This window comes from Arthrobacter sp. SAFR-023, from assembly GCF_051965295.1.
GTDB lineage: Bacteria > Actinomycetota > Actinomycetes > Actinomycetales > Micrococcaceae > Arthrobacter.
Genome location: NZ_JBQCMF010000008.1, coordinates 57126 through 113827, shown reverse-complemented (window position 1 = coordinate 113827; position 56702 = coordinate 57126). Strand labels below are relative to the sequence as shown.

The 56702-nt window shown below is 67.6% G+C and carries 54 protein-coding genes (2 of these 54 cut by a window edge); 37 read left to right on the top strand and 17 right to left on the bottom strand.

Annotated features, from left to right (window positions below; all coding sequences use genetic code 11):
* Positions 1–545, top strand: the 3' portion of a protein-coding gene (locus ACTHQX_RS10545) for a malonic semialdehyde reductase (RefSeq protein ID WP_440157425.1). 61 nt of this gene lie to the left of the window's left edge; the window shows 545 of its 606 coding nt (coding positions 62–606); its start codon lies off the left edge, out of view; it ends in the stop codon at positions 543–545.
* A 218-nt stretch (positions 546–763) separates the two neighbouring features.
* On the opposite strand, the gene pgm is transcribed toward ACTHQX_RS10545, so the two are convergent.
* On the bottom strand, positions 764–2413 hold the full coding sequence (gene pgm / locus ACTHQX_RS10540; RefSeq protein WP_440157423.1) for a phosphoglucomutase (alpha-D-glucose-1,6-bisphosphate-dependent): 1650 nt from the start codon (positions 2411–2413) through the stop codon (positions 764–766).
* A 400-nt stretch (positions 2414–2813) separates the two neighbouring features.
* Between pgm and ACTHQX_RS10535 the strand changes: the two genes are divergently transcribed.
* Positions 2814–3791, top strand: a complete 978-nt coding sequence (locus tag ACTHQX_RS10535; protein WP_440157421.1) for an NERD domain-containing protein — start codon at positions 2814–2816, stop codon at positions 3789–3791.
* Between the two features lie 87 nt (positions 3792–3878).
* Positions 3879–4436: a DUF4190 domain-containing protein gene (locus ACTHQX_RS10530; RefSeq protein WP_440157419.1), complete on the top strand. Its 558-nt coding sequence runs from the start codon at positions 3879–3881 to the stop codon at positions 4434–4436.
* Positions 4437–4445: 9 nt separating this feature from the next.
* Here the strand turns inward: ACTHQX_RS10530 and ACTHQX_RS10525 are convergent, their stop codons facing one another.
* Positions 4446–5306 (bottom strand): phosphotransferase, encoded by an 861-nt coding sequence (locus ACTHQX_RS10525; RefSeq protein ID WP_440157418.1) that lies wholly within the window; start codon positions 5304–5306, stop codon positions 4446–4448.
* Between the two features lie 42 nt (positions 5307–5348).
* Positions 5349–6797: an amidase gene (locus ACTHQX_RS10520; RefSeq protein ID WP_440157416.1), complete on the bottom strand. Its 1449-nt coding sequence runs from the start codon at positions 6795–6797 to the stop codon at positions 5349–5351.
* A gap of 122 nt (positions 6798–6919) precedes the next feature.
* Here ACTHQX_RS10520 and ACTHQX_RS10515 point away from each other — a divergent pair, with 122 nt between their 5' ends.
* From ACTHQX_RS10515 to ACTHQX_RS10505, 3 genes are all read left to right on the top strand, one after another.
* Entirely contained in the window at positions 6920–7246 is a 327-nt protein-coding gene (locus tag ACTHQX_RS10515) for a rhodanese-like domain-containing protein (protein WP_440157414.1), read from the top strand.
* A gap of 53 nt (positions 7247–7299) precedes the next feature.
* Positions 7300–8277, top strand: coding sequence for a prephenate dehydratase (pheA, locus tag ACTHQX_RS10510; RefSeq protein ID WP_440157412.1), 978 nt, complete (start codon positions 7300–7302; stop codon positions 8275–8277).
* Between the two features lie 92 nt (positions 8278–8369).
* Positions 8370–8585: a hypothetical protein gene (locus ACTHQX_RS10505; RefSeq protein ID WP_236806243.1), complete on the top strand. Its 216-nt coding sequence runs from the start codon at positions 8370–8372 to the stop codon at positions 8583–8585.
* 28 nt (positions 8586–8613) lie between these two features.
* Here ACTHQX_RS10505 and ACTHQX_RS10500 read toward each other — a convergent pair whose 3' ends face one another.
* On the bottom strand, positions 8614–9690 hold the full coding sequence (locus tag ACTHQX_RS10500) for a diacylglycerol/lipid kinase family protein (protein WP_440157410.1): 1077 nt from the start codon (positions 9688–9690) through the stop codon (positions 8614–8616).
* A 55-nt stretch (positions 9691–9745) separates the two neighbouring features.
* Between ACTHQX_RS10500 and serS the strand changes: the two genes are divergently transcribed.
* Both serS and ACTHQX_RS10490 read left to right on the top strand, forming a co-directional pair.
* Positions 9746–11026 (top strand): serine--tRNA ligase, encoded by a 1281-nt coding sequence (gene serS / locus ACTHQX_RS10495; protein ID WP_440157408.1) that lies wholly within the window; start codon positions 9746–9748, stop codon positions 11024–11026.
* 125 nt (positions 11027–11151) lie between these two features.
* Entirely contained in the window at positions 11152–11997 is an 846-nt protein-coding gene (locus ACTHQX_RS10490) for an HAD family hydrolase (RefSeq protein WP_236806246.1), read from the top strand.
* A gap of 28 nt (positions 11998–12025) precedes the next feature.
* Here ACTHQX_RS10490 and ACTHQX_RS10485 read toward each other — a convergent pair whose 3' ends face one another.
* Positions 12026–12625, bottom strand: coding sequence for a hypothetical protein (locus ACTHQX_RS10485; RefSeq protein ID WP_236806247.1), 600 nt, complete (start codon positions 12623–12625; stop codon positions 12026–12028).
* 159 nt (positions 12626–12784) lie between these two features.
* Entirely contained in the window at positions 12785–13273 is a 489-nt protein-coding gene (locus ACTHQX_RS10480) for an inorganic diphosphatase (protein WP_003799714.1), read from the bottom strand.
* Positions 13274–13427: 154 nt separating this feature from the next.
* On the opposite strand from ACTHQX_RS10480, the gene dacB reads away from it, so the two are divergent.
* The 15 genes from dacB (at position 13428) to ACTHQX_RS10405 (ending at position 29011) form a co-directional block, all read left to right on the top strand.
* The gene (gene dacB / locus ACTHQX_RS10475) at positions 13428–14942 is read left to right on the top strand and encodes a D-alanyl-D-alanine carboxypeptidase/D-alanyl-D-alanine endopeptidase (protein ID WP_440157405.1); all 1515 of its coding nucleotides are present in this window, start codon (positions 13428–13430) and stop codon (positions 14940–14942) included.
* Between the two features lie 91 nt (positions 14943–15033).
* Positions 15034–16152, top strand: coding sequence for a zinc-dependent metalloprotease (locus ACTHQX_RS10470; RefSeq protein ID WP_440157403.1), 1119 nt, complete (start codon positions 15034–15036; stop codon positions 16150–16152).
* Between the two features lie 144 nt (positions 16153–16296).
* Positions 16297–17346: a tRNA lysidine(34) synthetase TilS gene (gene tilS / locus ACTHQX_RS10465; protein ID WP_440157401.1), complete on the top strand. Its 1050-nt coding sequence runs from the start codon at positions 16297–16299 to the stop codon at positions 17344–17346.
* A 29-nt stretch (positions 17347–17375) separates the two neighbouring features.
* Positions 17376–17927 (top strand): hypoxanthine phosphoribosyltransferase, encoded by a 552-nt coding sequence (hpt, locus tag ACTHQX_RS10460; protein WP_003799723.1) that lies wholly within the window; start codon positions 17376–17378, stop codon positions 17925–17927.
* A 400-nt stretch (positions 17928–18327) separates the two neighbouring features.
* Entirely contained in the window at positions 18328–20394 is a 2067-nt protein-coding gene (gene ftsH / locus ACTHQX_RS10455; protein ID WP_440157399.1) for an ATP-dependent zinc metalloprotease FtsH, read from the top strand.
* Positions 20395–20404: 10 nt separating this feature from the next.
* On the top strand, positions 20405–21043 hold the full coding sequence (gene folE, locus ACTHQX_RS10450) for a GTP cyclohydrolase I FolE (RefSeq protein WP_003799730.1): 639 nt from the start codon (positions 20405–20407) through the stop codon (positions 21041–21043).
* Positions 21044–21053: 10 nt separating this feature from the next.
* The gene (folP, locus tag ACTHQX_RS10445) at positions 21054–21974 is read left to right on the top strand and encodes a dihydropteroate synthase (protein WP_190605657.1); all 921 of its coding nucleotides are present in this window, start codon (positions 21054–21056) and stop codon (positions 21972–21974) included.
* 25 nt (positions 21975–21999) lie between these two features.
* Entirely contained in the window at positions 22000–22359 is a 360-nt protein-coding gene (gene folB, locus ACTHQX_RS10440; protein WP_236806253.1) for a dihydroneopterin aldolase, read from the top strand.
* Positions 22356–22982: a 2-amino-4-hydroxy-6-hydroxymethyldihydropteridine diphosphokinase gene (gene folK / locus ACTHQX_RS10435; protein WP_440157396.1), complete on the top strand. Its 627-nt coding sequence runs from the start codon at positions 22356–22358 to the stop codon at positions 22980–22982. The genes folB and folK overlap by 4 nt, the downstream gene beginning before the upstream one ends.
* Positions 22979–23506, top strand: coding sequence for a DUF3180 domain-containing protein (locus ACTHQX_RS10430; protein WP_236806255.1), 528 nt, complete (start codon positions 22979–22981; stop codon positions 23504–23506). The genes folK and ACTHQX_RS10430 overlap by 4 nt, the downstream gene beginning before the upstream one ends.
* Complete coding sequence (locus ACTHQX_RS10425) at positions 23487–23999, top strand: PH domain-containing protein (protein WP_111903210.1); 513 nt, start codon at positions 23487–23489, stop codon at positions 23997–23999. Before ACTHQX_RS10430 ends, ACTHQX_RS10425 begins: the two co-directional genes overlap by 20 nt.
* Positions 23996–25477 carry a PH domain-containing protein gene (locus tag ACTHQX_RS10420; protein WP_440157393.1) on the top strand — a complete coding sequence of 494 codons (1482 nt, stop codon included), beginning with the start codon at positions 23996–23998 and terminating at the stop codon, positions 25475–25477. The genes ACTHQX_RS10425 and ACTHQX_RS10420 overlap by 4 nt, the downstream gene beginning before the upstream one ends.
* Positions 25470–26387 carry a Rossmann-like and DUF2520 domain-containing protein gene (locus ACTHQX_RS10415; RefSeq protein WP_236806257.1) on the top strand — a complete coding sequence of 306 codons (918 nt, stop codon included), beginning with the start codon at positions 25470–25472 and terminating at the stop codon, positions 26385–26387. Before ACTHQX_RS10420 ends, ACTHQX_RS10415 begins: the two co-directional genes overlap by 8 nt.
* Positions 26388–26419: 32 nt before the next feature.
* Positions 26420–27349, top strand: coding sequence for a 4-phosphopantoate--beta-alanine ligase (locus ACTHQX_RS10410; RefSeq protein WP_440157391.1), 930 nt, complete (start codon positions 26420–26422; stop codon positions 27347–27349).
* A gap of 150 nt (positions 27350–27499) precedes the next feature.
* Positions 27500–29011, top strand: coding sequence for an MDR family MFS transporter (locus ACTHQX_RS10405; RefSeq protein ID WP_440157390.1), 1512 nt, complete (start codon positions 27500–27502; stop codon positions 29009–29011).
* Positions 29012–29094: 83 nt separating this feature from the next.
* Here the strand turns inward: ACTHQX_RS10405 and ACTHQX_RS10400 are convergent, their stop codons facing one another.
* The gene (locus tag ACTHQX_RS10400; RefSeq protein ID WP_440157388.1) at positions 29095–29931 is read right to left on the bottom strand and encodes an alpha/beta fold hydrolase; all 837 of its coding nucleotides are present in this window, start codon (positions 29929–29931) and stop codon (positions 29095–29097) included.
* A gap of 60 nt (positions 29932–29991) precedes the next feature.
* Positions 29992–30945, bottom strand: coding sequence for an alpha/beta fold hydrolase (locus tag ACTHQX_RS10395; protein WP_440157386.1), 954 nt, complete (start codon positions 30943–30945; stop codon positions 29992–29994).
* A 139-nt stretch (positions 30946–31084) separates the two neighbouring features.
* On the opposite strand from ACTHQX_RS10395, the gene lysS reads away from it, so the two are divergent.
* From lysS to dhaM, 9 genes are all read left to right on the top strand, one after another.
* Positions 31085–32623, top strand: coding sequence for a lysine--tRNA ligase (gene lysS / locus ACTHQX_RS10390; protein ID WP_440157384.1), 1539 nt, complete (start codon positions 31085–31087; stop codon positions 32621–32623).
* A 2-nt stretch (positions 32624–32625) separates the two neighbouring features.
* Positions 32626–32811: a hypothetical protein gene (locus ACTHQX_RS10385; protein ID WP_236806263.1), complete on the top strand. Its 186-nt coding sequence runs from the start codon at positions 32626–32628 to the stop codon at positions 32809–32811.
* A gap of 137 nt (positions 32812–32948) precedes the next feature.
* Complete coding sequence (locus ACTHQX_RS10380) at positions 32949–33275, top strand: histone-like nucleoid-structuring protein Lsr2 (protein ID WP_236806264.1); 327 nt, start codon at positions 32949–32951, stop codon at positions 33273–33275.
* A gap of 411 nt (positions 33276–33686) precedes the next feature.
* Positions 33687–36179, top strand: coding sequence for an ATP-dependent Clp protease ATP-binding subunit (locus tag ACTHQX_RS10375; protein ID WP_111903217.1), 2493 nt, complete (start codon positions 33687–33689; stop codon positions 36177–36179).
* A 177-nt stretch (positions 36180–36356) separates the two neighbouring features.
* Complete coding sequence (locus ACTHQX_RS10370) at positions 36357–38477, top strand: prolyl oligopeptidase family serine peptidase (RefSeq protein WP_440157381.1); 2121 nt, start codon at positions 36357–36359, stop codon at positions 38475–38477.
* A gap of 44 nt (positions 38478–38521) precedes the next feature.
* A complete protein-coding gene (locus tag ACTHQX_RS10365; RefSeq protein WP_236806266.1) occupies positions 38522–39031 on the top strand; it encodes an amino-acid N-acetyltransferase in 510 nt (169 codons plus the stop codon).
* A 230-nt stretch (positions 39032–39261) separates the two neighbouring features.
* Positions 39262–40263: a dihydroxyacetone kinase subunit DhaK gene (gene dhaK / locus ACTHQX_RS10360; protein WP_440157379.1), complete on the top strand. Its 1002-nt coding sequence runs from the start codon at positions 39262–39264 to the stop codon at positions 40261–40263.
* Between the two features lie 2 nt (positions 40264–40265).
* On the top strand, positions 40266–40892 hold the full coding sequence (gene dhaL, locus ACTHQX_RS10355; protein ID WP_236806268.1) for a dihydroxyacetone kinase subunit DhaL: 627 nt from the start codon (positions 40266–40268) through the stop codon (positions 40890–40892).
* Positions 40889–41635 (top strand): dihydroxyacetone kinase phosphoryl donor subunit DhaM, encoded by a 747-nt coding sequence (gene dhaM / locus ACTHQX_RS10350; protein WP_440157377.1) that lies wholly within the window; start codon positions 40889–40891, stop codon positions 41633–41635. Before dhaL ends, dhaM begins: the two co-directional genes overlap by 4 nt.
* 15 nt (positions 41636–41650) lie before the next feature.
* On the opposite strand, the gene ACTHQX_RS10345 is transcribed toward dhaM, so the two are convergent.
* The 3 genes from ACTHQX_RS10345 to ACTHQX_RS10335 form a co-directional block, all read right to left on the bottom strand.
* Positions 41651–42148, bottom strand: coding sequence for a hypothetical protein (locus ACTHQX_RS10345; RefSeq protein ID WP_440157375.1), 498 nt, complete (start codon positions 42146–42148; stop codon positions 41651–41653).
* 135 nt (positions 42149–42283) lie between these two features.
* Positions 42284–43120, bottom strand: a complete 837-nt coding sequence (locus tag ACTHQX_RS10340) for an A/G-specific adenine glycosylase (protein WP_440157559.1) — start codon at positions 43118–43120, stop codon at positions 42284–42286.
* A 166-nt stretch (positions 43121–43286) separates the two neighbouring features.
* Positions 43287–43733, bottom strand: coding sequence for a hypothetical protein (locus ACTHQX_RS10335; RefSeq protein WP_236806271.1), 447 nt, complete (start codon positions 43731–43733; stop codon positions 43287–43289).
* Positions 43734–43894: 161 nt separating this feature from the next.
* On the opposite strand from ACTHQX_RS10335, the gene ACTHQX_RS10330 reads away from it, so the two are divergent.
* Positions 43895–44617, top strand: coding sequence for a hypothetical protein (locus ACTHQX_RS10330; protein WP_440157373.1), 723 nt, complete (start codon positions 43895–43897; stop codon positions 44615–44617).
* A gap of 76 nt (positions 44618–44693) precedes the next feature.
* On the opposite strand, the gene disA is transcribed toward ACTHQX_RS10330, so the two are convergent.
* Positions 44694–45770 carry a DNA integrity scanning diadenylate cyclase DisA gene (gene disA, locus ACTHQX_RS10325; RefSeq protein ID WP_236806273.1) on the bottom strand — a complete coding sequence of 359 codons (1077 nt, stop codon included), beginning with the start codon at positions 45768–45770 and terminating at the stop codon, positions 44694–44696.
* Between the two features lie 328 nt (positions 45771–46098).
* Between disA and ACTHQX_RS10320 the strand changes: the two genes are divergently transcribed.
* On the top strand, positions 46099–47712 hold the full coding sequence (locus ACTHQX_RS10320; protein ID WP_440157371.1) for a peptide chain release factor 3: 1614 nt from the start codon (positions 46099–46101) through the stop codon (positions 47710–47712).
* Between the two features lie 137 nt (positions 47713–47849).
* On the top strand, positions 47850–49043 hold the full coding sequence (locus tag ACTHQX_RS10315) for a beta-ketoacyl-[acyl-carrier-protein] synthase family protein (RefSeq protein WP_440157558.1): 1194 nt from the start codon (positions 47850–47852) through the stop codon (positions 49041–49043).
* 63 nt (positions 49044–49106) lie between these two features.
* Here ACTHQX_RS10315 and ACTHQX_RS10310 read toward each other — a convergent pair whose 3' ends face one another.
* Both ACTHQX_RS10310 and ACTHQX_RS10305 read right to left on the bottom strand, forming a co-directional pair.
* The gene (locus tag ACTHQX_RS10310; protein WP_440157369.1) at positions 49107–49925 is read right to left on the bottom strand and encodes a YcnI family copper-binding membrane protein; all 819 of its coding nucleotides are present in this window, start codon (positions 49923–49925) and stop codon (positions 49107–49109) included.
* Positions 49926–50038: 113 nt separating this feature from the next.
* On the bottom strand, positions 50039–50689 hold the full coding sequence (locus ACTHQX_RS10305) for a hypothetical protein (protein ID WP_440157367.1): 651 nt from the start codon (positions 50687–50689) through the stop codon (positions 50039–50041).
* A 213-nt stretch (positions 50690–50902) separates the two neighbouring features.
* On the opposite strand from ACTHQX_RS10305, the gene ACTHQX_RS10300 reads away from it, so the two are divergent.
* Both ACTHQX_RS10300 and ACTHQX_RS10295 read left to right on the top strand, forming a co-directional pair.
* A complete protein-coding gene (locus ACTHQX_RS10300) occupies positions 50903–51544 on the top strand; it encodes a hypothetical protein (protein WP_440157365.1) in 642 nt (213 codons plus the stop codon).
* A 142-nt stretch (positions 51545–51686) separates the two neighbouring features.
* Positions 51687–52457, top strand: a complete 771-nt coding sequence (locus ACTHQX_RS10295) for a YcnI family copper-binding membrane protein (RefSeq protein WP_440157363.1) — start codon at positions 51687–51689, stop codon at positions 52455–52457.
* A 156-nt stretch (positions 52458–52613) separates the two neighbouring features.
* Here ACTHQX_RS10295 and radA read toward each other — a convergent pair whose 3' ends face one another.
* The 3 genes from radA to ACTHQX_RS10280 form a co-directional block, all read right to left on the bottom strand.
* Positions 52614–53993 carry a DNA repair protein RadA gene (gene radA / locus ACTHQX_RS10290; protein WP_440157361.1) on the bottom strand — a complete coding sequence of 460 codons (1380 nt, stop codon included), beginning with the start codon at positions 53991–53993 and terminating at the stop codon, positions 52614–52616.
* A gap of 127 nt (positions 53994–54120) precedes the next feature.
* Entirely contained in the window at positions 54121–55245 is a 1125-nt protein-coding gene (locus ACTHQX_RS10285; protein ID WP_440157359.1) for an FUSC family protein, read from the bottom strand.
* A 158-nt stretch (positions 55246–55403) separates the two neighbouring features.
* Positions 55404–56702, bottom strand: partial view of an aldehyde dehydrogenase family protein gene (locus ACTHQX_RS10280; RefSeq protein ID WP_440157357.1) — the 3' portion only. 111 nt of this gene lie beyond the right edge of the window; the window shows 1299 of its 1410 coding nt (coding positions 112–1410); its start codon lies beyond the right edge, outside the window; its stop codon occupies positions 55404–55406.

Below are 56702 nucleotides of genomic sequence, written 5' to 3'. Positions count from 1 at the left end.
AAGCCCGCACCGCCAACGCGTTCACCGGCGAGGTTAGCGAGCAACAGGCCCGCGCCATCTACGAACTGACCAAGTTCGGCCCCACGGCCTTTAACTCCCAGCCGCTGCGCGTCACCTACGTGCGCTCGGAGGAAGCCCGCGCGAAGCTCGTGGCCACGCTGTCCTCGGGGAACCGGGCCAAGACGGTCTCCGCGCCCCTCGTGGCGATCCTCAGCTACGACACCGCCTGGCAGGAGCAGTGGGACAACTTCCTCCCCGGCTACAACGCCCCCAAGGCCATGTACGACGCCGCACCGGACCTGGCCGTCGCCACGGGCAACAACAACGCCCACCTGCAGGCCGGTTACTTCATCCTGGCCGTCCGCTCGCTCGGCTTCGCCGCTGGCCCGATGACCGGCGCTGACTTCTCCGCTATCGACGCGGAGTTCTTCCCGGCAGGCGACCAGAAGAGCTTCCTGGTGGTGAACATCGGCCAGCCCGGCCCCGAGGCCTGGGGTGAAGCAAAGCCCAAGTTCGCCTACGAGGACGTGGTCCGCACGGTATAAGTGACGGGTTGCGGACAGCCTCCGGACACGGAATGCCTCCGGCAATATGGGGGACATTCCGGAGGCATTCTGGACAGTATTTCTGCAGTTCAAAACTGCAAGGCATGCATCCGGGCCACTTCCAATGGTAGTCCTGTTTGGACTTCTTGAGCATAAGAAAGCGCCAGATGGCCAACAGCCATCCGGCGCTTTCTTGTTCCTGGGAACCCAGTAAATTCCTAGGAAATGACCCCGTCCACCAGCGCCTTGGCCTCGGCCTGGACCTGCTTGAGGTGGTCGGCGCCCTTGAAGGACTCGGCGTAGATCTTGTAGACGTCCTCGGTGCCGGAGGGGCGGGCCGCGAACCACGCGTTCTCGGTGACCACCTTCAGTCCGCCGATGGACGCGCCGTTGCCCGGCGCCTCGGTCAGTTTTGCCGTGATGGCCTCGCCTGCCAGTTCCGTCGCAGTGACGTCCGACGACGATAGCTTGCCCAGCGCCGCCTTCTGGTCCCGCGTCGCGGCGGCGTCGATCCGTGCATACACCGGGGCGCCGAACTGGTCCGTGAGGCCCTTGTAGAGCTGCGACGGCGACTTTCCGGTGACGGCGGTGATCTCCGAGGCCAGCAGCGCCAGCAGGATGCCGTCCTTGTCCGTGGTCCAGACGCTGCCGTCGCGCTTGTTGAAGGAAGCGCCGGCGGACTCCTCGCCGCCGAATGCACCTTCACCGGAAAGCAGGCCGGGGACAAACCACTTGAAGCCCACGGGCACCTCCACGAGCTTGCGGCCCAGGCCGCCCGCCACGCGGTCGATGATCGAGGAGGACACGAGGGTCTTGCCCACAACGGAGTTCGGGTTCCAGCCGCTGCGGTTGCGGTACAGGTAGTCGATGGCCACCGCGAGGTAGTGGTTGGGGTTCATCAGTCCGCCGTCAGGGGTAACGATGCCGTGCCGGTCGGCGTCGGCGTCATTCCCGGTGGCGACGTCGAAGGCGGTGCCTTCAGACATCCGGTTGATTAGGGAGGCCATGGCCGACGGCGAAGAGCAGTCCATCCGGATCTTCTCGTCCCAGTCCAGGGTCATGAAGGCCCACTGCGGGTCCACCGTGGGGTTGACCACCGTGAGGTTCAGCTGGTGGCGTTCGCCGATCTCACCCCAGTAATCCACGGACGCGCCGCCCATGGGGTCGGCCCCGATCCGGACGCCGGCGTCGCGGATGGCGTCCAGGTTCAGGACGGACGGCAGGTCGTCCACATAGCTGCTGAGAAAATCGAACTTTCCGGTGGTTTCGGCCTCGAGGGCCTGGGCCAGCGGAATCCGCTTCACGCCGCGGAGCCCGTTCTCCAGCAGTTCGTTGGCGCGGTTGGCGATCCAGCCCGTCGCGTCGGTGTCGGCGGGGCCGCCGTGCGGTGGGTTGTACTTGAAGCCGCCGTCGGCCGGCGGGTTGTGGCTGGGGGTGACAACAATGCCGTCAGCCTGCGGTGCTCCGGCGGGGGCGTTGTTGTTGTACGTGAGGATGGCATGGCTCAGGGCCGGGGTGGGGGTGTAGCCGTGCCGCGCGTCGATGAGGACGTTCACGCCGTTTGCGGCCAGCACCTCAAGGGCGGAGTTCTGGGCCGGTTCGCTCAGCGCGTGGGTGTCTTTGGCCAGGAACAGCGGGCCGGTGATGCCCTCTCCGGCGCGGTACTCCACGATCGCCTGCGTGATTGCCACGATGTGCGCCTCGTTGAAGGACGCTTTCAGGCTTGATCCGCGGTGCCCGGAGGTTCCGAAGGCCACGCGCTGGCCGGGATCCCCCAGGTCAGGCTTGACGTCGTAGTACGCGTCGAGCAGTGCGGTCAGGTCTACAAGGTCTTGGGGTTGGGCAACTGTGCCCGCTCGGCTAGCCATGGCACCAGCATGCCAGACGACGGCGAAGGGCAACACGGAGTGTCCGGAATCCGGCCCCTGTGACGCAGAATGTCACGAATTTTCCGGGCTACTTGCATTTGTCCGGGACAAAAAACTGAGTAGTGCCGGAAAAGTACTTATATACCTGCCACTGAGGGGGCTGTTACGTTCAAACGGCAGGAACACCGGGTGTGATGAACGACGCCGGGCGTCCGGACCAGCGGAAACGTCCCGGCTGCCTGTGGCTGAATTTGAGCCGTGCCATCCGCGGGAGGGTAATTCCGCCCGCCGCCGTGGCCGGTAATTGGTCCGGCTATTGGGCCGGGAAAGTTTACGGCCGGGTGTTCGGTCGAATTGGGCCGGTCATTTGGAAGACGAGCGAGCAATGCAGAGGTGAACAATGGGGGCTGGAGATGCAGCATTCGAACGGACGAGGCTTGCCTCCGAACGGATCGCGCGGCTGAAGCGCGACCTCGCCCCCGGCGGCGGGGGCCCGGCTGAGGGCGCGGGCTTCGGCCCCGCCGGCCAGGCTGGACCGAGCAAAGCCGGAGTGGTCCCTGTTGGTTCCGGCCATGTTGGTTCCGGCCCTGTCAGTGCGGGCGCCATGGGTGCGGAGCAAAGCAGCCATCTGGTGGCTGAAAGGCTTGCCGAACTGGGGCCTTACGGTTGGTTCGTGCTGCACGAGGTCCATTGGCCCGGCCGCCCGTTGGCGCGGCTGGAGCAGGTGCTGGTGGGACCCGGCGGTGTGGTGGTGGTCAGCGCCAAGAACTGGTCCGGCCACGTCGACGTCGTGGACGGCGTGCTCTGCCAGAACGGTCATGACCGGTTCCCCGCGGTGGAGACGGCGCTGGCGCAGGCAGCCGCGGTGGCCGCAGTCCTGCCGCCGCCGTGGCGGAGGCTGGTCCGCTCGCTGATCTGCCTGACAGCCCAGCCGGAGCTGCAGGGCACCACTGGCTCAGGCATCGAGGTGCGGGGGATCGACTGCATGGTGGCCGCCATATCCGGCCTGCCGGATGTGCTGGATGCACCTTCGGCCCTGTTGCTCTACGCACAACTCGGGCAACTCCTCACCCGTCCTCAGGTGCCGGAAGCCGGCACCGTCCGAAACCCTGCGTACCGCCCAGCCACGGGCAGCGGCGCAGGCCGTACGGGCACCCAGGGAGCGGATGACGCGAACACGTCCGGGGCAGCGCTCCGGCGTCCGGCCCACCAGCGTCCAGCCCACACGCGTCCGGCGCCACCGCGCTACCGGTATGGCCAGGATCGCCGGCCGGGTACCGTGCTGCGGGTGGTGGGACGTTCGCTCGTCGCGGGTCTCGTTTCAGCGGCACTGCTGGCGCCGCCCCTGCGGCTGTTGTGGGAGCTGCTCCCCAAGTAGGGCCAGCCAGCGCCCGGATCAGATCCCCGGCGTAAACCGCCGGGGACGGCGGTAATGTTCTGTTGAGGACAGAATGAGGGGATTTCCATGACAGAGCAGCGTCCCGGAACCGGCGACGAGCCGAAACCGGACACCCACCAGCAACCGCAGTACGGTCAACAACAGGGTTCGGACATTCCGGCCCCGCCGTTGTACGATCCGCCGCTGTATACCCCGCCAGGCCAGCAGTTCGGCGGCCAGCAGTTCGGCGGGCAGCACGGCGACGCTGGCGCCGGCGGTGCCTACGGACAGCCGGCGAGCCCCTACAGTCAGCAGTACGGGCAACCATATGGCCAGCAATACAATCAGCAGTACTCCAGCCCGTACGGCCAGCCGCCGTACTACGGTGCAGCGCCCCAGCCTAAGGGCCTCAGCATTGCCAGCCTGTGCTGCGGCATTGCCGTATACCTGGGCTTCGGGGTGTTCATCCTGCCGCAGCTGGCTGCCGTGATCCTGGGCCACATGGCGCTGGGGCGGGAACCCTCAGGCCGCGGCTTCGCCATTGCCGGCCTGGTGATGGGGTATCTCGGCCTCGCCCTGACGGTCCTCGCGATTGTGGGGCTGGCCATCCTGGCGAGCGTCGCGCGGACGTCCAGCACTATCTGAAGCCCAGGACTACCTGAAGCCCAGATGGTCCGTCAGTGCTGCCGTCAGCCTGGCCTCGTTGTCCTCGAGCCACTGCCGGCGTCGGCTGATCACTTCGCCAACTCCGCCGCGCCACATGCGTGCCCAGCCTCCTCCGAGGTACCGGGCGTTATGCTCCATGCGTTCGAGCGAGAGCTCCGCGGCCTCCGCTCCGAACTGCGGAAGCCGCCGTCGTTCTTCCGGAGTCCAGCCGTAGGCGTCAGCGAAAATCCTGAGCCGCCGGAAGGGATCCGCCGTTTCCCAGCCGGCCCAGGCATCAGCCGGATCCCGCAACGGAACCCAGTGCATGGCAGTGTTGAAGGAATCCTTAAATGCGGTGCTCGGTCCGGCGAGGTCGAAGTCGATGAGTCCTGTGGCGAGGCCCCCGCGGACCACAACGTTCTGCGGGGTCACATCGAGGTGGCAGACCAGCCTGCCCGGATCCTGCCGGACCGGCCGCGGCGGGAACGGATGCCTGGCCGGGGTAAATCCCGCGGATGCCGCGTGCAGCCGGCGCAGCAGGTGGGCCACGGAGCGCAGCAGATCCTCGGACTGCGCCCACTGTTCAGGCACGGCGCCGGCACATGTGCCCGGAAGGAATGTGAGCACATCACGGCCCGCGCTGTCCCGGCCGAGGAATCTGGGGGAGCCCTCGAAGCCGGCGTCCTCCAGCCAGTCCAGGTAGTCCGCCACGGCGTGGCTTTGCAGCTGGTGCGGGCGGCGCACCGTCCCGCCAACCCGCACCACGCCATTGGTGACGTCGCCTGCCGGCAGGAATTCGACGTCGGTCTCCTCGCCTGGAGCAGGGATGTAGATGCGGTTCTCGACAGGGAGGCGCGTTCTGCGATCCACCCGGCAAGCGTACGCCTGGGCGATGGAAGCCCGGGGATGCGCTCAGAACCCCAGCTGGGCTGCCACCTGCAGGAGCAGCGCCTCCGAGCCGGGCCGGCCGATCAGCTGGATGCCCATCGGCAGCCCTGTTCGCGGGCCGCCTCCGGTCCAGTGCACGGGGACACTGATGGCCGGAAGGCCGCATACATTGACCATGGACGACCATGGCGCGAACTCGCACTGCCTGCGGTAGTCGCCGTCGGCGTCGCCCGCCCATTCCGACGCCGGCCACCGGCCGTCCCCGTGGCCCGTCCCGGTGAACCAGCCCACCGGGCGCGGCGTCTGGGCCAGTGCAGGCGTCAGGATCAGGTCCCAGGCTGAGTACTGCGCCAAGGTGTCGCGCTCGAATTGCCGCAGGAACGCCAGGCATTCGTTGAGCTTGGCGGCGCTCCGCTGCTGCGCGCGCCGCCGGAAGGTGCGCGTCAGCGGCGTCAGCAGGGCCTCGCGGTGCGGCGCGATCCGGGCAGCACCAACTCCTGCCGTCCAGGCGGTGGTGAACGCGTCGGGGTAACGGTTGTCGTACCGGATCGCAGCCTCGGCGACGTCGTGCCCGGCGCCGGTGAGCAGCCGGACGCCGGCGTCCAGCGCATCCAGCGCCTCCGGGTCCGGGGTGAACGGGAAAATCCCGGCCCAGGGGCTGTCCAAGGTGACGCCGATCCGCAGCGAATCAGGCGCGCGGCCTACGGCGTCCAGGTAGCTCGGTCCGTCCGGTTTACCCGGGCCGTTGGGGGCCAGCACATCCAGCAGCAATGCGGCGTCGGCCGCAGAGCGTGCCAGCGGCCCGGCCACCACGAGGCAGGCAGGGTCGCCGCTGCTTTCGCCCGCCGGGACCACGCCCCGGCCGGGTTTCAGGCCCAGCAGGCCGCATGCCGCCGCGGGGATCCGGATCGATCCGCCGCCGTCGGTACCGGGGGCGAACGGCACCAGTCCCGCCGCCACGGCAGCGGCGCTGCCGCCGGAGGAACCGCCCGAGCTCCTGCTCAGGGCAAAGGGATTGCGCGACGGCGGTGCAATGCGGTTTTCGCTGTAGGCCGTCAGCCCGAATTCTGGTACCTGCGTCTTGCCGACGGAGATGGCACCTGCGCCCCTGAGGGCTGCGGCGAGGGCGCCGTCGGCCGGTGCCGGACGGCGGTCCAGCGCTGCGCTGCCGTGGGTGGTGACCACGCCGGCAACATCGGTGAGGTCCTTGAAGGCGACCGGCATCCCGTGAAGCGCCGGGAGCGGCTGGTCCGGGTGCCGCCGGGCGAACAGAGCGTCGGCGGCAGCGGCCTCGGCCATCGCCCTCGGCCCGGTGACGGTGATGAAGGCCCCCAGCCTCGGGTTCGATTCCTCGATCCGCGCCAGGAAATGCGCCGTGACTTCGCGGGCGGAGAGCTCTCCGGAACGCAGTGCTGCGCTCAGCTGCACCGCCGGCAGGCGGTGGATGTCAGCGAGGCGGTGTGGGGCGGACACTGTGCTCCTTTGCGGCGGCTCGCGGGCTTCGGACCAGCGTAACCTGTGCCGGCCGAGGGGTACGGGGTGCTGTGCTGGCGATACGCTGGAGTCAAGAGCTTGAGGCCAAGGAGAGGACTCCCATGAGCGACTTCGATACCGTCACCGTGAAGGACGTCCCCGCGGACGCCACCATCCTGGACGTGCGGGAGGACTACGAATGGGCAGCCGGGCACGCCGAGGGCGCCCTGCACATCCCCCTGGACCAGCTGCCCGGCAAGCTGGACGACCTCGACCCGGACGAGGACTTGTACGTCATCTGCCGGACCGGCGGGCGTTCCTTCCGGGCAGCCCAGTGGCTGGTGGGCCAGGGGTATACGGCGGTCAACGTCGCCGGCGGGATGGACCAGTGGCTGGAATCCGGCAAGCCGCTGGTGTCCGACAACGGCCTTAGGCCCGTGGTTCTGTAGACCGGCCCGCCGTCACCTGCGCAACGCCCGTCCATACCCGCAAAGGAATACCCATGCCCGCCCGCCGCACCTATACCTTCCTCGGACCTGAGGGCACTTTTACGGAGGCGGCGCTCCTGCAGGTTCCGGATGCGGCCGAAGCCGTGCGCATCCCCTCCTCCAACGTGAACGCGGCGCTGGACCGGGTGCGGGACGGATCGGCCGATGCTGCGATGGTGCCCATCGAGAACTCGGTGGAGGGCGGCGTCACGGCCACCTTGGATGCCATTGCCTCCGGACAGGAACTGCGGATCATCCGTGAGGCCCTCGTGCCTATCAGTTTTGTGCTGGTGGCGAGGCCCGGCGTCGAACTTTCCCGGATCCGCCGGATCTCCACGCACGGGCACGCGTGGGCGCAGTGCCGGCTGTGGGTCGACCAGCATATTCCCGGCGCAGAATACGTCCCGGGTTCCTCAACAGCTGCTGCTGCGATGGGCCTGCTGCAGGACAACGCGCACTACGACGCCGCGATCTGCGCGCCCATAGTAGCCGCTGAGCAACCGGGCCTGCAGGTGCTGGCCGAGAACATCGGGGACAATCCGGGCGCGGTGACCCGGTTCATCCTGGTGAGCCGTCCGGGCGTCCTGCCGGTCCGGACCGGCGCGGACAAGACAACGGTCGTGGTGCCCCTTCCTGAGGACCGGCCGGGCGCGCTGATGGAAATCCTGGACCAGTTCGCCACCCGTGGGGTTAACCTGAGCCGCATCGAGTCCCGGCCCACCGGGCAGTACCTGGGGCACTACTTCTTCAGCATCGACGCCGACGGACACGTCGGCGATGCCCGGGTGGCGGACGCCCTCGCCGGCCTGCACCGCATCAGTCCCGCCACGCGGTTCCTCGGTTCCTACGGCCGTGCCGATGCGCAGGCGCCCGTGGTGCCCGAGCACACGTCCGACGACGCATTCCGGGCTGCGCATGCGTGGGTCAAAGGGATACTCGGCGGCGAATCCCCGGGCCCAGAATTGCCGGTGGAAGCTTCGCCGTCAGCGTAGATAAATGCCCTTCGGGGCACTTCCCTGCAAATGTTGCTGTGCGTATGCTTGCATGATCAACAAAGGGATGGCCCCAGCGAAAGGAGCGGGTCATGTCGGACAAGAATGACAATGACGGCCAGGGAATGATCGTCAACCCGAAGCCCACAGGTGATAACCAGGACTGGGACGGGGATGAGGCCGACCGTGCGGACCGCCTGCGCTTCGAAGAGGAGCAGGCCATGATCCGCGAACAGTCCGAGGCCCGGGCAGCCGCTAAGGCCGCTGCCGAGTCCGCCAAGCACGCCGGCACCGCCCAGTCAGCCTAGGGCGCAAACAGCCTAGGGGGCAGGCAGCCTAGGCGCGCGTTTCCAGGCGCGCGGTTTCTTCCCGCACCCGCACCAGCAGCGACCTCGGCTCCACCTGAACCGTCACCTTCGTGGCGTCCCCCGACGTGTCGCCGTCGAGCTGGGTGGGCATGGGTTCCGGGCACCTGATGACCACCTTGCCGGAACGGTACATGCTCATGACGGGCAGATGCCGCTTGTGCTTGAACAGGATCTTGGCGTACATCGCCAGCCAGCCCACGGCGCTCCGGGGGCTCATGACCACCACGTCCAGCATCCCGTCGTCGATCATGGCCTGCGGGATGAAGTCGATGCCGCCCGGCACCAGGCCGCAATTGGCAAAAAGGACGCTGCGGATCTTCCTCGACTGGTCAGGCTGGTCATCCAGCGAGATGGCGACCTTCTTCCTGCGCCCGGGAAGATGGCGCACGCCTGCTTCTGTGTAGGCAAGCCAGCCGACGGCGCGCTTGAGGCCATCATTCGTGTCGCCCACAACCTCTGCGTCCATGCCGATTCCGGCCATGACGAGGAACGAGTGGCTTGAGGAGTGGCCGGTGAGCGAGTTCTCGATTTCCATCCGCGCCGTGTCGATGAACCGCTGGTGGCCGAAGAGCGCCGTCTGGATATTGCCGTACAGGTCGTAGACGTTCAGGTCCACGTTGCGGGCCAGCAGGTTGCCGGTGCCGAGGGGGATCAGGCCCATGGCCACGCCCGTATGCGCAAGGGCCTCAGCCGCCACGCGCACTGTACCGTCGCCGCCGCCCACCAGAACGACGTCGGCCCCGTACTCCAGGGCCGCCCGGACCTGCGAGTGGCCCGGGTCCTCTACAGTCGTTTCGAAGAACCGCGGCTCCTCCCAGCCGGCAGTCAGGCAGGCGCGCTGGATGGTGGCGCGGGCTTCATCTGCCTTGGCTTTGATGGGGTTGAGGATGACGGCGACGCGCTGGCGTTCGAGGCCGTGTTCGTGGGCCGCCTCCCGCACCGCGCTGCGGATGTGCAGCGCCTTCAGCCTGCGCACGCCCCACCAGCTGGAGACGGCGAAGGCCAGCGCTGCAGCGATCAGGACGTAAAGAAGCAGGTCGCTCATGGTGCTCCAACACTATCCCGCCCGGAGTGTCCTGCGGATTCGATACCCTTGTCTGGTGATCGACGTAAAAGACCTCAGCGAAAACCCGGACAAGTTCCGCGCCAGCCAGCGCGCCCGCGGTGCGGACGAGACCCTGGTGGACGCGATCATCGACGCAGACGCCGCGCGCCGCACAGCACTGATCAGCTTTGAGAACCTCCGCGCCGAACAGAACGTGTTCGGCAAGAAAGTGGCGCAGGCCAAGGGCGAGGAAAAGCAGGCGCTGCTCGCCGAGGTCCGCGAACTTGCGGGAGCGGTGAAGGCTGCCTCGGCTGAAGCGGACGCAGCGCAGGCCAAGCAGGAAGAACTGCTGCGCACCATCCCCAACCTCATTGAAGACGGCGTGCCGGCAGGTGGCGAGGACGACTACGTTGTGGTCAAGACCGTGGGCACGCCGCGCGAATTCCCCGACTTCGAGCCCCGCGACCACCTCGAAATCGGCGAGCTGATCGGCGCGATCGACATGGAGCGCGGCGCGAAGGTCTCCGGGGCACGCTTCTACTTCCTCCGCGGAGTGGGCGCCCGGCTCGAAATGGCCTTGCTGCAGATGGCCATGGAACAGGCCATCGAGGCCGGCTTCATCCCTATGATCACCCCCACGCTCGTCCGGCCCGAGACCATGCAGGGCACCGGGTTCGACGTAAAGCACGACGCTGAGATCTACCGTCTCGCCGAGGACGACCTTTACCTGGTGGGTACCTCGGAGGTGCCCCTCGCCGGGTACCACGCGGACGAGATCCTGGACCTCTCCGCCGGCCCCATCCGCTTCGCCGGCCAAAGCTCCTGCTACCGCCGCGAGGCCGGTTCGCACGGCAAGGACACCCGCGGGATCATCCGCGTCCATCAGTTCAACAAGGTGGAGATGTTCATCTACACCACGGCGGAAGAGGCCGCGGCTGAACATGAGCGCCTGCTGGCCTGGGAAGAGCAGATGCTGGCCAAGTGCGAGCTGCCCTACCGTGTTATCGACACCGCCGCCGGCGACCTCGGCATGTCCGCAGCCCGCAAGTTCGACTGCGAAGCCTGGGTCCCGACCCAGGGCGCGTACCGCGAGCTGACGTCCACGTCCAACTGCACCACTTTCCAGGCGCGCCGCCTGAACATCCGTGAGCGCGTGTTCGCCGAGGACGGCAGCCCCAAGGGCACCCGTGCCGTGGCCACGCTCAACGGCACGCTGGCAACCACGCGCTGGATCGTCGCACTCCTGGAACACCACCAGAACGCCGACGGCTCGGTCAACGTGCCGGCGGCCCTGCAGAAGTACCTCGGCGGCCTCGAGGTCCTCCCCGTTCTTTAGGCACAAGCTTGGCATGCGGGTAAATACTCACACCGGGGACAACCTGTGGGTATTTACCCGCTGTTCACGCGCTGCTGTGCGCTGCGTCCTAGCTGCTGTCAGGGGCGTCTGCTCTACTAGGAAGCATGACTACATTGACTGAATTCTCAGCCGCCGGCACCGAAGACCGGCCAGAAGCACAACAGAAACTCATGATCGCCCTGGATGTGGACGGCACCCTCGTGGACCACGACGGCCACATGTCCGCTCCGGTCCGCGACGCCGCACAGGCTGTGGTGGCGGCCGGGCACGAGGTCATGATCGCCACCGGGCGGTCGCTCAACGCCACGCTTCCCATCATCGAACAGATCGGCCTGGACCGCGGTTACGCCGTCTGCTGCAACGGCGGCGTGACGCTGCGCCTGGACCCAGGGCTGCCCAACGGCTACGACATCATCCACAAGGCCACCTTTGATCCCGGCCCGGCGCTCCGCGCCCTCCGCAAGCGCCTGCCGGCGGCGAAATACGCGCTGGAGGACGAGGACGGGAACTTCCTCTCCACCGAGCGCTTCCAGGACGCGAGCTTCGGCGTCGAGGCCATCGGCGTCGACTTCCAGACCATGCTCGAGGCCACGGCCGTCCGCGTCGTCGTCTTCAGCGCGGAGAACACGCCGGAGGAGTTCAACGAAGCCATCGAACACATCGGTCTCGCCGGCGTGACCTATTCCGTCGGCTGGACCGCGTGGCTGGATATCGCCGCGGCCGGCGTCACCAAGGCCAGTGCACTGGAGAACCTCCGCAGCCGTCTCGGCGTCGATCCCGCCGCCACGGTTGCCATCGGCGATGGCCGCAACGACATCGAAATGCTCACCTGGGCGGGCCGCGGCGTGGCCATGGGACAGGCTCCGGAAGAAGTGGTGGCCGCCGCGGACGAGGTCACCAAGTCGGTATACGACGACGGTGCCGCCCACGTGCTGCGCGGCCTTTTGTAAGGACCGGCCCTAGTTGTAACAGGCGGCTCTAGCGCACGTCGAGGATCATCGAGAGGAGTCTGGCCGCTGCCGGCCGGGCCGCGTGCTCCTCGTTCCACTGCGACCTCGCCACAGCCTTGCTGACAGCCTGGGAGGTAATGCCAAGCTCGGCGGCCACGGTCTTCTGCTGGCCGCGCACCCCCGGGGTCATCAGGTCCAGCACGCGCCACTCTGCCTCGCTCCTGTCCCGGACTATGTGGCCAAGGAGGCGGAGCACCGACTCGGATTCGGCCGCGACGTCCGTCAGGGGACCCTCCACGGCCACGGGGATGCGCTCTTTGCTGTTGCGGAGGCGGTCCACGGCGCGGCGGGCGTAGATGAGGCCGTGCCCGCTGGCGTCCTTGATCTGGTTCGGCAGCGGCTCATTCACCGGGCCCACGCCGATCCCCACATACCAGGTCCCGCAGCGGAGTGCGATCAGGGCGGCATCCACCGCCTGGTGCGGGCAATCCACGATGCCCTGCACCTCGTCCTCGACGGAGCGGTCAAAGTCCAGTCGCGCCGGGATATGCCGTAGGTCCTTGAGGAGATGCGGGACCCGGTCGCCGTCGCGCCGGCTGTCTGTTTGATTGATAGTCAGCGTGAACATGGTGGACATCAGACTACCCGGTGGCCACGTCGAGGCAAGCCGGGAGCTGACGGCACGTTACGGATCTCACTCACGCCCGAACTGGCAGTTAACGGACGACGGCGGCAGGTGCGGTCCGCCTGGGACCTACCTACCGCCGTCGTCCGTTCGCCGCAGACGCTAGTGTGCTGCGGGCACGTAGCGCTTGATGGAAGCCTCAAGTTCGGCTTCGGCAGCAGCGCGGTCGGCCCAGCCTTCGGCCTTGACCCACTTGCCGGGCTCCAGGTCCTTGTAGCGGGTGAAGAAGTGCTCGATTTCCTTGATCAGGAATTCATTGACGTCGCTGACTTCCTGGATGTGGTCGAAGCGCGGGTCAGCCGGAACGCAGAGGACCTTGGCGTCCCCGCCGCCGTCGTCGGTCATGTTGAAGACGCCGATCGGACGGGCCTCAACGATGACGCCCGGGTGCAGATCGAAGTCCTGCAGGAGCACCAGTGCGTCCAGCGGGTCGCCGTCTTCGCCGAGGGTGTTCTCGAAGAAGCCGTAGTGGGTGGGGTACTGCATGGAAGTGAAGAGGACACGGTCCAGGCGGACTCGGCCGGTCTCGTGGTCGACTTCGTACTTGACGCGCGATCCCTTGGGGATCTCGATGGTCACGTCATGCTTCATGGAATGCTCCTCGACGATTGCTTGGTGTTCGCGGCACCCTCGATGATCAACCAAAAATGGACTGTCGGTGCCGCCGACTACTATTGAGGATATAGCGAGAGGCCCAGGTTTCAGGAACTAATGGGGTAATTTCAGGACTTTGAGGACCAGCAGCATGAGCGGCACCAGGGGCACGGCGAGCGGCCGCGGCAGGCTTTCAACAGGCAAACTTTCCAAACTGGTCCGGAGCTGGCCCACCCTCCTGATCACCGTGCTCCTTCTGGCGCTGGCCATTCCCGCCGGGCTGCTCATTGCGCCCGCGCTCACCGGTCCGGCCCGGTCCACGGCCCAGCCTGCCCAGACCCCCGCCTGGCAGCTGGTTCCGGAACGCCTGTCCGTGCCGCAGGGAATTGATCCGCTCAGCAGCGCCGCGCCGGTGCCGGTTCCCGCAGATGTTGCTGCCCGCCTGGACCCCCTCCTCAAGACCGACGGCGCCGGCTCCTTCACGGCCGTGGTCCAGGACGCCGCCACCGGCAAGGTCCTCTATGACCGGGAAGGCGCTGCAAACAGGATCCCGGCCTCCAACATGAAGCTCCTCACCGCCGTGGCCGCTTTGCGGGGGATCGGCCCCGAGGATCGGTTCAGCACAAAGGTGGTCGCCGAACCGGTTGCAGGGGCAACGTCGGCTGCTGCCGCCACGAGGTCCGTGGTGCTGGTGGGCGGTGGCGACGTCCTGCTCGGTGCCGGCGAATCCGCCGCGGACAAAATCCTGGGCCATGCCGGGCTCGGGACGCTGTCCAAACTGACTGTGGACTCGCTACGGAAGGGCGGCTTCAAGGGGCAGGTTCAGGTGCTTGTGGATGATTCCCTCTTCACCGGGCCGGCGCTGAACCCGGCCTGGAGCGCGGATGACGTTGCTGCCGGCGAGACGGCCCCGCTGTTTCCGCTCGCCCTGAATTCGGCACGGTTTGATCCTGCAGACACCACGGCCCCCCGGCCCCAGGACTCCGCCATCGCCGCGGGGGAGGCGTTCGCCGCCGGCCTTAAAGCGGCCGGTGCGGCCGCGGGCCTCACGGTGGCACCCGCCGTCGTACGTGTTGACGGAAAGCCGGCGGAGGCCAAAGTCCTCGCCGAAGTGCAGTCCGCGACGGTCAGCCAGCAGGTGGACCTCATGCTCCAGACCTCAGATAACTACCTCGCCGAAACCCTTGGCCGCATGACCGCGGTGGCAGGCGGCAAGCCTGCGACGAACGAGTCGGCCAAAGCCGCCGTGCTGGCCCAGCTCTCCGGCCTGGGCATTCCCACAGAGGGGATGGTCGCGGCCGATGTTTCCGGCCTTGCCCTCGCCAACCAGGTATCCGCCCGCCAGTTCTCGGAAGTGGTGCGCGCCATCACCAACGGCAAGGACACCCGGCTAAGGGCAGCGCTGGCGGGGTTTCCGGTGGCGGGGCTGACGGGGACGCTCGGCGACAGATATATCGACGAGTCCACGGCCGAGGGCGCCGGCCTGGTCCGGGCCAAAACGGGAACCCTGAACACGGTGATCGCGCTGAGCGGGTACGTGGTGGACGCCGACGGCAGGCTCCTGGTGTTCTCCTTCATCGGCAACGGCCTGACGCCGGGGGCCAAGGGCAACAAACCGGCACTGGACGCGGCGGCCACGGCACTGGCAGGCTGCGGCTGCAGCTAGGGCTGCCACTTGCTTCCGGGCAGCGCCGTGCCGGTTCGCCGGTCAGCGAACTTAAGGCGCGCTGACGGGCGCATATGTTCTGATGGAGCGTATGGAGTCCACTGCAAGCCAGTCATCCGCCCCGGCCCAGGCCCTCATTAACTGGGACCTTGCCGCGTCCGCCGCAGCACGGCTGGCTCCGCCGGGTCCGTCGCTGACTGCCGCCGAGATCGGGGACGCCGTCTCCCAGCTACGCGAGCTGGCGGATGCCTCCGTCCGGCACGTTCACCAGATCACCGGGCTGGAGGCTGCACGCGACCTCCGTGACTCATCGGTCCTGGTGGTGGACCGTGCGTCCTGGGCAAAGGCCAACACGCAGAGCTTCGCGGTGATGCTGAAGCCCGCCATCGATAAGATGCTGGAGAGCCGCCGCGGCACCATCAGCCCCGGAGCCGCCACCGTCAGCGGCGCCATCACCGGCAGCCAACTCGGCGCTGTGCTGGCATTCCTCTCCAGCAAGGTCCTGGGCCAGTACGATCCCTTCGCCGCCCTCGCCGAAGGATCACAGGCGCCGTCGGGAGGCCGCCTGCTGCTCGTCGCGCCCAACATCATCGCCGTCGAGCGCGAGCTCAATGTGGATCCCACGGACTTCCGGCTCTGGGTGTGCCTGCACGAGCAGACCCACCGGGTGCAGTTCGCCGCGGCACCCTGGCTCCGGCACCACATGCTGAACGAGATCGACAACCTCAGCGGGCACCTGCTGGGCAACGTCGACTCCCTGATGGAACGCGCTACAGCAGCCGCACGCTCGCTCAAGGACCGCGCCGGTTCGGGTTCCACTCCGGGCCGGGGCGCCATCCTCGATCTCCTGCAGGACCCCGAGGAAAAGGCCTCGCTGTCCCACCTCACGGCCGTCATGAGCCTGCTCGAAGGCCACGCCAACGTGGTGATGGACGCCGTGGACGCCAGCATCGTCCCGTCAGTGAAGACCATCCGGCAGCGGTTCAACGCCCGCGGCAAGGACAGGGGCGTCGTCGAGAAGTTCATCCGCAGCCTGCTGGGACTTGACGCCAAGATGAAGCAGTACAGCGACGGCGCCAAGTTCGTCCGGGCTGTGGTGGACGTGGCCGGGATGGACGGCTTCAACCGCGTTTGGGAAGCTCCGGCGAACCTCCCCACCGAGGAGGAGATCCACAACGCCCGGATCTGGCTCGACAGGATGGGTTTCTAGGTTTCCGTGCAGCACCTCCCCAACACTGCAGGCGCCCCCGTCCCCAGTGGACCGATCCCCAGCGGGCCGATCCCCAGCGGACCGATCCCCGGTGGAAGGCGGCGGCCAGGCCGGCTGGCTCCGGTTCTCGGCACGGCACGGAAAATGCTGCAGACTGCCCTGGCTGAAGCGGGTTACCCGGAACGGGTCCTGGTGGCGTGCAGCGGGGGCCCCGACTCCCTGGCCCTGGCCGCTGTGGCCGCCTACTTCGCCCGGCGCGGCCATGTGGATGGCCGGCCGGTGGCCGTGGGCGCGGTGGTGGTGGACCACCAGCTGCAGGCCGGTTCCTCCGACGTTGCCGCGAGAACCGCTGAGACCCTGCGGGAGCTCGGCCTGGACCCGGTGCAGATCCGCACGGTCGACGTCGCTTCCACCGGTTTCGGACCGGAAGCCGCAGCCCGCGATGCCCGCCACGCCGCACTCGACGTGGCGGCGGGGGAATGGGGAGCTGGCGCCATCCTGCTGGGGCACACCCTCGACGACCAGGCGGAGCAGGTGCTGCTGGGCTTGGCCCGGGGCTCGGGCACACGGTCCCTGGCCGGCATGCGGCCTGTGCGGGGGAAGCTGCTCCGGCCGTTCCTGGGCCTGCGCAGGGCAGACACCCTGGAAATTTGCCGCGCAGAGGAACTGGACGCCTGGCTTGACCCCAGCAATGCCGATCCCGCCTTCGCCCGCTCGCGGACCAGGGTGGAGGTCATGCCGGTGCTGGAGGAAAAACTCGGCCCGGGGGTGGCAGAATCCCTGGCCCGCACGGCTGCCATCCTGCAGCTGGATGCCGACTATCTGGAGGACGTGGCCAACAGCACTTACGCCTCGCTCGTTGAGCACGATGGCCCGGACGCCAGCCTCCCGGAGGCTGCCCTGACTGAACTGGCCCCGGCCATCAGGTTCCGGGTGATCGCGAAGGCCGCTGCCGGCGTCGGCGGCCAGCAGCCCAGCTATCAGCGCCTTTTGGCGGCGGAAGCACTGCTGCGGCGGAAGGGCTCAGCCGGTCCGGTGGAACTGCCCGGCGGGGTCAGCGTGTACCGTCTCTCGCTGGCCGAGCTGCAGGACCGGGAGCGTGCCCAGGGGCAGGGCGGGTCGGACGGCGTTCCCCGCGAGGCCGCCCGCTGTGGGAAGCTTGTATTCCGGCTTCATAAACCGTCCCGCAAATAGTCGCACCCGCATCTACACAGGAGCAATTGGTGGATTCATCCGACGTCCAGGCAGACCTCAAGCACGTTCTCTACACCAAGGAACAGATCCAGCAGCGCATCACCGAGCTCGCGGCCCAGATCGACAAGGACTACGAAGGCCGTGAAATCCTCATCGTGGGCGTGCTCAAGGGCGCGGTCATGGTCATGGCGGACCTTGCACGAGCACTGCACAGCCACATCTCCATGGACTGGATGGCCGTCTCCTCCTACGGTTCCGGCACGCAGTCCTCTGGCGTGGTGCGCATCCTCAAGGACCTGGACACGGACCTGATGGGCAAGGACGTGCTCATTGTTGAGGACATCATCGACTCCGGCCTCACGCTGTCCTGGCTGAAGACCAACCTCGAATCCCGCGGCACCGCGTCGGTGGAAATCTGCACTGCCTTCCGCAAGCCGACCGCCGCCAAGGTGGAGATCGACGTCAAGTACGTCGGCTACGACATCCCCAACGAGTTCGTGGTGGGCTACGGCCTGGACTACGCCGAAAAGTACCGCAACCTGGACTTCGTGGGCACCCTGGCCCCGCACGTCTACGAGTAAACGCCTGCCGCACAACGCGGCTCCGCATTTTGCACCGCTTTCGCTGACCGCGCCGCCGTTGAGCCCTGAAACCACGGGCTCGACGGCGGCGCGAGCCGCTTAAAGAGGTGCAGAAACGTGGGTCCGCGGGCCGGGATTAACTACCACCGGGAGTCCGGCCCAGCGATCCCGCGGGACTGTTTTCCGGGCAGTCCTGAAAGCGGTGCAGAAATGTGGCGGCACAGCCCAGTGAGGGCGCATCCCCGCCCCCACCAGCCACTACGCCCTGAGGGAACTTTTGTATTACGCCGTGCGTGAATTACTCCTGACGGTGTATAGCTAGAAGCGACGCAGCACCACACGCGCGCAGTCCTCGCGCCGTGCAGCACTACCAGGAGGGACGGGGCCAGCCCCCGAACAGATGAAAGCTAAGAGTTTCTTCAAGGGCCCGGGCATTTGGATCATTGTGGTGGTCGGCATGCTCCTGCTGGCCTTTGCAACGTTGGCTCCGGGCGGCTCGACGCGCATCGACACGCAGCCGGGCCTCGAGCTCCTCGCCCAGAGCGGCAAGGTGGAACAGGCCAAGATCTTCGACGGCGAAAACCGCGTCGACCTGGTACTGAAAGACAACCTCGTCATCGACGGCCAGGACAAGGGCAAGAACGTCCAGTTCTTCTTCGTCAATGACCGCGGCCCGGACGTCGTCAAGGCCGTGACTGCTGCCAACCCCTCCAAGGGCTACACGGACCAGCCGGTGGAGAGCAACTGGCTCTCGGGACTCTTCTCGCTGCTGGTGCCGGTGCTGCTGCTCGGCGTCCTGTTCTGGTTCCTGCTGTCCCGCATGCAGGGCGGCGGCTCCAAGGTCATGCAGTTCGGCAAGTCCAAGGCCAAGATGGTCAGCAAGGACATGCCGCAGGTGACCTTCGCTGACGTCGCCGGTGCAGACGAAGCCGTCGAGGAACTGCAGGAAATCAAGGAGTTCCTGCAGGAGCCCGCCAAGTTCCAGGCTGTCGGCGCCAAGATCCCCAAGGGCGTGCTGCTCTACGGCCCTCCGGGCACCGGCAAGACCCTGCTGGCCCGCGCCGTCGCCGGCGAGGCCGGCGTCCCGTTCTTCTCCATCTCCGGCTCGGACTTCGTGGAAATGTTCGTGGGCGTTGGCGCGTCCCGCGTCCGCGACCTCTTCGAGCAGGCCAAGTCCAACTCGCCCGCCATCATCTTCGTCGACGAAATCGACGCCGTCGGCCGCCACCGCGGTGCCGGCGTGGGTGGCGGCAACGACGAACGCGAGCAGACCCTCAACCAGCTCCTGGTTGAGATGGACGGCTTCGATGTCAAGACCAACGTCATCCTGATCGCGGCCACCAACCGGCCCGACGTGCTGGACCCGGCTCTGCTGCGTCCTGGCCGCTTCGACCGCCAGGTCTCCGTGGAAGCCCCGGACCTGATCGGGCGCGACCAGATCCTGCAGGTCCACGCCAAGGGCAAGCCCATGGCCTCCACCGTGGACCTGAAGGCCGTGGCCAAAAAGACCCCCGGCTACACGGGTGCAGACTTGGCCAACGTGCTCAACGAAGCTGCGCTGCTGACCGCCCGCTCCAACGCCAACCTGATTGACGACCGCGCACTGGACGAAGCGATCGACCGCGTCATGGCCGGCCCGCAGAAGCGCAGCCGCGTCATGAAGGAACACGAGCGCAAGATCACCGCGTACCACGAAGGCGGCCACGCCCTGGTGGCCGCGGCGCTGCGCAACTCCGCGCCGGTCACCAAGATCACCATCCTGCCTCGCGGCCGTGCCCTGGGCTACACCATGGTGGTCCCGGAAAACGACAAGTACTCCGTCACCCGCAACGAGCTCCTGGACCAGATGGCGTACGCCATGGGCGGCCGCGTGGCCGAGGAAATCGTCTTCCATGATCCGTCCACGGGCGCCTCGAACGACATCGAAAAGGCCACCTCCACGGCCCGCCAGATGGTCACGCAGTACGGCATGAGCGAACGGGTGGGTGCCGTGCGCCTGGGCCAGGGCGGCGGCGAGCCGTTCCTGGGCCGCGACGCGAGCCACGAGCGCAACTACTCCGACCAGATCGCCTACATCGTGGATGAGGAGGTCCGCCGCCTGATCGACCAGGCCCATGACGAGGCCTACGCCATCCTCACCGAGAACCGGGACGTCCTGGACCGGCTGGCCCTGGAGCTCCTGGAACGGGAAACCCTGAACCAGGCCGAAATCGCCGACGTCTTCCGCGACATCCGCAAGCGCGACTTCCGCGAGGTCTGGCTGTCCAAGGAAACCCGTCCGGTGCAGACTGCCGGTCCTGTGGAGTCCCGCCAGGAACGTGCCGAACGCGAGGCCCAGGAAGAAGCCAAGGAAGCCCGCCTCGAGGAACCGCTGGACGCGATGCCGCCGCACCCCCAGGGAGTTCCGGAGGATGCCTCCTTCCAGGGCGGAGTAACGGAAGCGGGACCAGACGGCCACCGCGGCTAAGCTCTTTGGTGTGACTCACTTCGACGACGACGACCTCACCGCCACCGCCGACCATTCGGCCGTGGGCGGATCGGGCCACCACCACAAGGTGGACAGGCCCCGGATTGAAGCAGCCGTGCGGGAAATCCTGCTGGCCATAGGCGAGGACCCGGACCGCGGTGGGCTGCAGGACACGCCCAAGCGCGTGGCCAAGGCTTATGCCGAGGTGTTTGCCGGCCTGCATCAGGACCCGGGCAGCGTGCTCGGCACTACGTTCGACCTCGACCACGAGGAACTCGTGCTGGTGAAGGACATCCCGTTCTACTCCACCTGCGAGCACCACCTGGTTCCGTTCCACGGCGTCGCGCATGTGGGGTACATCCCTTCGCACGACGGCAGAGTGACGGGCCTGAGCAAGCTGGCACGCCTGGTGGACATTTACGCCCGCCGCCCGCAGGTGCAGGAGCGCCTCACCACCCAGATCGTCGAAGCGCTGGTCACATTCCTCAAGCCGCGCGGAGCCATTGTGGTGGTGGAATGCGAACACATGTGCATGTCCATGCGCGGCATCCGCAAGCCCGGAGCCAAAACCGTCACAAGCGCGGTTCGCGGGCAACTTCATGACCCGGCCACCCGTGCCGAAGCCATGAGCCTGATACTCGGAAGGTAAAAAACAGACTATGGATTCCCTAGCTGCAGCACCTGGAACCGGACCCGCAACTTCACCCCTGCCCATCCTGCGCAAACCGCGGCCGGCAGCGAAGTTCGACGACCTGCCCACCGACCGCACGCTCGTCATGGGCATCCTCAACGTCACCCCGGACTCGTTCAGCGACGGCGGCAAGCACGCGACGGCGGACACCGCCATCGCCGCGGGCCTCCGGATGTTCTACGCGGGAGCCGACATCATCGACGTCGGCGGGGAATCCACCCGCCCCGGCGCGGAGGAAGTCAGCCCCGAGGAGGAGCAGCGGCGGGTGGTGCCTGTCATCGCAGCCCTCGTGAAGGCCGGCGCCCTGGTCAGCATCGACACCACCCACGTCTCCACTGCCGAGGCCGCGCTGAATGCCGGAGCGGCGATCATCAACGACATCTCCGGCCTCAGCATCGAACCCGGCATGGCCGAGCTCGTGGCGAAGACCAAGGTGCCGTATGTCCTGACCCACCGCCGCGGGGACGCCAAGACCATGACGTCCCTGACGGAGTACGACGACGTCGCGGACGACGTTGTCTCCGAGCTGAACGGCGTCCGCGACAAGCTGTACGCGGCCGGCGTCCTGCCCGAGCAGATCATCGTGGACCCGGGCATCGGGTTCTCGAAAACTGACGTGCAGAACTGGGAACTGCTGCGAAACCTGGACCGGCTCGATGCCATGGGCCACAAGGTGCTGGTGGGCGCGTCCCGCAAGCGCTTCCTGGGCACGCTCCTGACGGTCGCCGGCAAGGCGGCTCTTCCGGAAGAGCGCGACGCCGCCACGGCCGCCATCACTGCCATCAGCGCCGCCCGCGGCGCGTGGGCCGTGCGCGTGCACGACGTCGGATCCAGCCTTGACGCTGTGAAGGTCGCCGCCCGCATGTCCTCCCCGGACCACGGCAGCTGAGCAGGAAAGGCCGAGCAGAACCGCCATGGACAGGATCTCGCTGACCGGTGTCACCGCCACCGGCTACCACGGGGTGTTCGATTTTGAGCGCCGCGAAGGCCAGCCGTTCGTTGTGGACGCCGTACTGCATCTGGATTTCAGCCAGGCTGCGGCGTCGGACGACGTGCGCGATACCGCCCACTACGGCGAGGTGGCCGGACGGATCACCGACTGGATCACCGGCGAGCCCCTGAACCTGATAGAAGGACTGGCGGTGCGGATGGCCGAGGGCCTGCTCAAGGAGTTCAAAATCCAGGCCGTGGAGATCACGGTGCACAAGCCGAAGGCGCCCATCGAGGTGCCCTTCGGTGACGTCGCCGTCAGCGTCTTCCGGGAGCGGCCATGAACCCGGCACCCGCACTGCATGAGAAGCCGGTGCATGAGAAGCCGGTCCATGAGAAGCCGGTGCATGAGAAGGTGCCAGCCAAAATCGCCTACACACGCGCGGTGCTGGCGCTGGGCAGCAACCTCGGCGCGCGGAACGAGACGTTGTCCGAGGCCGTGGCGGACCTTGTGGACCGCCCGGAGGTGCGGCTCCTGGCCGTCTCGCCCATAGTGCAGACCAAGGCCGTCGGCGGCCCTGCCGGGCAGCCGGACTTCCTCAACATGGTGATTTCGGTAGAAACCTCGCTGGAACCGCTCGCACTGCTCCGGCACTGCCAGTCAGTGGAGAACAAGCACCACCGTGTCCGTGAGGTCCACTGGGGTCCGCGCACGTTGGACGTCGATGTAATCGTCTACGGGGACGTCGAAAGTTCCGATCCTGTGCTGACCCTGCCTCACCCGTTCGCCGCTGTGCGGGCCTTCGTGCTTTATCCCTGGTCCCAGATGGACCCCTCAGCCACCCTGAACGGGCAGCCGGTGGGGGAGCTGGCGGCCAGGGCCGCCGATTTCCCGGACCTGAAGCCGTTCGACGGCTTCGGGGACTTCGACGGCGTGCCGGACGTCGGGGCGGTGGAGCAGCCGTGAAACCCGTGAGCCCGCTGCTGCTCGCCGTCGTGGGCCTGGCCCTTGCAGTCGCCGGCTGGTCCGCTGCCGTCCTGACCGTCCGCTACGGCATGGCCACACCGGTCCTGCCGGCCACGGCGCTGGTCACCATGGGCGTGATCGTGGCCCTGACCCTGGTGCTGGGCATCCGCGTGCTCCGCTGGCGGAACGGCAAAAAGAAGAAAATGCTGAACCCCATCCTGGCGGCGTGGACGCTGGTCCTCGCCCAGGCCTGTGCCTACACCGGCGCGATGCTGCTGGGCTGGCACGCCGGGATCTTCCTGGACCAGCTGCGGTTCTGGAGCATCCGCAGCGGGCTGGACGTCACCTGGCTCGCCCTCGGCATGGCCGGCGGCGGGCTGGTCATGATCGTGGTGGGGCTCGTCGTCGAACGCTTCTGCAAGATCCCGCCGGAGGACGGCGAGACGGACGCCGCAGAGGGCCTGCCGGGCCAAGGCAGGGGCAAGGCCAAGGGGGAAGGCGAGTATGCCTACCGCGGCGATTGATCCCCCCGGGATCACCTGGCTGCGCGTGTCCCCGAAATACGTCACCGTCCGGCTCGTGGAGTGGGCCCTCGGCAACCTGGTGATGGTGGCCGTGCTGAGCCTGCCGCTGGTGTTTGTCCGGCTCGGCTGGTGGCGGTGGCCGCCGCTCTGGCTGGCCATTGGCCTTCCCGCTTTCATGCTGCTGCTGGCGCTGTGGCGGCTGGTCCTGATCCCGCGGCAGGTGCGGGCCATCGGCTACGCCGAGCGCGAGGACGACCTCCTCATCCGCGGCGGCATCTTCTTCCAGCGCGTCATGGTGGTGCCGTACGGCCGGATGCAGTACGTGGACATCAGCGCCGGGCCCGTGGAACGCGGGCTGGGCCTGTGCACCCTGAAGCTGCATACGGCATCCGCCGGAACCAACGCCGGCATCCCCGGACTTCCTGCCGCGGAAGGCGCCCGGCTCAGGGAACAGCTCTCGGCACGCGGCGAAGCCAGGCTGGCCGGGCTGTGAGCGCCGGCGGCCTCGCTTCCGGAAAGCCCGACGGCGAGTGGCTGCGCGTGCACCCGGCGACACCCTTTGTCCGGGGCTGGGTTGCGCTGGCCGCCATCGGCTACTTCTTCGGGCGTGACAGTTTTGAACGGATGCTGCAGGGCCAGCCGCTGATCGATGACCGCCTCGCGGGGCGCGCCCCGTGGCTCCTGGGCGCCGGGGCACTGATGCTGGTGCTGGCGGTCCTGAGCTTCATCCTGTCCTGGTATTTCACCCGGTACCAGGTGGCGGAGGGCTACGTCCGGGTCAACACCGGCTTCCTGTTCAAGCAGCAGCGGCAGGCGAGGCTGGACCGGGTCCAGGCCATCGACATCGTCCAGCCGCTGCTCGCCAGGATCTTCGGCCTCGCGGAACTGAAGTTCGAAGTTGCCGACGCCGGCGAGTCGGCCGTCCGCCTGGCCTACCTGCGAATTGGCGATGCCCGCCAGCTGCGCGCCACCATCCTCGCCCGCGCCTCAGGCGTCCGGCTAGACCCCGCGCAGCCCGAAGCAGCCGCTCCCGAGGCGCCGGAGCAGCAGGTCCTGCAGGTCCCGCCGTCGCGCCTGATTGGCTCGCTCCTGCTCAGCGAGCAGACAGTATTCATTGTCCTGGGTGCCGCGGCGTCCGTGGTGCTGTCCGCGCTCACCGAGAACAGGGCTTTCTTCCTGTACCTGATTCCGGCGGCGCTGGGTTTCGTGGCCGCATACTGGAGCTCGTTCAACAAGGGCTACAACTTCACCGCGGCCATTTCCCCGGACGGGATCCGGCTCCGGTACGGGCTGCTCGACACGCAGGCGCAGACACTGCCGCCGGGCCGGATCCAGGCGCTGAAGGTGGCGCAGCCGCCGCTGTGGCGCCTGTTCGGCTGGTACCGCATGCAGGTCAATGCCGCCGGTTACGGGGCCGGGGCGAACAACGGCGAGGGGGGCTCCCGCACCACGCTGCTGCCGGTGGGGAAGTGGGACGACGTCCTGAACATGCTGGCCCTAGTGCTGCCCGATCCGGGGACCGCCGATCCGCTGCGCATTTTCCACCAGGGCGTGAACGGTCTGGATTCCGACGGCGGTTTTGTCACCACGCCGCGCCGGGCGCGGCTGCTGGCGCCGCTGGGCTGGAGGCGCAACGCCTTCGCGGCCACGGACACCGCGCTGCTCATGCGGTCGGGCCGCTGGTGGCGGCAGCTTGTGGTGGTGCCGCACCAGCGGACGCAGTCGATTGCGCTGCAGCAGGGACCCCTGGCGCGCCGGTTCGGGCTGGCCGACCTCGTGCTGCACACCACTGCCGGGCCTGTCGCCCCACGCGTGATCCAGGCGGACCTCCGGGAGGCGCAGGCGCTCTTCGACGCGCAGGCGGCCCGCGCGAGGGCGGCCCGGCGGCGGCAGACGAGCGAACAGTGGCTGGCCCAGCTCGATCAGCGACCAGCTCCAGCACCCCAACAGGAAGGCCAGCAACGTGGCTAAGCCAGGACGCCTCGGCGTCGGGATTATCGGTGCCGGCAAAGTGGGTGCTGTCCTCGGTGCGGCGCTCCGCGCGGCTGAGCACGCCGTCGTCGGGGTTTCCGCCGTGTCCGACGCGAGCCGGGAACGGGCCGAAACCCTGCTGCCCGGCGTTCCCGTCCTGGAGATCCAGGACATCGTGGAACGCTCCGAACTGGTGCTCCTGGCCGTTCCGGATGATGCCCTCGGCGGCCTGGTGGAGGGGCTCGCCAAGCTCGGCGCGTGGCAGCCCGGGCAGCTCGTGGCGCACACCTCGGGCCGGTTCGGTGTCGGCGTGCTGCATCCGGTCCGGGCGGCCGGTGCCGTGCCGCTGGCGCTGCACCCGGCCATGACCTTCACGGGCATGAGCCTCGACCTGACCCGGCTGCTGGACTGCACGTTCGGTGTCACGGCGGACGCCGCCATGCTTCCCATCGCCCAGGCGCTCGTCGTCGAGATGGGGGCCGAACCCGTGGTCATCGCCGAGGGTGACCGCACCATCTACCACGCGGCCCTGGCCCACGGTTCGAACCACTTGGTCACGCTCGTGGCGCAGGCGTCGCAGCTGCTGGCCGAGGTGGGCGTGGAGGCTCCGGACCGCATGCTCGGGCCGCTGCTGCGGGCCACCCTGGAGAACGCCCTCGCCTCCGGCGAGTCCGCACTGACGGGCCCGGTGGCGCGGGGGGACGCCGGCACGGTGGAGGCGCACGCCCGCGCGCTGCGGGAGCATGACGGCGGGACCGGCGGCGACGTTCTCGCCGCGTACCTGGCCATGGCCCAGGCCACCGCCAGGCGGGCGGAACGGCGGGGCCTGCTGAAGCCGGATCAGGCGGAGAAAATTCGCATCGCGCTTGAGAGCACAGACGACGACGGCCAGGATGACGGCCGTGCATGAAACCGGCCACGGGGCCAAGGGAGGACACTGACATGCCAATCCGACTCGTAACGACGGCGGACTCCCTCCGTGGGGAAAGCCGGCTGCTGCTGACGCAAAAGAACGGCTCGTCCCTGGGCCTTGTGCCCACCATGGGCGCCCTGCATGCGGGCCACGGGCGGCTGGCCCGAACCGCCGCCGAACAGAATGACGTTGTGGTGGCCTCCATCTTTGTGAACCCGCTGCAGTTCGGCGAGGCGCAGGACCTGGACCGCTATCCGCGGACCCTCGAGGCGGACATGGCGCTGCTCGAGGAGCAGGGCGTGGATCTGGTCTTCGCTCCGTCGGTCGAGGAGATGTACCCCGACGGGCCGCCGATGGTCAGAATCACTGCCGGCCCGCTCGGGGAGAAATGGGAGGGCGCATCCCGGCCCGGCCACTTCGACGGCGCGCTCACCGTGGTGGCCAAGCTGCTGCACCTGGGCATCCCCGGCACCGGCCTGCCCGGCGGCCGCGCCTTCGTTGCCGCCTCGGGCGGCGGCCTGCCGGCGTACCGAGCCTACTTCGGGCAGAAGGACGCCCAGCAGCTGGCGCTGGTCCGCCGCATGGTGGCCGACCTGGACTTCCCCGTGGAGATCGTTGCCGTGCCAACCGCCCGCGACTCCGACGGGCTGGCGCTGTCCAGCCGGAACCGCTTTCTTTCCGGCGAGGAGCGTGAGGCGGCGCTGGTGCTGTCCCGCGCGCTGCGCCTCATTGAGGAGCGGGCGAACGCGAACGAGCCGCTCGATGTCGGTTCGGCCAGGGCCCTGATCGAGTCCCAGCCCCTGGTCCGGCTGGACTACCTCGACGTCGTCGATCCCGCCACGCTGGAGCCGCTCGCCGAGAACTGCCACGAGACACCCTTCCGCGGTGAAGGGCTGGCACTGGTTGCCGCGAAGGTTGGCGCCGTGCGGCTGATCGACAACGTGCCGCTCCACTCCTGACGGGGCGCAGTGGCCAGCGCTCAGCTCCCGGGTGACATGAATCTCGTTGACTAAATTCCGTGTACGGGAATGGGTCCCGCCACTACACTGTTGGAGTCTGCAGCGGCGCTGACCGCCAGCCACCAATTCCAACACCCTGAGGGTCTCGCCATGTCTACCAAAGTCACGCCCAATTCGAACGGCGAACCTGCCCAGGAGCCGGCGGCTCCCGTTGCATCCCCGGCCGCAGCACCGGCGCCGGTCGCAGCACCGCCCTCGGGCAAGATGTCGCGCGAGTCCGTGACGGTGATCGCCACGCTGCTGGTGGCCACCTTCGTGGTGATCCTCAACGAAACCATCATGAATGTAGCCCTGCAGCGGCTCATGGTGGACCTGCGCGTGGATGCCCCCACCGTCCAGTGGCTCTCCACAGGGTTCATGCTGACCATGGCGGTGGTGATTCCGACCACGGGGTTCATCCTCCAGCGGCTGTCCACGCGGTCCGTCTTCCTCCTGGCGATGGGCCTATTCGCCGGCGGCACAGCCCTCGCCGCTGCGGCGCCCGGCTACGAAATCCTCCTGCTCGCACGGATCATCCAGGCCGGCGGCACCGCCATCATGCTTCCGCTGCTGATGACCACCATCCTCACGCTGGTGCCGCTGGCCCGCCGCGGCGCCGTGATGGGCAACGTCAGCATCGCCATCTCCGTTGCACCGGCCATGGGACCCACCGTCTCCGGATTCATCCTGCAGCACTTCTCCTGGCGCTTCATGTTCATCTTCGTCCTGCCCATCGCGCTGGCTGCGCTGGCCATTGGCGCAAAGTTCCTGACCAACATCGGCGAGACAGAAAAGTCCAAACTCGACTTCCTCTCCGTGGTGCTGACCGTCCCCGCCTTCGGCGGCCTCGTCTACGGCCTCAGCCAGATCGGAGGCGGCCACGGGGGCAGCAGCGGCCCGAGCCCGCTTGCCGTAGTGGCTCTGGTCGCCGGCGTCGCCGGCCTTGCCGCGTTCACGTTCCGCCAACTCCGGCTGCAGAAGTCCGAGGCCCCGCTGCTGGACCTGCGGGCCTTCAACTTCAGGATGTTCACGGTCTCCGTGCTGCTGATGGTGGTGTCCATGGTGGCCCTGTTCGGCGCCGTGATCCTGCTGCCGCTGTACCTGCAGGAAATCCGCGGCCTGCAGGCCCTCGAGACCGGCCTGGCCCTGCTGCCCGGTGGCCTGGCCATGGGCCTGCTCGGCCCGGTGATCGGCCGCCTGTTCGACAAGGTGGGGCCGCTGCCGCTCACGGTCACCGGATCCTCGCTGATGGTCCTGACACTGTGGCAGTTCTCGATGCTCGACGCCGGCACTCCGGTCTGGTGGATCGTCACCCTGCACGTCGGGCTCAGCTTCGGGCTGGCGCTGCTCTTCACGCCCGCGTTCACCACCGGCCTGAACCCGCTGCCGCCGCACCTGTACTCTCACGGCTCCGCCATCATGAGTACCCTGCAGCAGGTGGCCGGCGCGGCGGGCACCGCGCTGCTCGTGTCCATCTTCGCCTTCGTTTCGGCGGCCTCCGGCCTCGTTGCGGGCATGAACGCAGCGTTCCTGACGGCGACCGTCATTGCCGTTGCCGCCGTCGTCCTCTCCACCATGATGCGGAAGACTGCCGGCGCCGAAGGAGCACCCGCGGCCCACTAGGACCCACCTCAAAAGCAACGCGGGGTCACTTCGCGCCCAGTCCGGAGGGTTAATTGGGCGCGATGTGACCCCGCGTTGCTTTGTTAACCGGCGAAGAAGTCGCTGAGCTCGGTGATGAGCCGGTCCGGAGCGCGGTTGACGCCGTCGTGCCCGAAGCCCGGCAGGATGGTGTAGCTGGAGCCGGAGAGGACGTCGTGGATCTGGCCGCAGGCCACGCCGAAGTAGGCCGGGCTTTTCTCGCCCACGATGATGAGCGTCTCCAGCGGCAGCGCCAGGAACGGCTCGGCCGGCATGTCGGCCGCGATGATCGCCTTGATCTCCCGCACGCCGGTGCGCATCATTTCCCGTTGCTGCTTGCCCACTGAGGTCCCCGCCGTGAGCTTGTTGGCGAGGGTCATCATGGACAGCGGCATGCGGGAGGAGAAGACGCTTTCGGCCTCCAGCCCGCGGAGCAGGACGGCGAGGGCGCGGTCATCGTCTCCGGCCGCTGTTGCCCGCTCGTATTCCGTGGTCCAGTCCGCCTTGACGCTGTGGTTGACGGAGACCGCGGGGTCGTACACGGCGAGCCGTTCCACCGGGAGCGTCCGGGCCGCGTGCAGGGCCACGGCCCCGCCGAAGCTGTGGCCAAAGACGTCGGTGCTGGACGTGTGCTTCATGACGGCGTCGAGGTCGCGGATGTCGACGTCCAGGGTGTAGTCGCCGGCCTGTTCGGAGGAGGCGCCCCGGCCGCGGCGGTTGAACGTGTGCACCGGCCGGCCCAGGGACGCGCTGAGCTTTTGCGCAAAGCGGGTGTAGTCCGCCGCCGTCACCATGGAAGAGATTACGACGACGACGCCGGAACCGGCCGTGGCCAGCTCCTCGCCAGTGCTGAACAGCTCAAGCTTGCCGCCGTCAGGTGTGCTGATGATCTCGCGAGTCATGCTCCGAGCCTATCGGAGGCCGGCGTGTGCCGACAGCCGGCCATAGCCGGGCGCCGGCGGCTATGGCCGCCGGCGCTTCTTGCTCTGGGAAGTGATGGTCCCGTCGGTGCCGTTCAGGAAGCGGGCGATCCGAATGGCCAGGCGTTTGCCCGGCCGGATCGGCCCCTCGTGCAGCTGGCCCGGAACCACCGCGAAGTCGATCGCCGGCACGGCCGACGCCAGTTGCCGGCCGGTGTCGGCGAAGTATCCCGGGCTCCAGCCGCCGCTGAGCATCAGCGTTGGGGTGGCCAGTTCCGTGAAATCCGTGAGCTCCGCGTCGGCGTCCAGCACGGCCCGCATTTCCTTGACGGCCGTGGGCAGCAGCTCCCGCATTTCCGCGCCCACATTGGTCCGGGCCGACATGATGCTGAGCATCCGCAGCGCGCCGAGGGGCAGGTACGACAACGGGCCGGCCGTGGCCAGCCCCTGCACCAGGTGCGCCCAGGCATGGTTGAGCTGGCCGTCCGTCACGGCCTGCTCCAGTTCCGGCCGCCAGCGGTGGTGCAGGTTGCCGGAGAGGGACACCGCGGCGTCGTACGTGACCAGCCTGCGAAGCGGCAAGTCACGTGCCGCCTGGAGAGCCACGAAGCCGCCGAAGCTGTGCGCCACCAAATCTTCGGAGCCCGTTGCCTTCATCACGGCGGCCAGGTCCCCGATCTCGGTCTTGACCGAATAGTCGTCCGGCTGCGGTGCGGAACCGGCGCGGCCGCGGCGGTTGTAGCAGTGCACCGGCCGGCTCAGCAGGAGGCTCAGGTTGCGGGCGAACGGCCGGTACAGCGCGTCGGTCACCAGTGTTCCGTGAATAAGGACGACGCCGGGCGCCGTGACCGGGGCCGGGTCACCTTCCGCGGAGGTGCTGCCGGCGGTGCTGCCACCAGAATTGCTTCCTTCGGCACCGGTGAGTGCTGCGGGCCTGAAGGAATGCACCTCAAGGCGGCTGCCGTCGTCGTCCGTCTCAACTGTCCAGGTCTCCACAGCCCGAGTCTATGCCCCACCCCCTTTGGAGTTTTTGTCCAGATATCGCGCCCAAACGGCCACGGAAGTCCGAATATCTGGACAAAAACTCAAAGGCGGGAAGTCCCGAACTCCCAGGCGGGAAGTCCCGGTAAACTTGATGACTGTGACTTCCCAAAACACCCCCGCCCCCAAGAACGCCCCAGAACCGCTCGACGCCAGCGAACAGATGCGCATCCGCATGGAGAAGCGCGCCAAGCTGATCGAACGCGGGCAGGAGGCGTACCCGGTGGGTGTTGAGCGCACGCACTCTCTCAGCGAAATCCGCGAAAAGTACGCACACCTGCAGGCCGACGAAACCACCGGCGACGTCGTCGGCGTCACCGGCCGCGTGGTGTTTGTCCGGAACACCGGCAAGCTCTGCTTCGCCACGCTGCAGGAAGGCGGCACCGACGGCAAGGGCACCCGGCTGCAGGCCATGCTCAGCCTCGCGAACGTGGGCGAGGAGGCCCTCGCCGACTGGAAGGCCCTGGTTGACCTGGGCGACCACGTTTTCATCAGGGGCGAAGTCATCTCTTCGCGCCGCGGTGAACTCTCCGTCATGGCTGAGTCCTGGTCCATGGCCTCCAAGGCGCTCCGCCCGCTGCCGGTGCTGCACGCCGAACTCAACGAGGAAACCCGCGTCCGCCAGCGCTACGTGGACCTGATGGTCCGCGACGAGGCCCGCGAGATGGTGTACACCCGGGCCGCCATCACCCGCTCCATCCGCGAGACCCTCTTCCGCCACACCTACGTCGAGGTGGAAACGCCCATCCTGCAGCTGGTCCACGGCGGCGCCCTCGCCCGGCCGTTCGAGACGCACATGAACGCGTTCGACCAGAAGATGACGCTGCGCATCGCCACCGAGCTGTACCTCAAGCGCGCCGTCGTGGGCGGCATCGACCGCGTCTATGACATGGGCCGCGTGTTCCGGAACGAGGGCGTGGACTCAACCCACAGCCCGGAGTTCACCACGCTTGAGTGCTACGAGGCCTGGGCAGACCAGTTCGTCATGGCCGAGCGCATCAAGGAGATCATCCTGGACGCCGCGGACGCCGTGGGTGCGGGCCGCGTGCTCCAGACCGAAGCCGGGGAGATTAACCTCGACGGTGACTGGGCCTGGGTGGCCGTGTACCCGGGGCTTTCGGAGGCAGTGGGCCAGGAGATCACCCCGGACACCACGCTTGAGGAGCTGCGCGCCGTTGCCGGGAAGCACGATGTCAAGGTCGATCCCAAGTGGGACGCCGAGAAGCTGGCTGTGGAACTCTTCGGCGAAATCGTCGAACCCACCCTGCTGAACCCCACGTTTGTCTACGACTACCCGCCCTCCGCCCAGCCGCTGGCCCGCCCGCACCGGGAAGACGGCCGCCTGATCGAGGCCTGGGACCTGATCATCGGTGGCATGGAACGCGGCACCGCGTTCTCTGAGCTCATTGACCCGGTCATCCAGCGCGAACGCCTCACCGAGCAGTCCAGGCACGCCGCTGCCGGCGACGTCGAGGCCATGCAGCTGGACGAGGACTTCCTCCGCGCCCTGGAATACGGTGCGCCGCCGATGGGCGGCATCGGGCTGGGCATCGACCGCCTGGTCATGCTGTTTACCGGCGCCGGCATCCGCGAAACAATTCTCTTCCCGCTCCTTAAACCTGAAGGCCACTGATGATGGACTATGTCGCAGTGCTGCTGCCCTCGCTGGTGGTCGGCCTGATCTTCTGGTTCGCCATGAAATCGATTTTCAACGCGGACAAGGCCGAACGCCAGGCGGAAGCCCGCGCACAGGCTGAGGCTGACGCCCAGGCGGCAGCCGGAGATGATTCTCCCGAGCCGACCACTGAATCAGACAAATAACAGGCGACTTTTAATACCACCGGTTATCCCCAAGGAACCATTGCGTGTTTTGACGCGTTCCCTTATTGGGGGAGATACTTCAGGTGGATACATCCTGCTTATCTGATTACACGTCCTTTCCAAAAGAGAGATTTTTGATGGCACAGAAAGTCAATATCGTCCTTGTGGACGATCTGGATGGGGGATCTGCGGACGAAACCGTTCGCTTCGGCCTGGATGGCGTCGGTTATGAAATTGACCTGTCCTCAGCCAATGCTTCAGAACTGCGGTCATCACTGGAACGCTTTGTTTCAGCGGGCCGGAAAACGTCCGGCGGCCGGCCTGCCCGTGCCAAGGCAACGGGCGGACGCAACCAGGACTCAGCCCAGATACGCCAGTGGGCGCGGGACCACGGTTACACCGTAAACGCGCGCGGCCGTATTCAGGCAGAAATCCAGGAAGCCTACCAAAAGGCCAATTCCTAGCCCGGTGACCTGACAATCAGTTAGTGCACAAAACGTTCTGAGCATATGTGCGGCGCCCCCGATTGACGGGGGCGCTGCGCTTTAACGATCCCTTGCCCCACAATGCCCTCCGGCCGAAAATCCTGTCCTGCGGCAATCCGGTGCTTTTACATCACCGGCGTGCAAGCTAATCCGGGCCCAGGGAACATTCCGCGGCGGTGATTTCGGACACCCTGCATAGTGAAACGGTAAATGGCGCACTGGCGGCACCCGGATGCTATTTGCGTGCTCTCCGGCATTGCGCCGCAAGTCCGGCACGGCAGCTGCGTGGACCTGCGCAAGGCCCCCGGTTTCCCCTGTGGCGAACAAGCTCCCCAAGTCAGGCTTCGCCCACGTAGCATCAAAGTACGTCGTAGCTAGGAGTGTGGCGAAATGTTTGAGCGATTTACGGACCGTGCCCGTCGCGTAGTTGTGCTTGCCCAAGAAGAGGCACGCATGCTGAACCACAATTACATTGGTACCGAACACATCCTCTTGGGTCTGATCCATGAGGGTGAGGGCGTTGCCGCCAAAGCTCTTGAGTCCTTGAGCATTTCGCTCGACGGCGTCCGCGAGCAGGTGCAGGAGATCATCGGCCAGGGCCAGCAGGCTCCCTCGGGCCATATCCCCTTCACGCCGCGTGCAAAGAAGGTGCTGGAGCTCTCGCTGCGCGAAGCCCTGCAGCTTGGCCACAACTACATCGGCACGGAGCACATCCTGCTGGGACTCATCCGCGAGGGTGAGGGCGTGGCAGCCCAGGTGCTGGTGAAGCTCGGTGCCGACCTGAACCGGGTCCGCCAGCAGGTCATCCAGCTGCTCTCCGGCTACCAGGGCAAAGAGACCACCGGCGCCGGCGTCGGCCAGAGCCAGGCAGAGGGTACCCCCGCCGGCTCTGTTGTGCTGGACCAGTTCGGCCGGAACCTGACGCAGGCTGCCCGCGAGAACAAGCTGGACCCTGTAATCGGACGCGAGCAGGAAATGGAACGCGTCATGCAGGTCCTGTCCCGCCGCACCAAGAACAACCCTGTGCTGATCGGCGAGCCCGGCGTCGGAAAGACAGCCGTCGTCGAGGGCCTGGCCCAGGCGATCGTGCGCGGCGACGTGCCGGAGACCATCAAGGACAAGCAGCTCTACACGCTGGACCTTGGCTCCCTCGTGGCCGGCTCCCGCTACCGTGGTGACTTCGAAGAGCGCCTGAAGAAGGTCCTCAAGGAGATCCGCACCCGCGGCGACATCATCCTCTTCATCGACGAGATCCACACCCTCGTGGGTGCCGGTGCCGCCGAAGGCGCCATCGACGCGGCCTCGATCCTGAAGCCCATGCTGGCCCGCGGCGAGCTGCAGACCATCGGTGCCACCACGCTGGACGAGTACCGCAAGCACATCGAGAAGGACGCCGCCCTCGAGCGCCGCTTCCAGCCCATCCAGGTCAAGGAGCCGTCGGTTGCGCACGCGATCGAGATCCTCAAGGGCCTGCGGGACCGCTACGAGGCGCACCACCGCGTCACCATCACCGACGGCGCCCTCGCCTCGGCCGCGAACCTCTCCGAACGCTACATCTCGGACCGGTTCCTCCCGGACAAGGCGATCGACCTCATCGACGAAGCCGGAGCCCGGCTCCGCATCCGCCGCATGACAGCTCCGCCGGAGCTCAAGGAGATGGACGAGCGCATCTCCGAGCTGAAGATGGAGAAGGAGTCCGCAATTGACGCGCAGGACTTCGAAGGTGCTGCCGCGCTGCGCGACAAGGAGCAGAAGCTCATCACCGAGCGCTCCGAGAAGGAACGCCACTGGAAGACCGGCGGCATGGACGACATCTCGGAAGTGGACGAGGACCTGATCGCCGAAGTCCTCGCGAATTCCACGGGCATTCCGGTCTTCAAGCTGACCGAGGAAGAATCCTCGCGCCTGCTGAAGATGGAAGACGAGCTGCACAAGCGCGTCGTCGGCCAGGACGAGGCCATCAAGGCGCTGTCCCAGGCAATCCGCCGCACGCGTGCAGGCCTGAAGGACCCGAAGCGTCCGGGCGGTTCGTTTATCTTCGCCGGCCCCACCGGCGTCGGCAAGACCGAACTCGCCAAGGCCCTCGCGGAGTTCCTGTTCGGTGAAGAGGACGCCCTCATCACGCTGGACATGTCCGAGTACTCCGAGAAGCACACGGTGTCGCGCCTCTTCGGTGCCCCTCCGGGCTACGTCGGCTACGAAGAGGGCGGGCAGCTGACCGAGAAGGTCCGCCGCCGTCCGTTCTCCGTGGTCCTGTTCGACGAAGTTGAAAAGGCGCACGCGGACCTCTTCAACTCGCTGCTGCAGATCCTGGAAGACGGTCGCCTGACCGACTCCCAGGGCCGCGTGGTGGACTTCAAGAACACCGTGATCATCATGACCACCAACCTCGGAACCCGGGACATCTCCAAGAGCGTCGCCACCGGCTTCCAGTCCGGCACGGACACCCAGACCGGCTACAACCGGATGCGCGCCCGGGTCACGGAGGAGCTCAAGCAGCACTTCCGCCCCGAGTTCCTCAACCGTGTTGACGACGTCGTGGTGTTCCCGCAGCTGACGCAGGACGAGATCATCGAGATCGTGGACATGTTCGTGACGCGCCTGGAGAAGCGCCTCAAGGACAAGGACATGGGCATCGAGCTGACCAAGACAGCCAAGGTACTTCTGGCCACCCGCGGCTACGATCCCGCCATGGGTGCCCGGCCGCTGCGCCGCACCATCCAGCGCGAGATCGAGGACCAGCTCTCGGAGAAGATCCTCTTCGGCGAGCTGCACCCCGGCGACATCGTGGTGGTGGATGTGGACGGCGAAGGTGACGACGCGAAGTTCACCTTCGCGGGCAACGCCAAGCCGCGCATCCCGGAAATCGCCCCGAGCGCCTAGCACGAGGCGCCCGGCACCCAGCCGCACTCCAGCGCCAAAAGGCCCCGCCAGCCCCCGAAAGGGAGCCGGCGGGGCCTTTTGCTTGCGCTCCCGCCGGTAGAGGTTGTGCTGAAAGTACTGGTTCACCGATAGTGAACCCTCCTGTGATCCAGAGCACCGGCGGTGTTGAATCGGCACATGTCAACTGAAGATGCAGCGATCCTGCGTGAGCAACCGGCGACCCCTTTCCACGACCTCGACCACTACCTGGCGATCCCGCGCGTCAGTGGCCTGGCCCTCAGCCTTGACGGCCAGCGGCTGGTAACGACGGTCGCCACGCTGAACAGCAAGGGCACCGAATACGGCACGGCGCTGTGGGAGCTGGACCCGGCGGGCGGGAAGCAGGCCCGCCGGATCACCCGCAGCGCCAAGGGCGAAGCCGGCGCCGCGTTCGCGGCCAACGGCGACGTCTACTTCACGTCCGCCAGGCCCGATCCGGACCGCGAGGCCGACGGCGATCCCGTCAAGGCGCTCTGGGTGCTCCCCGCAGGTGGCGGCGAGGCCCGCGTGGTGTTGTCGCGGGCTGGCGGCGTGGACAAGGTCATTGCGGCCAGGGACGCCAACGCTGCCTTCGTCACCGCGTCCGTTCTTGCCGGCTCCGGTGACGAGGAGGCCGACGCCGAGCGCCGCAAGAGCCGCAAGGACAACAAGGTGGCGGCCATCCTGCATAGCGAGTATCCGGTGCGGTACTGGGACGCGGACCTGGGCCCTGCCCAGCCGCGGCTCTTCGCGGTGGAGCCGGGGCCCGAGCCGGAACCCGGCAAGCCCGCCACAGTGGACAGCGCGGCGCCGCTCACCCTGCGCAACCTCACCCCGGAGGCGGGTTCCCGCCTCCGGGAGGCCGTCTCGGTGGCCAGCCCGGACGGAAAGACCATCTACACGAGCCTGGTGAAGCCGCTGCCGAAGGCGGACCTGCGCTCGGTCCTCGTGGCCATCGACGTCGCCACCGGCACGCAGCGGGTCCTCCTCGACGAGGAGGGCATGAACTACTTCCCCGGCCCGGTCAGCCCCGACGGCGGCCTGCTCGCCGTCGTCAGTGAAAGCGACACAACGCCGCAGCAGGCGCCGCAGGTCAGGCTGCATCTCCTCGATGTCTCCGGGGAAGCCGGTCCGGAGGACCTGCAGCCCCTGGCACACGAATGGGACCGCTGGCCCCACCCCGAAGCGTGGCTCCCGGACGGCTCTGCCCTCCTGGTCACGGCAGACGACGACGGCGCGTCGCCGGTTTTCAGTGTTTCCGTTGCGGCAGGTGCCGCCCGGGGGAGCGTCACCCGGGTGACACCGGACGCAGCGGCCTACACCGACGTCGTCGTTTCACCCGACGGCCGCAGCGCCTATGCGCTGCGGAGCTCGTACGAGTTCCCCGCCGAGCCCGTCCGGATCGACCTCGCCAGCGGGAACGTCACGCGGTTGCCGTCCCCGGCGGAGCGGCCGCAAACCGAGGGGTCGCTGGAGCGGGTGGAGGCGACAGCGGCTGACGGCACCCGCGTGCCCGCCTACCTGGCACTGCCGGCCGGCGCCTCCGCCGAGAGCCCCGCGCCCCTGCTGCTGTGGATCCACGGCGGACCGCTGGGATCCTGGAATGCCTGGACCTGGCGCTGGAACCCGTGGCTGCTCACCGCCCGCGGGTACGCTGTCCTGCTGCCGGACCCCGCCCTGTCCACGGGCTACGGCCAGGACTACATCCAGCGGGGCTGGGGCGGCTGGGGCAAGGCGCCGTTTACGGATCTTATGGCCATCACGGACGCGGTGGTGCAGCGGCCGGACATCGATGAAAGCCGCACTGCCGCGATGGGTGGCTCCTTTGGCGGCTACATGGCCAACTGGGTGGCCGGGCAGACGGACCGCTTCAGGGCGATCGTCACCCATGCCAGCCTGTGGGCGCTGGACCAGTTCGGGCCCACCACCGACGCGTCGCAGTACTGGCTCAAGGAGATGACGGCGGAGATGGCGCTGGAGAACTCCCCGCACCTGCATGTCGAGAAGATCCGGACGCCCATGCTGGTCATCCACGGTGACAAGGACTACCGGGTGCCCATTGGGGAGGGCCTGCGGCTCTGGTACGAGCTGTTATCCAAGTCCCAGCTCGCGTCCGACGAGAACGGGCAGACCAGCCACAGGTTCCTCTTCTACCCCGACGAGAACCACTGGATCCTGCAGCCGCAGCACGCCAAGATCTGGTACGGCGTGGTTGAACACTTCCTGGCCAGGAACGTCCTGGGCAAGGACATCGAGCTGCCCGCGGATCTGGGCCTCTGACCTCCCGCCGGAGGTGGCCGGGGCCGTCGCCGTAAGATGGGGCTGTGACTGACTCCTTCACCGTTCGCCCTGCCCGGACCAGCGATGTGGCTGCCATCAAGAAACTGGTGGCGCCGCTGGCGGAAGAGCGAATACTGATGGCCAAGGAGACGGTGGCCTATTACGAGAGCCTGCAGGAGTTCCTGATAGCCGAGTCGGCGGACGGCGAGGTCATCGGCTGCGGAGCCCTGCACGTCATGTGGGAGGACCTCGCGGAAGTCCGCACCCTTGCCGCCTCAGATGCCTGGCGAGGCAGGGGAGTGGGGCACGTCCTCGTCGAGAGTCTCCTGAAGCAGGCCGCCGCGCTGGGCGTTTCGCGGGTGTTCTGCCTGACCTTCGAGGTGGATTTTTTCAAGCGGCACGGTTTCGAGGTCATGGCGGACCAGTCGGCAGTGGACCCGCAGGTGTACTCCGAGCTGCTGCGCTCGCATGACGAAGGTGTGGCGGAGTTCCTGGACCTTGCGCGCGTGAAGCCCAACACGCTGGGGAACACGCGGATGATCAAGGCTCTCTAGGGCCTGCCCCCGACCTCCGCGGGGACCGGGCTCAGCGCGGCTGGATTCCGCCCCCTGACACTCCTTTCCTTTTATCAATTTGCTGGATAAACTCTTGGGAGCCGGAAGGGACAGCATTGGGGGCTGTCCCTTCCGCCGCATCCGAACTACCGCGCAGCAGGTGCCGGTAGTAGGGTCAAAGCACATCCTGACCGATGCCAATAAAAGGACCGAGAGCCCAGGAGCCGGCCGTGAAAAAGCTCATCAATGACCCGCGCGCTGTTGTGGATGAATCCGTGGAGGGATTCGGCCTAGCCCATGCAGACCTAGTGACCGTCAGCGCCGATCCGAAGTACGTCACCCGCAAGGACGCCCCCGTTGCCGGCAAGGTCGGCCTGGTGTCCGGCGGCGGCAGCGGACATGAACCGCTCCACGCCGGATTCGTGGGGCGTGGCATGCTCGACGCCGCTGTTCCCGGCGCCGTCTTCACCTCACCGACACCCGACCAGATCATTCCGGCCACGCTCGCCGTGAACTCCGGATCAGGGGTGGTCCACATTGTGAAGAACTACACCGGCGACGTCCTGAACTTCGAAACGGCGGCCGAGATGGCCCAGGCCGAGGGCGTGGAAGTCCGCACCGTGCTCGTCAACGACGACGTTGCGGTGGAGGATTCGCTGTACACGGCCGGCCGCAGGGGCGTGGGCGGCACGGTCCTGGTGGAGAAGATCGCCGGGGCCGCGGCCGAGCGCGGTGACGACCTCGACGCGGTGGCGGCCATCGGTGACCGTGTGAACCAGAACGTGCGGACCATGGGCGTCGCGCTCTCGGCCTGCACGGTGCCCCATGCCGGCACCCCGAGCTTCGACCTCGAGGACAACGAGATCGAAATCGGCATCGGCATCCACGGTGAGCCGGGCCGGCACAAGATCGCCATGGAAGGCGCCGATGGCATCACCAGCCGCCTGCTGGAACCGATCCTCAGCGACCTCGGAACGGCGCCGGGGGAGAAGGTGCTCCTGTTCGTCAATGGCATGGGTGGGACGCCGCTGAGTGAGCTGTACATCGTCTACCGCCGGGCCGCGCAGATCCTGGCGGAGCGGGGCCTCACGGTGGAGCGTTCCCTGGTGGGGAACTACATCACGTCCCTCGAGATGCAGGGCTGTTCCGTCTCGGTGCTGCGGCTCGACGGCGAAATGACAGCCCTTTGGGATGCGCCCGTGCACACGCCGGCTCTCCGGTGGGGCGTGTAGCGGTGGGGCTAGACGTGACCTGGGCCGTCAAATGGCTGACGCTGTCGGCGCAGGCAATGGCGGAGCACAGGGTGGAACTCATCGAGCTGGACAGGGCCATCGGCGACTCTGACCACGGCGAAAACATGGACCGCGGCTTCCAGGCGGTGCTCGACAAGCTCGCCGAGAGTCCTCCCGAAACCCCCGGCGCCGCGCTCAAGCTGACGGCCATGGCGTTGATGTCGAAGGTCGGCGGGGCTGCCGGCCCGCTCTACGGCACGGCATTCCTGCGGGCCGCAACCACGCTGGGCGATGCCGCGTACATCGACGCGGCAGCGCTCGCCGCCGCGCTCACCGCGGCGCGGGACGGCATCGTGGCCAGGGGGAAGGCCGAGGCGGGCGACAAGACGATGGTTGATGCCTGGACCCCTGCCGTTGACGCAGCCGCAGCGGCAGCGGCCGACGGCGACACGCTGGCGGTCCTGATCGCCGCGGCGGAGGCTGCCGAGGCCGGCGCCGTGGCCACTGATCCGCTGGTGGCGCGAAAGGGCAGGGCCAGCTACCTCGGGGAGCGAAGTGCCGGCCACCGGGACCCCGGGGCCGCTTCAAGTGCCCTCATCCTTCGCGCCGCTGCGGGAGCCGCCGCATGACGGTGCGGATCGTGGTGGTTTCGCACAGTGACAAGATTGCCGACGGCGCCGTGGAGCTCGCGGCCCAGATGGCGCCGGACGTGATGATGGTGCCGGCCGGTGGAACGTCGGACGGCCGGATCGGCACCAGCATGGAAAAGGTAATGGCGGCGCTGGAAACCGCTGCCGGGGGCGATGGTGTGGTGGTGCTGACCGATCTGGGCTCGGCCGTGATGACCGCGGAATCGGCCATGGAATTCGCCGAGGGCAGCGGCACCGTGCTCCTCGCCGACGCCCCGATCATCGAGGGCCTCGTGGCGGCAGCGGTGGCGGCCCAGGGAGGAGCCAGCGTTCATGCTGTCCGGCGTGCAGCCGAGGCCACCCATGGCTATCCCGCGCCGCGGCCCAAGGCAGAGAATTACCCGGCCGCCGCCACCGCCGGTAAGCAGCCCGGTAAGCAGCCCGCCGCCCATGGCCCGGCCTCGGATGAACCGGAAGCCCTGGCCCCGGATGCCAGCGGGGACTTCGAGCTCGTCAACCTCGCAGGCATGCATGCCCGGCCCGCCGCCAAGATAGCCGGCGGCCTGTCTGCGTTGGATGCGGACGTGAGCGTGAACGGAGTGGACGGCGCCTCCATGACCGGCCTGATGACGCTGGGTGCCGGCAAGGGATCGGTGCTGCACGTGGAAGCGTACGGACCCGACGCCGAGCGCGCGGTGGCGTATGTGGCGGGGCTGGTACGGGACGGATTCGGGGAACCCTGAGAGGGTTCCGGCAGGCTACCTGTCCTGCCTGAGGCCTGCCGCATCCAGCACCACGGAAGCCGAGACAAACCGTCCGCACTGCTCGCCGAACGGATAGCTGGCCCTGGGGGCGAAGGTCAGCGTGCGCACGGGCAGCGGCTTGCCGCTGGCGGACCGCCCACTGGCCGTGACGCTGATCGGGGACTCGCCCAGCCTGTCCAGATTCAGCATTCCCCGTCGCGTGCCGTCCGGCTTGGCGGTAGCCGCGCACACGGCATCGGGTTTGGAAGCATCGGCGCAGCCCAAGTCAACAGGTACTGAGCCCGCCACGAGCTCGAGCGTGTCGTCTTTGCACTTGCCATCCTGGCAGGCTTTCACATGAAGCGTCTTCACTTCGGGGGCGTAGCCTGCGGCCACCGTGACCGCGACCCCGGACACCTGGCCGACAGCCGGGCACGCCGTTTCGAAGGCATGGCACCCCGAAAGGAGTGCCGTCGTCGTGATTGTGGCCAAAAGTACCCCTGTCTTGCCCATACTTCAGGGTAGATCCGGCGTGCCGAAGGGGACCCGGCGGGGCCAAAACTGGTGCCCTCATCGTTACCCGGTCCGTGCCGTGGGTGCCTAATTGAGACCAAAACCGTGCGGCAGGTGCCAGTCCGGGCGAAGCAGTCAGGCCGGCAGCCGGTACCCGCCATGGTGCAGTTCAGCCAGGCCATCCGCCAGGAGGCCGGCCAACGCCCGTTCCAGCTGCTCCGGCGCGCAGTTCAACCGGTGCAGGGCGGCCAGCGGCACGCCGATGCCGGCGGCTTCGAACCCGAGGTCGGCGGGTGCCTGCTGGAACATCTCCGCGGGCACCGGCGCGTCCGCCAGCCGAAGGACGGCCATCACACCGCCGCGGACCTGCCGGTCTGTGCCGTGCCATGTTTGGCCCTTGGGCGTGTACGACGGCGGCGGCTCGCCGGCGGCGAGCCAGGCGCACCGGTCGCGGACGGGGCACGCGGCGCACTTGGGTGCCCGGGCCGTGCACACCAGCGCCCCCAGCTCCATGACTGAAGCGTTCCAGCGGACGGAACTGCCGGCGTCGGTCGGCAGCAGCTCCGCGGCAAGCCGCATTTCCGCGGCCGTCAGGGCCGGGGCTGGCAGTGCGGAGCCGGAAAAGAGCCGCGCGTGGACTCGGCGGATGTTGGTGTCGACCACCGTCTCGCGGCGCCCAAAGGCGAAAGCGGCGACGGCGGCCGCCGTATAGCTGCCCACACCTGGCAGTCCGAGCAACTCGGCGTAGTCCTGCGGGACCCTGCCGCCGTGGTCTCGTTCGATGGCGACTGCGGCAGCGTGCAGCCTCAGCGCGCGCCGCGGATAGCCCAGCCGGCCCCAGGCACGGACGGCCTCACCGGCGGGTTCCAGTGCCAGCGCTGCGGGCTCTGGCCACCGGCGCAGCCACTCTTCCCAGACCGGCAGCACACGGACCACGGGGGTCTGCTGCAGCATGATCTCGCTGACCAGCACGCCCCAGGGGGAGCAGCCGGGCGAGCGCCACGGCAAGTCCCGGGCTTCGGCGTCGAACCAGTCCTCCAGTGAGGAGTGGACGTCCGTCAGGTCGGGGTAATCGGCTGTGGTTTTGATGCCAATACTCTAGTTGAAAACCCCGACGGCGGTTTCCGGCCAGGGATCGTCAGCTGGCCTCCTTCTGCGCGGGAGGCAGTCCTTCCTGCCGTGCGGGCAGCCGCCGCACATGGCCGTGCAAAGTTTCGCCGCCGCGGCCGTTGGGCGCCGGAACAGCAAGGGCCACCACGAAGCTGGCGCTGTCCGGATCCACTGAGCGGATGGTCAGGCTGCGCGTTCCTTCCGGTATCGAGGGCGCAAAGAACTGCAGCTGGCGGGTGCCGACGGTGGCCACCTCATCCAGCTTGTACTCTGTGCCGAAGTGGTCATGGATAACGATTTCGGGGGTTTGCGGCTCGTCGTCATTGACTGAGGCGAGATGCAGGTTGACCAGGATCCCGGTGTCCCAGATCTCAACCGCAAGCACCGTGAACGCTGTCCCCTGGCTCTGATGTTTGCCAAACGTCAGCGGCAGAAGAACGCGTTCGAGGTGACCGCCAGACACGTGATCTACCATCAGTGGTCCTCTCCAACTCGGCCCGGTAAGTGGTATCCGGGATTCAATTTTAGTAAGTGTGCTGACAGTTGTCACCCGAATTTGAGTCACGAATTGGACATGGTGGGGCGATGGCGGCGTGGTGGCGCAGCAGAAAGCCGGCCGTTCCTTAGCCTAGAAGGATGGGCAGGCAAGACACTCCGAACTCCGGCGCGGGCCGGAACCGGTCACCGCAACCGGCGGCACAGAAAACGGCATCCGGGAAAACGGTGCCCCGTGCAGGCCGTAAGCCGAGCCCCGCCGTGTACCGCCGTCGTCGGCTTTTTGCCGGAGTGGCGCTGCTGCTGGTCCTGGGCCTGATCGCCGGCGGTGTCGCAACGGTAACCAGCCTTCTCCGCGGCGCCCAGCAGGTGTCAGCGCAGGATTCCTCACAGGGTTCCTCAACGCCGGGCAGCACCGCGCAGCCGGGGGCAACGCCGTCGGCCAGCCCTTCCGCAACCCCCTCCGCCTCGCCCGCGTGCGAACAGAAGCTCGTGACGGTCAAAGCGGCCACCAACAAGACGTCCTACGCCGCAGACGAGAAGCCGGTGCTGAGCCTCACGGTCACCAACGGCGGAAAGCTGCCCTGCAAGGTGAACATCGGCACGTCGCAGATGGACTTCCTGGTCACCAGCGGCTCGGACCGCGTCTTCTCCTCCGCCGACTGCCAGGCCGCCAGTACTGACCTGGTCAAGACCATTGCACCCGGCAAGAGTGAAACGGCGAAGTTCCCGTGGCCGCGCAACCGTTCCGTGCAGGGCTGCGAGGCGGTGCCGGACGGCGCGGTTGCCGGCAGCGGGTACTACGTGTTCATCGCGAAGCTTGGCGCCAAGGTCAGCCCGCCGACGGCCTTCCAGCTCAGCTGACGCTGCCTGCTCCATCGGCTGCTCCACAGGTGCCCTTTTGGGCGCCCAAACGGGCACCTATGGCAATCGACGGGGTTTAGAGGAACCGGTCCAGCAGGCTGGCTTCGGCCATCCGGCTGAGGCCCTCGCGGACCGTGCGGGCACGCTGGTCGCCGATCCCGTCCACGGTCATCAGGTCGTCAATGGTCGCAGCCATAAGGTACTGCAGCCCGCCGAAGTGGTCCACGAGCCTGTCCGCGACGGCCTTCGGCACGGCCTTGAGCCCCGACAGGAGCCGGTAGCCCCGCGGCTGCACCACGGCGTCGAGGGTGTCCACACCGCCGGCGAAGCCGATGATTCCGGCGATCTTGCTGAGGTCGATCAGTTCGGTGGGGCCGAGGTTGAGGAGCGCGCTGACCGCGCCGTCGATGTCCTCCGGGGAAGCGTTCGGCCCGGCGTAGTCGCGGATGATGATGTCGCTGCCCGGGCCGCGGCCCACCGTGAGCTCGTCCAGTTGGAGGGAGAGCAGCCTGCCGTCCTCGCCGAGCTCCAGCACATATTGCGAGATTTCCTCGGAGATCCGGCGCACCATCTCCTGGCGCTGCAGGGTCACGGCCACATCGCGGACGGTCACCATGGCCTCAATCTCCAGGGCGGAGAGCGAGCTGGTCACCTGGTCCAGCCGCGAACGGTAGCGCTCCAGTGTGGCCAGGGCCTGGTTGGCGCGGGCCAGGACCTTTTCGGAGCCCTCGAGCACATGCCGCAGCCCGTTGACGTACAGGGCGATGATCTGCATGGACTGGCTTACCGATATGACCGGGACGCCTGTCTGGATGGCCACGCGTTCCGCGGTCCGGTGCCGGGTGCCCGATTCCTGCGTTTCGATGCTCGAGTCCGGGACGAGCTGGACTGCCGCCCGCAGGATGTTGCTGGCATCCTTGTCGCAAACAATGGCGCCGTCCATCTTGGCCAGTTCGCGGAGCCTCGTTGGTGAGAAGTCGATGCCGATGTCGAAGCCGCCGGAACAGATCGAGTCGATGGTCCGGTCCGAGCCCAGGACGATCAGCGCACCGGTGCGTCCGCGGAGAATGCGTTCCAGGCCGTCCCGCAGCGGGGTCCCCGGGGCCACCCTCCCCAAAGTCGCCTTGAGCGATTCTTCAGGGCTGCGAGCCATAAATATTCCCTTCAAAGGTGCAGGCGGGCCTGCAGGTTTGCCGGTTTTCGGTAGTCCGCCGGCAGGATCAAAAGTACTCGGTTTCCCGCATGCACCATCCTAGAGGTAGATTACCCCAGCAACCGCACGGGCAAGCCTTAAAGTGCCCCGTCGGGGTCCTGTGGAATAGGCATCCGGAGTGCGTCCGACGGCGGCTGGCTGGGAGGCACTTTTGGCCCGCCTTCGGTGCGGATTCCGCCCCTGAGATAAACTTGAAGCCTTGGCTGGCAGGTTCCGCCGCCACCTTTTCCAATCAGGATCCCCCGCGGATCGCAGTGAAAGTAGCACCGTGTCCCAAGAAGTGCAGAGCCCCGCCCGAGTGCACGAGATCCACAAGCAGGCCTCCCGCCGCCGCACGTTCGCCGTCATCTCCCACCCGGACGCCGGCAAGTCCACGCTTACCGAGGCCCTCGCCCTGCACGCCAAGGTGATCGGCACCGCGGGCGCTTCCAGCGGCAAGGCCAACCGCAAGGAGACGGTCTCGGACTGGATGCAGATGGAGAAGGACCGCGGCATTTCCATCAGCTCGGCCGCCCTGCAGTTCTCCTACCGGGACACGGTGATCAACCTGCTGGACACCCCCGGCCACGCCGACTTCTCCGAGGACACCTACCGTGTGCTCGCCGCCGTCGACTGCGCCGTGATGCTCGTGGACGCGGCCAAGGGCCTTGAGACGCAGACCATGAAGCTGTTCGAGGTCTGCAAGCAGCGGAACCTTCCCATCATCACGGTCATCAACAAGTGGGACCGCCCGGGCCTGGATGCCCTGGCCCTCATGGACGAGATCACGGAGCGCACCGGGCTGCAACCGATGCCCCTGACCTGGGCCGTGGGCATCTCCGGCGATTTCCGCGGCGTCTGGGACCTGCGCAACGACAGGTTCGCGCGTTTCCAGCGGAACAACGCCGGCGCCAGCATCGCCCTCACCGAGTACTTCACTCCCGAAGAGGCCGCCGAAAGCCAGGGCGGCAACTGGACGGATGCTGTCGACGAGGCCGGCCTGGTCATCGAGTCCAACCTCGCCTTCGACGTCGAGAGCTTCCACGCGGGCAAGGCCACCCCCATCCTGTTCAGCTCCGCGGCGCTGAACTTCGGCGTCAAGGAACTTTTGGACGCCCTGGTGGACTTCGCCCCGCCGGCCGCGCCCCGGCCGGACATCGAGGGCACCCCGCGTGCCGTCGAGTCGCCGTTTTCGGGATTCGTGTTCAAGGTCCAGGCAGGCATGAACAAGGCCCACCGCGACCACGTTGCTTTTATCCGCGTCTGCTCCGGCGTGTTCGAGCGCGGCATGGTGGTCACCCAAACCCGCACCGGAAAGTCTTTCGCCACGAAGTACGCGCAGCAGGTTTTCGGCCGCGAACGCGAGGTCATTGACGAGGCCTACCCGGGCGACGTCGTGGGTCTGGTCAACGCGTCTTCGCTGCGGGTGGGGGACAGCCTGTTCCTTGAGGAAGCCGTGGAGTTCCCGGCCATTCCGCTGTTCGCTCCCGAGCACTTCCAGGTTGCCCGCTCCAAGGACCCCAGCCGCTTCAAGCAGTTCCGCCGCGGCATCGAGCAGCTTGAGCACGAGGGCGTCATCCAGGTGCTGCGCTCCGACGTCCGCGGTGACCAGGCGCCCGTGCTTGCCGCCGTCGGGCCCATGCAGTTCGAGGTGGTGGAGGACCGCATGGCGCACGACTTCAGCGCGCCGATGCGGCTGGAGCGCCTTCCGTACTCCATCGCCAGGATTTCGACGGCGGATGCCATGCCGGCGCTGGCCAACGTGCCGGGCGCCGAGGTGCTGCTGCGGTCCGACGGCGAATACCTGGCCCTCTTCAATGACGTCTGGGCCCTGCGCCGCATCGAGAAGAACCATCCGGACCTCACGCTGGTGCCTATCGGGACGCACAACCCCGCAAAGTAACTGCGCCAACGCGGGGCTCCGGCTCCCGAACGGTCTCCCAACCAACGAAGCAAGGTATCGCCGTGCCCACAAACCAGTCGTCTGCCGCAGCACCCGTTACAGGATCAACCAGTGCTTCAGGATCAACCAGTGTCGTCGTGACGGGCATGGGGTCCATGAACCCGCTCGGGGCCACCGTGGCCGAGACCTGGGAGGCCATGCTGGCCGGGCGCTCGGGTGTCACGGCGCTGGAGGACAGCTGGGCTGAAGCGCTACCGGTGCGCATTGCCGGCCGGGTCACCGCGGATTTGGGCGCGTTCCTCAGCACCCGCGAGTTGAAGCGGATGGATCGTTGCGGGCAGCTGGCGCTGGTTGCCTCCCGCGAAGCCTGGGAGCAGTCGGGTAAGCCGGACGTCGAGCCGGAGCGGTTGGCCGTCGTGATCGGCTCGGCCTACGGCGGCATGGACACCGTACTCGCACAGGTCAGGGAACTGGACAATGGCGGTCCCCGCAAGGTTTCGCCACACACCCTGACCCGGCTCATGGTGAACGGACCATCCGCCTGGGTTTCCATCGACCTCGGCGCCAAGGGCGGGGCACGCACTCCGGTCAGTGCGTGTGCGTCCGGGGCCGAGGCGATTGCCCAGGGTGCCGACATGATCAGGTCCGGGGCCCTCGACGTCGTAATTGCCGGGGGCGTTGATGCCTCCGTCAATGACCTGATCATCAGCGGTTTCTCGCAGATCCGGGCGCTCTCCACCCGCAACGACGATCCGGAGCGGGCTTCACGGCCGTTCGACCGGGACCGCGACGGGTTCGTGCTGTCCGAAGGGGCGGGGATCGTGGTGCTGGAGAGCGAGGAACACGCGCGTGCCCGGGGCGCGGAGGTGCTGGGCGGTATTGCCGGGGCGGCCGTGACTTCGGACGCGAACGACATCGTGGCGGCAGATCCGGACATGCAGGTGCGGGTCATGGAGAAGGCCCTGGCCTCCGCCGGCCTCCGCGGGACGGACATCGGATTCGTGCACGCGCACGCCACCTCCACCCCCGTGGGTGACCGGCTGGAGGCGCAGGCCATCAAGACCATTGCCGGCGACCAGGTCCCTGTGACCTCCACAAAGTCGCTCACCGGGCACCTGCTCGGCGGAGCGGGAGCCCTTGCCGCCATCGCCACGCTGCAGGCCCTCCGGACCGGCGACCTGCCGGGCACCTACAACGTGGCTGCCCTTGACCCCGAGGTGGACCTCAACGTGATCACCGGTACCGTCAGCGGCAGCACCGCGACGGCGGGACTCGTCAATGCCTTCGGGTTCGGCGGGCACAGCGCGGCGCTCGTGGTCACCCGCGCCTAACCCGTGAATGCCAGGAGCCCGGCCGCAGTCGCGCGGCTGGACTCCTGGCATTCTCACAGGGGATCAGTTCTGCCGCGGCTTCCGGGTCCGCACCAGGGCCGCCGTCCCGGCGGCCAGGCCGAGCAGGCCTGCTCCGAGGCCGACGATGCCGAACGTGTTGTCGGGTGCGGCCGCGGCCGGGGTGGTGGACGTTGCGGCCGCCGTGTCCGCGCTTGCTGTGTCTGCAGTTGCCGTGTCTGCGGCGGGGGCCGCCGCGGCAGCCGGTGCCGCATGCGAGTGTTCGTCCGCGACCGCAGTGGTGACGAAGGAGGGGACCGGGTGCTCGGGCTCGGGCTGGCCGGCAGTCTCGGGCTGGTTCCACTTCACCACCGTTCCGTCGGAGTAGGTCTGTGCCGCAGGCAAGGCCACTGTGGTCCCGGCCTCCGGAAGCCGGCCCACCGAGATGGAGAACGTCTGGTACTCATTCGGGCCGAGCTGGTGGGCCGCATCGGCTGTCCAGGTGACCGTGGCGGCTGCCTTGGTGATCTTGGCGCCTTCCACCGTGACGGGTGCGGGCAGGGCCGCCTCCGTGATCTTCGCCGTCCAGCCGTCGATGGGCTTGACCGAGACGGAGGTGAACGGCGTCGCTGTGGGCAGCGTGACGGTGACCTTGGTGGTCTTGGCGGCAGCTGACTCGTTGGGAACCCGGAAGGTCAGCTGCGAGAAGCCGCCGGCCGAGGTAGAGGCGGGGTCCACGCGGACGTGGGCGGATGCTGAGCCCACCCCCAGGACCATGAGGCCGGCCGCCGCCGTCACGACTGTGACGGTTTTCAGGGCAGAAGTTTTCAGGGCAGAAGTTTTCAGTGCAGACGAGTTCGCAGCACGGTTTGTTGAGGTGGTCATGACAGGGCCTTTCGCGGGTGCTGCCGCGCTCGTGCCGAGGGGCAGCAGGGTGAGGGATGGTCAGGCGGCGTCCCGGCACCCCTGCGCTGGCTCGTTGGCCATACGCAGGAAGGTTAAATGGTGCGCGGGAGGGCGGCCAGGGGCGGACCGCGAAGGGTGTCGTGCCGCAGGTTGCGGCGGTAGGCAGCGACGAAGACCGTTGGCCAGGCCGCAGGACGGTGCCTGGCGGGTGTGAACCCGAAGGGCCGGGGGAGCCGCACCAGCGGACGGAGCCACGCCAGGAGCTGCCACAGTGCGGCCTCGCCCCGCCGCAACAGCCAGGCGGTGGCCAGCATGGCGAGGAGGTGGCCTGCCAGCATGGCGGGCGAAGTGGCGCCGTCGCCCATGGCCATGGTTTCCGCCGCTGCCGTGCAGTTCAGGCCACCATGTCCGTAGTGCGTCAAATTGCCCGCTGGCGGCGTCAGGCCGCTGGACAACTGGGAAAACGGCAGCTGGGGCAGGCAGGAAGCCGCGGGTGAGAAAGCTGCGAAGGCCGTGTGCAACGTCAGCTGGCCGGCGCCGAGCAGCGCGAAAAGGACAGCGAACGACAGCTGCCGCCGCGCGAGCCAGGCGGCCGGGGCCAACAGGACTGCTGCCGTCATGGCAACTGTCCCGATGTCCGGAAGCTGGCCGCCACCCAGCACGTGGCCTGCGGCGGCAAGAGAGACCGCCATGGCGGTGACCAGGGCTGCGCGGAAGTGGCGCAGGGGACCTCGGAGTTCCATCGGTGCCTCCCTCCACCAGGCCCGGAGCTGCTGTGACACCCCCGACCGTAGACAGGGCAGCGTGGGAAAACCTTGGGCCTTGCGCCGGTTAGTTACAAGTTTGGGCGGCCCGGAATGGTGGTTCGGATGATCGGACAGGGCAGCGGCACGGGCCGGCCAGTAGAATTGCTGGGATGCCCGCTGTGCCCGTCCATCTTCCGGAAAGGACCGCTGATGATGCCCCGTGCCTCGTTCCGGCTTTTCCGCACCGGGCTGATCGGTTCGCTCATTATCGGGTTTGCCGCCGGCGGGCACCTTGCGGGCGGCGGCCAGCTTCCCTCAGCGGCCATCCTGGCGGCGCTGTTCGCCGTGACACTGGTTCCCGTCGCCGCACTGACGCGGTTCCGCCTCTCCGCCCCTGCCTTGGTGTCATTGCTGGGCGCAGGCCAATCGTGGCTGCACTGGGCTCTTGAGGCGCTGGGCGGTGCGGGTTCGGCCGCACCGGGGTCCGCGGCGCTGATGCCGGGCCATGCCGGCCACGCGGGTGCCTTGCAGCCGGGTGCCATGAGCCCGGACGCGCTGGCCGCCGCAGGGTCGGCAGCCGCCGGAAGCGTCCATCCTGCGGCACCAGACGGCCTCATGTTCGCTGCGCACGCCGTGGCCACCCTGTGCACCGCCGTCCTGCTGGCCCGCGGTGAACGCGTGCTCTCAGCGCTGGCTTCCTGGCTGCAGCCGCTTATCCGGCGACCCGAACCGGCAGTTATCCTTCCCTCCCGCGTCCCCGCGCCTTTTCCAACTCCGGTCATCCTCCCGCGCATTCGCGCCGGCGTGCGCCTGCCCACCCGGCGCGGGCCGCCGGTGCCATTGGCCGCCTAGGCGGGTTCCTTTCAGAACGGGATGGTCCCTTAGGGACGGTTCCGCTCCAGCCAGGGTCCGACGGCGGCATGCAGCTACCTGCCCGTGTCGCCTTGGTGGCGCATGGGCCCTGACTGATTTTTCTGTGAAAGGCATTACCCTCATGAACACCTCCATCCGCCGTACCCTCAAGACCGCAGCCGCCGCCTCCCTCACGGCCGGGCTCCTCGCCGCCGGTGCCGCCGCGGCCTCGGCGCACGTCACGGTTGACCCCTCCGCAACCGCCGAGGGCGGCTTCACCAAACTGACCTTCAGTGTTCCGAACGAATCCGAGACAGCCAAGACCAACCGGCTGGAGGTCAAGCTGCCCACGGACACTCCGCTGACCTCGGTCTCGGTGAAGCCGATGGACGGCTGGAAGGCGCAGGTGGTCACCTCCACCCTGCCCAAGCCGGTGGAAATTGCGGGTGCAACGGTCACCAAGGCCGCGACTAGCGTGATCTGGACCGCCGATGCGGCCCATCAGATCGGGCAGAAGGAATTCCAGACCTTCACTCTGTCCGTCGGCCGGCTCCCGGCAGCCGGCACCACCCTGATCCTGCCCGCGGCCCAGGGCTACACTGACGGCACCACCGTGAACTGGGCCGACGCGGCCGAGGCCGAGCATGACCACGCGTCCGCAACCTCCTCCGCCGCAGCTTCTGCTCCGGCCGCTGATAAGGAGCACCACCCCGCGCCCTCGTTCGTCGTCACCGCGGCGGAGGCCGCCGATGGTTCCGCGTCGGCCACGCCGGAGGCCGCGCCGGCATCGGAAACGCAGGCAGCAGGTTCCAACGGCGGCCAGGCCGCGGGCTGGATCGGGCTGGTAGCGGGTCTTCTTGGCCTCGCCGCAGGCGCCACGGCCCTGGTCCGCACCCGGGCGGTCAAGAAGTAGCCCAAGGGCTGTAACAGCAGCGGCCCGCGCCGTCTCCTGGAGCTGCCAGGGACGGCGCGGGCCGCTTGCGCTCAACTGCGAATTGCGCTGAACTGCGAATTGCCCTGAACGCCGAATTGCGCTGAACGGCGAACAGATGCGCCGGTTGGCTAGCGCTCAGGGCTTGGTGATGAGCAGTTCCAGCACCTCGGTCAGGTGGCCCACTTCCTTCACGTTGAAGCCCGCCGGGACCGGGCCGGGACCGGTGGGGCTGGAGGGAACCACGGCGTGCGTGAATCCCAGCCGATGGGCCTCGTGGATCCGCTGGTTGATGCCCGGGACCGGGCGCACCTCGCCGGCCAGGCCCACCTCGCCGAACGCGATCAGGCGCTGGGGCAGGGGTTTCTTGTGCTTCGCGGACGCCACTGCCAGCGCCACCGCCAAGTCGGTGGCCGGCTCGCTGAGCTTCACGCCGCCCACCGTGGCCACGTAGGAGTCGTCCTTCTGCAGCTGACACCCGGCGCGCTGCTGCAGTACTGCCAGGAGCATGGCCACCCGGGAACTGTCCAGGCCGCTGGTTGCCCGTCGCGGCTGTGAGTTCTGGGTCTCGGCCAGCAGGGACTGCACCTCGGCAAGCAGCGGCCTGCGGCCCTCCATGGTGACGGTGATGCAGGTGCCGGATACCGGGTCCTTGGTGCGGGTGACGAACAGCCCGCTTGGATCGGCGAGGCCCAGGATGCCGTCTTCGGTGAGGTCGAAGCAGCCCACGTCGTCGGTGGGCCCGTAGCGGTTCTTGACCGCCCGGAGCAGGCGGAGGCGGGAGTGGCGCTCGCCCTCGAACTGGCACACGACGTCCACCAGGTGCTCCAGCAGGCGGGGCCCGGCGATGGAGCCATCTTTGGTCACATGTCCCACCAGCAGCGTGGTCATATTCCGGCGTTTGGCCGCCGAAATGATGGAGGCAGCCACCTCGCGGACCTGGGAGACACCGCCGGAGCTGCCCTCCACGTCCGCGCTGCTGAGCGTCTGCACGGAGTCCACCACCAGCAGCTTCGGTTCCACCTTCTCCACCTGGCCGAGCGCCTGGCCAAGGTCGGTCTCCGCTGAGAGGTAGAGGGTGTCCGCGATCGCGCTGATCCGCTCCGCCCGCAGCTTCACCTGGGCCGCGGACTCCTCGCCCGTCACATACAGGACGTTCTGCCCGGTGCGGGCGAACTTGGCAGCCACGTCCAGGAGCAGCGTGGACTTTCCGACGCCGGGCTCGCCCGCGAGCAGGATGACGGCGCCGGGAACCACGCCGCCGCCGAGCACGCGGTCCAGTTCGTCCACGCCGGTGGGCAGGTAGGCGGCCGTGGTGGCGTCAATATCGGCAATGGGGCGGGCGGGCTCCAGAACTGTAGTGGCCGCCGTCGTACGCGCCACCGCGGCGCCCGTTTCCTCGACGGTGCCCCACGCCTGGCACTCACCGCACCGGCCCACCCACTTGACCGTGGTCCAGCCGCATTCCGCGCACTTATAGCCCGGCGCCTTGGAAACCCGGGAAGTCTTTGTAGCCATTGCTCCACAGTATCCGTCGAGTCTGACAATATTTGGCCAGGGGGTTTCGTCCCCAACCGCACCCTAACCTCGCAAGCTCGGCCAGGGAACCCTGCGGTCGTGGGCCCAGGCTCAACCAGCGGACTTTTTACAGCGGGGGCAGGAGGTCGCGCGCCTCGCGGGAATCGATGCCGGTGGCTTCCAGCAGGTCCACCATGAGTGGCCGGAACAGCATCACCACGGTCTCGCCCTCGAGCTTCTGCACCTTCAGCATTCTCGGATGCAACCGCCCGGCGATCTCGCCCAGGTCCTGCCGCGCGCTGCGCAGGTGGGCATGGCGGGCACCCTCCTGCACCTCAGCTAGGCCGAGCGAGAGCTCATCCACGGCCGCCCCTGTCTCCAGCAACACCTCGGCGATTTTCTCCGTGGCTTCGTCGGACAGCGCGGCGTGGTTGATGGAACTGGTGAGCCGGCGTGCAAAAACACGGCTGTTGCGCAGGGCAAGGTCGATGTACTCGAGCGACTGCTCCAGCCGGTCCAGTTCATCCCGGTGGCGCCGGTAGGCGGGCGCCAGCGTGGCCACTTCGCCGGATGCCCGGAGCGAGTGCCGCATGGCATCCACCAGCGGCTGGCTGTTCCGGCCCCGAACCAGGGCATGCCAGGCCCGGGTGGAATCGCTCTCAACCAGGGCTGCAGCGCATTCCCGCAGCACTTCGGCCAGTTCATGGAGCAGCTTCTGGACGTCCTTGCGCGGTTCCCGGCGGGGATCCTTGGGCGCCAGGACGGTGACCAGCAGCGCGACCACGCCGCCCACCACGGCGTCGATGCTGCGGGTGAAGGGCCCGCCGGCAGGCGCCGGGAGCAGCACAACCAGCAGCGACTGCAGTGCCAGCTGGGTGGTGAAGATGTTGCCGCTGTCCAGGAAGCGGGCCAGCAGGATGGACACCAAAAGCACGACGGCGGCCTGCCAGATCCCGGCCCCGAGCCAGTGGAGCAGCATGTCGCCAACAGCAATGCCGATGGTGCAGCCCAGGCCCACCTCCATCACCCTCCGCATGCGCAGGTCGCGAGAGAACCCGAGGGCAATCAGGGCGGATGTGGCGGCGAACAGCGGGCCGGTATGGCCCAGGACGAACTCGGCGAATGCGTAGGCTCCGACGGCACCGAAGGTCATCTGGATCGCGGGGACCAGCGAATTCCGGCTCCGGACCATCCCTGTCCTGATCCGGCCGCGAAGGAAGCGTCTGCTGGCGGAGAGTCCGGTCTGGGGCATGGCTTCAGTCTATGGCGGGAGCTGGTACGGACCGGGAACCAACGGACCGGTTACAAGCCGCTGGGCGCTCCGCCACCGGAGCCACAAAGGGAAGGGCCGCCGTCGCGGTTGGCGACGGCGGCCCGTGGGTTCCGGTGGTGCTGGTTAGCCGTTGATGACTAGCCGTTGATGACTTGGGGGACGCCGAGGTGTTTGAGGCCTTCGACGCCGAATTCGAGGCCGTAGCCGGACTTTTTGGCGCCGCCGAAGGGGACGCGGGGGTCCACCGCGCCGTGCTTGTTGATCCAGACGGTGCCGGCTTCAATGCGGGCGGCGACTTCGCGGGCCGCGGTGAGGTTGGGGGACCAGACGGAGGCGCCGAGGCCGACGTCGAGGGCGTTGGCGTACTCGATGGCCTGGTCGATGGTGCTGTAGCGGATGATGGGCAGGGCGGGGCCGAACTGTTCTTCGGCGACGAGGGGGTTGTTGTTGTCGATGTCGGCGACGAGGGTGGTGGGGTAGAAGTAGCCGGGCTGGCCGGGGTCGGGGTTGCCGCCGAGCAGGATCCGGGCGCCCGACGCTTTCGCTGCGTCGACGAGGTTGGTGACGATGTCGTACTGGGCTTTGTTTTGCAGGGGGCCGAGGACGCTGTTTTCGTCCAGGCCGTTCCCCATGGGCATGGCTTTGGCAACGGCGGTGAGTTCTTCGCAGACGGCGTCGTAGATGTCGTCGTGGACGTAGAGGCGCTTGAGGGCGGCGCAGGTTTGTCCGGTGTTGATGAAGGCGCCCCAGAACAGGCCTTCAGCGATCGTTTTGGGGTCGGCGTCGGGCAGGACGATGCCGGCGTCGTTGCCGCCGAGTTCGAGGGTGAGGCGTTTGACCGTGTCCGCGGAGGACCTGATGATCGCCTTCCCTGTAGTGGTGGAACCGGTGAACATCAGCTTCCCGACCGCGGGGTGTTCGGCCAGGCGGGCTCCGACGTCGCGGCCACCGGAAACTACTGACAGCAAGCCTTCGGGCAGCTCCTCGTTGATAACCTTCACCAGCGCCAGGACACTCAGCGGTGTGTACTCCGAGGGTTTGACCACCACGGCGTTGCCCATGCGCAGGGCGGGCGCTATCTGCCACACCGTGATCATCATCGGCCAGTTCCACGGGCCGATGGCGCCCACGACGCCGAGGGGCCGGTAGTGCAGCTCGGCGTAGGTTTCGCCGTCGTCCACGATCACTTCCGGGTCCAGCGGGGTGCCGGCAGCAGCCCGCAGCCAGGCGGCACAGGCGCCGACCTCGAAACGGGCGTTCGGGCCGTTCAGGGGTTTGCCCTGCTCGCGGGAGAGCAGCTGGGCGAGTTCCTCGGCGGAGCGTTCGACCGCGTCGGCGGCCTTGAGCAGGGCGGCGGAGCGGGCGTCGTGGCCCAGTGCCGCCCACGCGGGCTGGGCGGCAACTGCCGCGGTTACGGCGCGCTCCAGGTCCTCAAC

Coding starts and splice junctions, on each gene's coding strand:
- ACTHQX_RS10285 (WP_440157359.1), bottom strand. CDS start 55,245: ATGCCCCAGACCGGACTCTCCGCCAGCAGACGCTTCCTTCGCGGCCGG.
- ACTHQX_RS10405 (WP_440157390.1), top strand. CDS start 27,500: ATGTCTACCAAAGTCACGCCCAATTCGAACGGCGAACCTGCCCAGGAG.
- ACTHQX_RS10345 (WP_440157375.1), bottom strand. CDS start 42,148: ATGGGCAAGACAGGGGTACTTTTGGCCACAATCACGACGACGGCACTC.
- folB (WP_236806253.1), top strand. CDS start 22,000: ATGGACAGGATCTCGCTGACCGGTGTCACCGCCACCGGCTACCACGGG.
- lysS (WP_440157384.1), top strand. CDS start 31,085: ATGACTGTGACTTCCCAAAACACCCCCGCCCCCAAGAACGCCCCAGAA.
- ACTHQX_RS10490 (WP_236806246.1), top strand. CDS start 11,152: ATGACTACATTGACTGAATTCTCAGCCGCCGGCACCGAAGACCGGCCA.
- ACTHQX_RS10370 (WP_440157381.1), top strand. CDS start 36,357: ATGTCAACTGAAGATGCAGCGATCCTGCGTGAGCAACCGGCGACCCCT.
- ACTHQX_RS10385 (WP_236806263.1), top strand. CDS start 32,626: ATGGACTATGTCGCAGTGCTGCTGCCCTCGCTGGTGGTCGGCCTGATC.
- ACTHQX_RS10480 (WP_003799714.1), bottom strand. CDS start 13,273: ATGAAGCATGACGTGACCATCGAGATCCCCAAGGGATCGCGCGTCAAG.
- disA (WP_236806273.1), bottom strand. CDS start 45,770: ATGGCTCGCAGCCCTGAAGAATCGCTCAAGGCGACTTTGGGGAGGGTG.
- ACTHQX_RS10425 (WP_111903210.1), top strand. CDS start 23,487: ATGCCTACCGCGGCGATTGATCCCCCCGGGATCACCTGGCTGCGCGTG.
- radA (WP_440157361.1), bottom strand. CDS start 53,993: ATGGCTACAAAGACTTCCCGGGTTTCCAAGGCGCCGGGCTATAAGTGC.
- folP (WP_190605657.1), top strand. CDS start 21,054: ATGGATTCCCTAGCTGCAGCACCTGGAACCGGACCCGCAACTTCACCC.
- dacB (WP_440157405.1), top strand. CDS start 13,428: ATGAGCGGCACCAGGGGCACGGCGAGCGGCCGCGGCAGGCTTTCAACA.
- ACTHQX_RS10485 (WP_236806247.1), bottom strand. CDS start 12,625: ATGTTCACGCTGACTATCAATCAAACAGACAGCCGGCGCGACGGCGAC.
- pgm (WP_440157423.1), bottom strand. CDS start 2,413: ATGGCTAGCCGAGCGGGCACAGTTGCCCAACCCCAAGACCTTGTAGAC.
- ACTHQX_RS10470 (WP_440157403.1), top strand. CDS start 15,034: ATGGAGTCCACTGCAAGCCAGTCATCCGCCCCGGCCCAGGCCCTCATT.
- ACTHQX_RS10300 (WP_440157365.1), top strand. CDS start 50,903: ATGATGCCCCGTGCCTCGTTCCGGCTTTTCCGCACCGGGCTGATCGGT.
- ACTHQX_RS10380 (WP_236806264.1), top strand. CDS start 32,949: ATGGCACAGAAAGTCAATATCGTCCTTGTGGACGATCTGGATGGGGGA.
- ACTHQX_RS10500 (WP_440157410.1), bottom strand. CDS start 9,690: ATGAGCGACCTGCTTCTTTACGTCCTGATCGCTGCAGCGCTGGCCTTC.
- ACTHQX_RS10375 (WP_111903217.1), top strand. CDS start 33,687: ATGTTTGAGCGATTTACGGACCGTGCCCGTCGCGTAGTTGTGCTTGCC.
- ACTHQX_RS10515 (WP_440157414.1), top strand. CDS start 6,920: ATGAGCGACTTCGATACCGTCACCGTGAAGGACGTCCCCGCGGACGCC.
- folK (WP_440157396.1), top strand. CDS start 22,356: ATGAACCCGGCACCCGCACTGCATGAGAAGCCGGTGCATGAGAAGCCG.
- tilS (WP_440157401.1), top strand. CDS start 16,297: ATGCTGCAGACTGCCCTGGCTGAAGCGGGTTACCCGGAACGGGTCCTG.
- ACTHQX_RS10410 (WP_440157391.1), top strand. CDS start 26,420: ATGCCAATCCGACTCGTAACGACGGCGGACTCCCTCCGTGGGGAAAGC.
- ACTHQX_RS10505 (WP_236806243.1), top strand. CDS start 8,370: ATGTCGGACAAGAATGACAATGACGGCCAGGGAATGATCGTCAACCCG.
- ACTHQX_RS10335 (WP_236806271.1), bottom strand. CDS start 43,733: ATGGTAGATCACGTGTCTGGCGGTCACCTCGAACGCGTTCTTCTGCCG.
- dhaM (WP_440157377.1), top strand. CDS start 40,889: ATGACGGTGCGGATCGTGGTGGTTTCGCACAGTGACAAGATTGCCGAC.
- ACTHQX_RS10530 (WP_440157419.1), top strand. CDS start 3,879: ATGACAGAGCAGCGTCCCGGAACCGGCGACGAGCCGAAACCGGACACC.
- ftsH (WP_440157399.1), top strand. CDS start 18,328: ATGAAAGCTAAGAGTTTCTTCAAGGGCCCGGGCATTTGGATCATTGTG.
- ACTHQX_RS10535 (WP_440157421.1), top strand. CDS start 2,814: ATGGGGGCTGGAGATGCAGCATTCGAACGGACGAGGCTTGCCTCCGAA.
- ACTHQX_RS10305 (WP_440157367.1), bottom strand. CDS start 50,689: ATGGAACTCCGAGGTCCCCTGCGCCACTTCCGCGCAGCCCTGGTCACC.
- pheA (WP_440157412.1), top strand. CDS start 7,300: ATGCCCGCCCGCCGCACCTATACCTTCCTCGGACCTGAGGGCACTTTT.
- ACTHQX_RS10330 (WP_440157373.1), top strand. CDS start 43,895: ATGGGCAGGCAAGACACTCCGAACTCCGGCGCGGGCCGGAACCGGTCA.
- ACTHQX_RS10310 (WP_440157369.1), bottom strand. CDS start 49,925: ATGACCACCTCAACAAACCGTGCTGCGAACTCGTCTGCACTGAAAACT.
- ACTHQX_RS10400 (WP_440157388.1), bottom strand. CDS start 29,931: ATGACTCGCGAGATCATCAGCACACCTGACGGCGGCAAGCTTGAGCTG.
- ACTHQX_RS10295 (WP_440157363.1), top strand. CDS start 51,687: ATGAACACCTCCATCCGCCGTACCCTCAAGACCGCAGCCGCCGCCTCC.